45 protein-coding genes and 1 pseudogene (1 of these 46 only partly in view) are annotated in these 51,688 nt (G+C 73.5%); 24 read left to right on the top strand and 22 right to left on the bottom strand.

The features are described 5' to 3' along the window. On the bottom strand, positions 1–446 hold a 446-nt coding region (locus ACFVHB_RS01845; RefSeq protein WP_380314247.1), incomplete at its 3' end, for an acyl-CoA dehydrogenase family protein. Between the two features lie 280 nt (positions 447–726). Here ACFVHB_RS01845 and ACFVHB_RS01840 point away from each other — a divergent pair. The 3 genes from ACFVHB_RS01840 (at position 727) to ACFVHB_RS01830 (ending at position 3,777) form a co-directional block, all read left to right on the top strand. Next, on the top strand, positions 727–2,064 hold the full coding sequence (locus ACFVHB_RS01840; protein WP_380314246.1) for a UDP-glucose dehydrogenase family protein: 1,338 nt from the start codon (positions 727–729) through the stop codon (positions 2,062–2,064). A 73-nt stretch (positions 2,065–2,137) separates the two neighbouring features. After that, positions 2,138–2,551, top strand: a complete 414-nt coding sequence (locus tag ACFVHB_RS01835) for a CoA-binding protein (RefSeq protein ID WP_380314245.1) — start codon at positions 2,138–2,140, stop codon at positions 2,549–2,551. A 143-nt stretch (positions 2,552–2,694) separates the two neighbouring features. After that, the gene (locus ACFVHB_RS01830) at positions 2,695–3,777 is read left to right on the top strand and encodes a ferritin-like protein (protein WP_380314244.1); all 1,083 of its coding nucleotides are present in this window, start codon (positions 2,695–2,697) and stop codon (positions 3,775–3,777) included. Positions 3,778–3,836: 59 nt separating this feature from the next. On the opposite strand, the gene ACFVHB_RS01825 is transcribed toward ACFVHB_RS01830, so the two are convergent. Genes ACFVHB_RS01825 through ACFVHB_RS01815 form a run of 3 tightly spaced genes read right to left on the bottom strand, consistent with a single transcriptional unit; the run spans position 3,837 to position 6,768 of the window. Further along, positions 3,837–5,060: a dipeptidase gene (locus ACFVHB_RS01825; RefSeq protein WP_380314243.1), complete on the bottom strand. Its 1,224-nt coding sequence runs from the start codon at positions 5,058–5,060 to the stop codon at positions 3,837–3,839. 23 nt (positions 5,061–5,083) lie between these two features. Further along, positions 5,084–5,653 (bottom strand): 5-(carboxyamino)imidazole ribonucleotide mutase, encoded by a 570-nt coding sequence (gene purE, locus ACFVHB_RS01820; RefSeq protein WP_380314242.1) that lies wholly within the window; start codon positions 5,651–5,653, stop codon positions 5,084–5,086. Next, positions 5,650–6,768: a 5-(carboxyamino)imidazole ribonucleotide synthase gene (locus ACFVHB_RS01815; protein ID WP_380314264.1), complete on the bottom strand. Its 1,119-nt coding sequence runs from the start codon at positions 6,766–6,768 to the stop codon at positions 5,650–5,652. The genes purE and ACFVHB_RS01815 overlap by 4 nt, the downstream gene beginning before the upstream one ends. A 280-nt stretch (positions 6,769–7,048) precedes the next feature. Here ACFVHB_RS01815 and ACFVHB_RS01810 point away from each other — a divergent pair, with 280 nt between their 5' ends. Both ACFVHB_RS01810 and ACFVHB_RS01805 read left to right on the top strand, forming a co-directional pair. After that, positions 7,049–7,588 carry a GtrA family protein gene (locus ACFVHB_RS01810; protein WP_380314241.1) on the top strand — a complete coding sequence of 180 codons (540 nt, stop codon included), beginning with the start codon at positions 7,049–7,051 and terminating at the stop codon, positions 7,586–7,588. A gap of 114 nt (positions 7,589–7,702) precedes the next feature. Then, the gene (locus tag ACFVHB_RS01805; RefSeq protein ID WP_380314240.1) at positions 7,703–8,395 is read left to right on the top strand and encodes an ester cyclase; all 693 of its coding nucleotides are present in this window, start codon (positions 7,703–7,705) and stop codon (positions 8,393–8,395) included. Between the two features lie 76 nt (positions 8,396–8,471). Here the strand turns inward: ACFVHB_RS01805 and ACFVHB_RS01800 are convergent, their stop codons facing one another. Both ACFVHB_RS01800 and ACFVHB_RS01795 read right to left on the bottom strand, forming a co-directional pair. Beyond that, on the bottom strand, positions 8,472–9,719 hold the full coding sequence (locus ACFVHB_RS01800) for an ATP-binding protein (protein ID WP_380314239.1): 1,248 nt from the start codon (positions 9,717–9,719) through the stop codon (positions 8,472–8,474). Positions 9,720–9,758: 39 nt separating this feature from the next. Beyond that, positions 9,759–10,433: a response regulator transcription factor gene (locus ACFVHB_RS01795; protein ID WP_030290974.1), complete on the bottom strand. Its 675-nt coding sequence runs from the start codon at positions 10,431–10,433 to the stop codon at positions 9,759–9,761. Between the two features lie 328 nt (positions 10,434–10,761). On the opposite strand from ACFVHB_RS01795, the gene ACFVHB_RS01790 reads away from it, so the two are divergent. Continuing rightward, entirely contained in the window at positions 10,762–12,270 is a 1,509-nt protein-coding gene (locus ACFVHB_RS01790; RefSeq protein ID WP_380314238.1) for a peptide MFS transporter, read from the top strand. A 221-nt stretch (positions 12,271–12,491) separates the two neighbouring features. Further along, entirely contained in the window at positions 12,492–14,579 is a 2,088-nt protein-coding gene (locus ACFVHB_RS01785; protein WP_380314237.1) for a prolyl oligopeptidase family serine peptidase, read from the top strand. Positions 14,580–14,646: 67 nt separating this feature from the next. On the opposite strand, the gene hutI is transcribed toward ACFVHB_RS01785, so the two are convergent. The 6 genes from hutI to ACFVHB_RS01755 form a co-directional block, all read right to left on the bottom strand. Continuing rightward, complete coding sequence (hutI, locus tag ACFVHB_RS01780) at positions 14,647–15,816, bottom strand: imidazolonepropionase (RefSeq protein WP_380314236.1); 1,170 nt, start codon at positions 15,814–15,816, stop codon at positions 14,647–14,649. 176 nt (positions 15,817–15,992) lie between these two features. After that, entirely contained in the window at positions 15,993–17,342 is a 1,350-nt protein-coding gene (locus ACFVHB_RS01775; RefSeq protein ID WP_380314235.1) for a formimidoylglutamate deiminase, read from the bottom strand. Further along, positions 17,333–18,535, bottom strand: coding sequence for an allantoate amidohydrolase (locus ACFVHB_RS01770; RefSeq protein WP_380314263.1), 1,203 nt, complete (start codon positions 18,533–18,535; stop codon positions 17,333–17,335). The genes ACFVHB_RS01775 and ACFVHB_RS01770 overlap by 10 nt, the downstream gene beginning before the upstream one ends. Before the next feature lie 14 nt (positions 18,536–18,549). Beyond that, positions 18,550–20,217: a urocanate hydratase gene (hutU, locus tag ACFVHB_RS01765; protein WP_380314234.1), complete on the bottom strand. Its 1,668-nt coding sequence runs from the start codon at positions 20,215–20,217 to the stop codon at positions 18,550–18,552. Between the two features lie 170 nt (positions 20,218–20,387). Next, the gene (locus tag ACFVHB_RS01760) at positions 20,388–20,717 is read right to left on the bottom strand and encodes a hypothetical protein (protein ID WP_380314233.1); all 330 of its coding nucleotides are present in this window, start codon (positions 20,715–20,717) and stop codon (positions 20,388–20,390) included. Between the two features lie 113 nt (positions 20,718–20,830). Further along, positions 20,831–21,700, bottom strand: coding sequence for a MurR/RpiR family transcriptional regulator (locus ACFVHB_RS01755; RefSeq protein ID WP_380314232.1), 870 nt, complete (start codon positions 21,698–21,700; stop codon positions 20,831–20,833). 222 nt (positions 21,701–21,922) lie between these two features. Here ACFVHB_RS01755 and ACFVHB_RS01750 point away from each other — a divergent pair, with 222 nt between their 5' ends. Next, complete coding sequence (locus tag ACFVHB_RS01750) at positions 21,923–22,339, top strand: hypothetical protein (protein WP_380314231.1); 417 nt, start codon at positions 21,923–21,925, stop codon at positions 22,337–22,339. A gap of 28 nt (positions 22,340–22,367) precedes the next feature. On the opposite strand, the gene hutH is transcribed toward ACFVHB_RS01750, so the two are convergent. Continuing rightward, the gene (gene hutH / locus ACFVHB_RS01745) at positions 22,368–23,945 is read right to left on the bottom strand and encodes a histidine ammonia-lyase (RefSeq protein WP_380314262.1); all 1,578 of its coding nucleotides are present in this window, start codon (positions 23,943–23,945) and stop codon (positions 22,368–22,370) included. 154 nt (positions 23,946–24,099) lie between these two features. Between hutH and fdhD the strand changes: the two genes are divergently transcribed. Both fdhD and ACFVHB_RS01735 read left to right on the top strand, forming a co-directional pair. Then, positions 24,100–24,924: a formate dehydrogenase accessory sulfurtransferase FdhD gene (fdhD, locus tag ACFVHB_RS01740; RefSeq protein WP_380314230.1), complete on the top strand. Its 825-nt coding sequence runs from the start codon at positions 24,100–24,102 to the stop codon at positions 24,922–24,924. 65 nt (positions 24,925–24,989) lie between these two features. Further along, complete coding sequence (locus ACFVHB_RS01735; RefSeq protein WP_380314229.1) at positions 24,990–25,610, top strand: TetR/AcrR family transcriptional regulator; 621 nt, start codon at positions 24,990–24,992, stop codon at positions 25,608–25,610. Here the strand turns inward: ACFVHB_RS01735 and ACFVHB_RS01730 are convergent. From ACFVHB_RS01730 to ACFVHB_RS01715, 4 genes and pseudogenes are all read right to left on the bottom strand, one after another. Next, positions 25,607–25,963 carry a hypothetical protein gene (locus ACFVHB_RS01730; protein WP_380314228.1) on the bottom strand — a complete coding sequence of 119 codons (357 nt, stop codon included), beginning with the start codon at positions 25,961–25,963 and terminating at the stop codon, positions 25,607–25,609. The two genes, ACFVHB_RS01735 and ACFVHB_RS01730, sit on opposite strands and share 4 nt — an antisense overlap. A 737-nt stretch (positions 25,964–26,700) precedes the next feature. After that, positions 26,701–27,837, bottom strand: a pseudogene (locus tag ACFVHB_RS01725) (diguanylate cyclase domain-containing protein); the annotation flags it as partial. A gap of 467 nt (positions 27,838–28,304) precedes the next feature. Beyond that, on the bottom strand, positions 28,305–29,429 hold the full coding sequence (locus tag ACFVHB_RS01720) for an adenylate/guanylate cyclase domain-containing protein (protein WP_380314227.1): 1,125 nt from the start codon (positions 29,427–29,429) through the stop codon (positions 28,305–28,307). 180 nt (positions 29,430–29,609) lie between these two features. Next, entirely contained in the window at positions 29,610–30,500 is an 891-nt protein-coding gene (locus ACFVHB_RS01715; protein ID WP_380314226.1) for a biotin--[acetyl-CoA-carboxylase] ligase, read from the bottom strand. A gap of 222 nt (positions 30,501–30,722) precedes the next feature. Between ACFVHB_RS01715 and ACFVHB_RS01710 the strand changes: the two genes are divergently transcribed. The 4 genes from ACFVHB_RS01710 (at position 30,723) to ACFVHB_RS01695 (ending at position 33,510) form a co-directional block, all read left to right on the top strand. Next, entirely contained in the window at positions 30,723–32,315 is a 1,593-nt protein-coding gene (locus tag ACFVHB_RS01710; protein WP_380314225.1) for an acyl-CoA carboxylase subunit beta, read from the top strand. 41 nt (positions 32,316–32,356) lie between these two features. Beyond that, positions 32,357–32,578 carry an acyl-CoA carboxylase subunit epsilon gene (locus tag ACFVHB_RS01705; RefSeq protein WP_380314224.1) on the top strand — a complete coding sequence of 74 codons (222 nt, stop codon included), beginning with the start codon at positions 32,357–32,359 and terminating at the stop codon, positions 32,576–32,578. Between the two features lie 158 nt (positions 32,579–32,736). Continuing rightward, complete coding sequence (gene mmpB, locus ACFVHB_RS01700; RefSeq protein ID WP_380314223.1) at positions 32,737–32,877, top strand: morphogenic membrane protein MmpB; 141 nt, start codon at positions 32,737–32,739, stop codon at positions 32,875–32,877. Positions 32,878–32,910: 33 nt separating this feature from the next. Beyond that, positions 32,911–33,510, top strand: a complete 600-nt coding sequence (locus ACFVHB_RS01695) for a nucleoside triphosphate pyrophosphatase (RefSeq protein WP_380314222.1) — start codon at positions 32,911–32,913, stop codon at positions 33,508–33,510. A 12-nt stretch (positions 33,511–33,522) separates the two neighbouring features. Here the strand turns inward: ACFVHB_RS01695 and ACFVHB_RS01690 are convergent, their stop codons facing one another. Further along, positions 33,523–34,293 (bottom strand): alpha/beta hydrolase family protein, encoded by a 771-nt coding sequence (locus tag ACFVHB_RS01690; protein ID WP_380314221.1) that lies wholly within the window; start codon positions 34,291–34,293, stop codon positions 33,523–33,525. Positions 34,294–34,393: 100 nt separating this feature from the next. Here ACFVHB_RS01690 and ACFVHB_RS01685 point away from each other — a divergent pair, with 100 nt between their 5' ends. After that, complete coding sequence (locus ACFVHB_RS01685; protein WP_380314220.1) at positions 34,394–35,149, top strand: hypothetical protein; 756 nt, start codon at positions 34,394–34,396, stop codon at positions 35,147–35,149. 220 nt (positions 35,150–35,369) lie between these two features. Next, positions 35,370–37,145 (top strand): acetyl/propionyl/methylcrotonyl-CoA carboxylase subunit alpha, encoded by a 1,776-nt coding sequence (locus ACFVHB_RS01680; protein ID WP_380314219.1) that lies wholly within the window; start codon positions 35,370–35,372, stop codon positions 37,143–37,145. Between the two features lie 113 nt (positions 37,146–37,258). Here the strand turns inward: ACFVHB_RS01680 and ACFVHB_RS01675 are convergent, their stop codons facing one another. After that, positions 37,259–38,221, bottom strand: a complete 963-nt coding sequence (locus ACFVHB_RS01675) for a DeoR/GlpR family DNA-binding transcription regulator (protein WP_380314261.1) — start codon at positions 38,219–38,221, stop codon at positions 37,259–37,261. Positions 38,222–38,457: 236 nt separating this feature from the next. Beyond that, positions 38,458–39,912, bottom strand: a complete 1,455-nt coding sequence (locus ACFVHB_RS01670; RefSeq protein WP_380314218.1) for an NAD(P)H-quinone dehydrogenase — start codon at positions 39,910–39,912, stop codon at positions 38,458–38,460. Between the two features lie 108 nt (positions 39,913–40,020). Between ACFVHB_RS01670 and ACFVHB_RS01665 the strand changes: the two genes are divergently transcribed. Beyond that, complete coding sequence (locus ACFVHB_RS01665) at positions 40,021–40,458, top strand: gamma-glutamylcyclotransferase (protein WP_380314217.1); 438 nt, start codon at positions 40,021–40,023, stop codon at positions 40,456–40,458. 6 nt (positions 40,459–40,464) lie between these two features. On the opposite strand, the gene ACFVHB_RS01660 is transcribed toward ACFVHB_RS01665, so the two are convergent. Continuing rightward, complete coding sequence (locus ACFVHB_RS01660) at positions 40,465–41,460, bottom strand: hypothetical protein (RefSeq protein WP_380314216.1); 996 nt, start codon at positions 41,458–41,460, stop codon at positions 40,465–40,467. A gap of 262 nt (positions 41,461–41,722) precedes the next feature. Here ACFVHB_RS01660 and ACFVHB_RS01655 point away from each other — a divergent pair, with 262 nt between their 5' ends. From ACFVHB_RS01655 to ACFVHB_RS01630, 6 genes are all read left to right on the top strand, one after another. Continuing rightward, a complete protein-coding gene (locus ACFVHB_RS01655; RefSeq protein WP_380314215.1) occupies positions 41,723–43,894 on the top strand; it encodes a HAMP domain-containing protein in 2,172 nt (723 codons plus the stop codon). 12 nt (positions 43,895–43,906) lie between these two features. Continuing rightward, the gene (gene pgsB / locus ACFVHB_RS01650) at positions 43,907–45,424 is read left to right on the top strand and encodes a poly-gamma-glutamate synthase PgsB (RefSeq protein ID WP_380314214.1); all 1,518 of its coding nucleotides are present in this window, start codon (positions 43,907–43,909) and stop codon (positions 45,422–45,424) included. After that, the gene (locus tag ACFVHB_RS01645; protein ID WP_380314213.1) at positions 45,421–45,903 is read left to right on the top strand and encodes a poly-gamma-glutamate biosynthesis protein PgsC/CapC; all 483 of its coding nucleotides are present in this window, start codon (positions 45,421–45,423) and stop codon (positions 45,901–45,903) included. The genes pgsB and ACFVHB_RS01645 overlap by 4 nt, the downstream gene beginning before the upstream one ends. Positions 45,904–45,950: 47 nt before the next feature. After that, on the top strand, positions 45,951–47,048 hold the full coding sequence (locus ACFVHB_RS01640) for an NlpC/P60 family protein (protein WP_380314212.1): 1,098 nt from the start codon (positions 45,951–45,953) through the stop codon (positions 47,046–47,048). Between the two features lie 125 nt (positions 47,049–47,173). Next, positions 47,174–47,995, top strand: coding sequence for a purine-nucleoside phosphorylase (locus tag ACFVHB_RS01635; protein WP_380314211.1), 822 nt, complete (start codon positions 47,174–47,176; stop codon positions 47,993–47,995). Between the two features lie 184 nt (positions 47,996–48,179). Further along, positions 48,180–49,904, top strand: a complete 1,725-nt coding sequence (locus ACFVHB_RS01630) for a phospho-sugar mutase (protein ID WP_380314210.1) — start codon at positions 48,180–48,182, stop codon at positions 49,902–49,904. A 111-nt stretch (positions 49,905–50,015) separates the two neighbouring features. On the opposite strand, the gene ACFVHB_RS01625 is transcribed toward ACFVHB_RS01630, so the two are convergent. Then, on the bottom strand, positions 50,016–50,690 hold the full coding sequence (locus tag ACFVHB_RS01625; protein WP_380314209.1) for a PH domain-containing protein: 675 nt from the start codon (positions 50,688–50,690) through the stop codon (positions 50,016–50,018). A gap of 140 nt (positions 50,691–50,830) precedes the next feature. Here ACFVHB_RS01625 and deoC point away from each other — a divergent pair, with 140 nt between their 5' ends. Continuing rightward, positions 50,831–51,688, top strand: the 5' portion of a protein-coding gene (deoC, locus tag ACFVHB_RS01620; RefSeq protein ID WP_380314208.1) for a deoxyribose-phosphate aldolase. The gene runs 129 nt beyond the window's last position; the window shows 858 of its 987 coding nt (coding positions 1–858); its start codon is at positions 50,831–50,833; its stop codon lies beyond the right edge, outside the window.

Here is a 51,688-nt window from a genome sequence, read left to right as displayed (position 1 = left end):
CGGGTCTTCATCCCCGCCGCGTCCGAACCCGCCTCCGGCTCCGACAGGCAGTACGAGAACATCCCCTCCCCACGCGCCAGCGCACCCAGGTACTTCGCCTTCAGCTCCTCCGAACCCGACAACTGCACCGGCAGCGAACCCAGCTTGTTCACCGCCGGGATCAGCGACGACGAGGCGCACACCCGCGCCACCTCCTCGATCACGATCACCGTCGCCAGCGCGTCCGCCCCCGCACCCCCGTACTCCTCCGGCACGTGCACCGCGTGCAGGTCATTGCCCTGCAACGCGTCCAACGCCTCCTGCGGGAACCGCCCCTGCTCGTCCACCTCCGCCGCGAACGGAGCGATCTTCGCCTCGGCCAGCGAACGCACCGCCTCACGGAGCATCTCGTGCTCCTCGGAGATCCGGAAGAGATCGAAGTCCGCCGCCCCTGCGCTGCCCGCCATGGTTCCCGCCTCGTTCGCGTGATGAAGGAGTGAAGTTAGCTACCGTTCAGTAGATCCTAGGGCTCCGACCTGCGGCTGCCTAGGTTCCGCCGACGTCCGGCCGCAAGGTGTCGCCCGGGCCGCGGGACCGTCGGCCGGGCCCGGGGCCGGACCGCGGGCCCGGGTGGATCGGTGCTGCTGGGACCGCCTGGGCGGCACCCCGGCGGGCGGATAGCATCAGGGGTCGTTACGTCCCGCCCGTCCACTTCCGCCCAGGTCGAGATTCCGCAAAGGGGAACCCGTGACCCTCCGCATCTCCGTGATCGGCACCGGCTATCTCGGCGCCACCCACGCCGCCGCCATGGCGGAGTTCGGCTTCGAGGTGCTCGGTCTGGACATCGACCCCGAGAAGATCGCGATGCTGACCGCGGGCCGGGTCCCGATGTACGAGCCGGGCCTGTCCGACCTGCTGCTCAAGCACGTGGCCGGTCACGAGGGCTCGACCGGCCGGCTCCGGTTCACCACCTCCACCCAGGAGGCCGCGGAGTTCGGCGACGTGCACTTCGTCTGCGTCAACACGCCGCAGCTCAAGGGCGAGTTCGCCGCCGACATGTCGGCCGTGGACGCCGCGATCGACGCGCTCGCCCCGCACCTGACCCGCCCGGTGCTGGTGGTCGGCAAGTCCACCGTCCCGGTCGGCTCGGCGAACCGGCTGGCCGAGCGGCTGGCCGCGCTGGCGCCGGTCGGCGAGGGCGCCGAGCTGGCCTGGAACCCGGAGTTCCTCCGCGAGGGCTTCGCCGTCCAGGACACCCTGCGCCCGGACCGGATCGTGGTCGGCGCCCGCAGCGAGCGGGCCGAGCAGCTGCTGCGCCAGGTGTACGCGGACCCGATCGCGGCCGGGGTGCCGTTCGTGGTCACCGACTACGCCACCGCCGAGCTGGTCAAGGCCGCCGCCAACTCCTTCCTGGCCACCAAGATCTCGTTCATCAACGCGATGGCGGAGGTCTGCGAGGCGGCTGGCGCCGACGTCACCCTGCTCTCCACCGCGCTCGGCTACGACGAACGGATCGGCCGCAAGTTCCTCAACGCCGGCCTCGGCTTCGGCGGCGGCTGCCTGCCCAAGGACATCCGCGCGTTCATGGCCCGGGCCGGCGAGCTGGGCGCCGACCAGGCGCTGACCTTCCTGCGCGAGGTCGACTCGATCAACATGCGGCGCCGCTCCCGGATGGTCGAGCTGGCCCGCGAACAGTGCGGCGGCGGCTTCCTCGGCCGCCGGGTGGCCGTCCTCGGCGCCGCCTTCAAGCCGAACTCGGACGACATCCGGGACTCCCCCGCGCTCAACGTGGCCGCCCAGATCCAGCTCCAGGGCGCGCAGGTCACGGTGTACGACCCGAAGGCCATGGACAACGCCCGCAAGATGTTCCCGGGCCTGGCCTACGCCGACTCGCCGCTGGAGGCCGCGACCGGCGCCCACGTGGTGCTGCACCTCACCGAGTGGCAGGAGTTCCGCGACCTCGACCCGGCCGAGCTGGGCACGGTGGTCGCCGAGCGCCGGCTGCTGGACGGCCGCAACGCCCTGGACGCCGACGCCTGGCGCGCGGCCGGCTGGACGTACCGGGCGCTCGGCCGCCCCCACTGACCCGGCCCCCACTGACCCGGGCCCGGTCCGCGCGGCGGGAATCCCCCACCGGGGTACGTCGTTGGGACCGGACATGACGAGCTACGGCGACGACGCGACGGTCCGCGACATCCTCACCGCCAAGGGCGACACCTGGGCGGTGGTCGGCCTGTCCACCAACACCGCCCGGGCGGCGTACGGCGTCGCCCGGGTCCTCCAGCGCCACGGCAAGCGCATCGTGCCGGTCCACCCCAAGGCCGAGACGGTGCTCGGCGAGCCGGGGTACGCCTCGCTCGCCGAGATCCCGTTCGAGGTCGACGTGGTGGACGTGTTCGTGAACAGCGCGCTGGCCGGCGAGGTCGCCGACCAGGCGGTGGCCGCCGGGGCGAAGGCGGTCTGGTTCCAGCTCGGCGTGGTGGACGAGGACGCCTACGCCCGGACGACGGCCGCCGGGGTGGCGATGGTCATGGACAGGTGCCCCGCCATCGAGATCCCGCTGCTCGGCTGAGCCCGGACCCGGCGCACGCGGGCCGGCCCGCGCCCACCGTTCGGGTCGAACGCCGCGACACGCCACCCCGGTTCGTACACCCCGCCATCCGCACCCCCAACAGTTGGCCCGAACCGATCGTGCCGACCGAAAGGGGGGTCGCCGTGACCCTGGCCGGGCTCAACTACGAGAGCACCGCGATCATCGAGCTGATGGACGTGGCCGAGACGGACCGCTCCGAGGAGTGGCTGCGCGACTCGCTCCAGCAGGCCGTCATGCTGGAGCTCGCCACGCTGCCGCCGTACCTCTGCGGCCTCTGGTCGATCCGCGAGGACGACCCGGACGAGGCCGGCGTCTCCCTCATGATCAAAGAGATCGTCTTCAACGAGATGACCCACCTGGGGCTCGCCTGCAACATGCTCACCACCGTCGGCGGCACCCCGGTCCTCGCCTCGACCGCCGTGGTGCCGCCGTACCCGTGCCCGCTGCCCGGCGGCGTACGGCCCCAGGGCCTCACGGTCTACCTCGGCGGCCTGACCCGGGAATCGGTGCGCATGTACTCCGAGATCGAGAAGCCGGTCGACCCGCTGGCCGAGTCCACCGAGGCGTTCCCCTCGATCGGCGCCTTCTACGACGCGATCCACCGGGCCTTCCGGCAGCCGGGGCTCACGATCCGCGGCACCCGGCAGCGGGACACCGACCTGGGCCACGGGTCGGGCAACCGCGTCTTCCCGCTGACCGCGCTGGCGGAGGTCGAGCAGGCGATCCAGGTCATCAAGGAACAGGGCGAGGGCACCTCGCGCAGTCCCGACGACCCGACCGCGGGCGACGGGGAGCTCGCCCACTACTACACCTTCCGGCAGATCTACCGCGGCCGGCGGCTGGTGCGGGTCCAGCAGGACCCGCCCAGGTTCGACTTCACCGGTGACCCGATCCCCCTGCCGGCGGCCCGCCCGATGGCCGTGGTCCCGCGCGGCGGCTGGGCCGCGGACCCGTCGACCGCGCCCGTCGACCCGGCCGTGAAGGATCTCCTCGGCACCTTCAACACCACCTTCAGCGACCTGCTGCGCTCACTGGAGCTGGCGTGGACGGTGGAGGACCCCGAGAAGGCCGACGGCCACCTGAACGACGCGATCGGCTTCATGTTCGGCCTCGGCGGGCCCGCCGTCGAGCTGATGGAGAAGCCGCTGCCCAACGATCCGGCGAAGTACTACGGCCCGGAGTTCCGCTACGTCCCACTCGCGTAGGACACCGCCCGCCCCTGCCCTCCACCGAGGGGCGGGGGCGGGCGGCGCACTCCGGCGGCTCAGCCGTCGAGCTGCGCGATGGTGGCGATGGACGGGCGGCGTCCGGCGCGGAGCCGGGCGGACACGGCCTCGGCGTCGCGCAGCACGCGCACCGCGTTGTGCCAGGTCAGCTTGCCGAGGTCGGACTCCGACCAGCCGCGGCGGAGCAGTTCGGCGATCAGGTTGGGGTAGCCGGCCACGTCGTCCAGTCCGGCCGGGAGGAAGGCGGTGCCGTCGAAGTCGCCGCCGATGCCGATGTGGTCGATGCCGGCCACCTCGCGCATGTGGTCGAGGTGGTCGGCCACGGTGGCCGGGGTGGCGACCGGGCGCGGGTTGGCCTCCTCGAAGGCCCGCTGGCAGGCCATCCCGGCCGGGGTGGTGTCCAGGTGGTCGAGGCCGTGGGCGCGCATGTTCCCGTCGGCGGCGGCGGTCCACTCGATGGCGGCGGGCAGGATGAACTTGGGCACGAAGGTGGCCATCGCCACGCCGCCGTTGACGGGCAGTTGGGCCAGCACGTCGTCCGGGACGTTGCGCGGGTGGTCGCAGACGGCGCGCGCCGAGGAGTGCGAGAAGAGCACCGGCGCCTCGCTGACCCGCAGCGCGTCGCGCATGGTGTCGGCGGAGACGTGCGAGAGGTCGACCAGCATGCCGAGCCGGTTCATCTCCCGGACGACCTCCTCGCCGAAGGCGGTCAGGCCGCCGGCCACCGGCTTGTCGGTCGCGGAGTCGGCCCACGGGGTGTTGTCGTTGTGGGTGAGCGTCAGGTAGCGGACGCCGAGCTCGTACAGGGCGCGCAGGGTGGCGAGCGAGCAGTCGATGGAGTGGCCGCCCTCGGCGCCCATCAGGGAGGCGATCCGGCCCTCGGCCCGGGCGGACTCCATCTCCGCGGCGGTGAGGGCGAGCCGGAGCCGGTCGGGGAAGCGCTCGGCCAGGGCGCGGACGAAGTCGATCTGCTCCAGGGTGACGCTGACCGCGTGGTCGCCGGCCAGCCGCGAGGGCACGTAGACGGACCAGAACTGCGCGCCGACCCCGCCCGCGGCGAGGCGGGCGAGGTCGGTGTGCAGGCGGTCGCGCTGGTCGGCGGCCAGGTCGAGCGCGTCGAGGTCGTAGCCGGCCTGCTCGCGCATCGCCCACGGGAGGTCGTTGTGCCCGTCCACCACGGGGGTCTTCCGGAGGACGGCCCTGGCGCGCTCCAGCAGTTCGGTGGCGGAGGAGGCGGAGGGATCCAGCAGCTCAGAAGTCATACGAGCTGTTGTATCCGATGTGACTACTTTCCAAAGCCGAAGGAGGAGGAACCCGCCACCTTGGCCCGAAGCTTCTTGCCCTTCTCGGTGGCCTGGCTGTTCAGCTCGGCCTGGAAGTCGGTCATCCGCTCGGTCAGCTCCGGGTCGAACGCGGCCAGCATCCGCACCGCCAGCAGGCCCGCGTTGCGCGCGCCCGCCACCGAGACGGTGGCCACCGGCACACCGGCCGGCATCTGGACGATCGACAGCAGGCTGTCCATGCCGTCCAGGTAGCGCAGCGGCACCGGCACGCCGATGACCGGCAGCGGGGTGACCGAGGCGAGCATGCCCGGGAGGTGGGCCGCGCCGCCGGCGCCCGCGATGATCGCCTTCAGGCCGCGCCGGTGGGCGTTCTCGCCGTACGCGACCATCTCGCGCGGCATCCGGTGCGCGGAGACGACGTCCACCTCGTAGGGGATCTCGAACTCGTCGAGGGCCTGGGCGGCGGCCTCCATCACGGGCCAGTCGGAGTCCGAGCCCATCACGATGCCGACGACGGGGGTGCGCGCGTCAGCGCTCGAAGAGGAGTGGTGGCCGGGCGACGGTTGGGTCATTCGGTGATCGTTCCTCGCAGGTAGGCGGCCGCGTGGCGGGCGCGCTCGCGGACGTCGTCGAGGTCGTCCCCGAAGACGTTGACGTGGCCGACCTTGCGGCCGGGCTTCACGTCCTTCCCGTACATGTGGATCTTCAGGCCCGGGTCGCGGGCCATGCAGTGCAGGAAGGCGTGGTACATGTCCGGGTAGTCGCCGCCGAGGACGTTGACCATGACGGTCCACTTGGCGCGCGGCCGGGGGTCGCCGAGCGGCAGGTCGAGCACGGCCCGCAGGTGGTTCTCGAACTGCGAGGTGACGGCGCCGTCCTGGCTCCAGTGCCCGGAGTTGTGCGGGCGCATGGCCAGCTCGTTGACCAGGATCCGGCCGTCCCGGGTCTGGAACAGCTCCACCGCGAGGTGACCGGTGATGTCCAGCTCGCCGGCGATCCGCAGGGCCAGCTGCTGGGCCTCGTCGGAGAGCGCGGGGTCGAGGTCCGGCGCCGGAGCGGTGACCTCGGCGCAGACGCCGTTCTCCTGGACGCTCTCCACCACCGGGTAGGCGACGGCCTGGCCACTGGGCGAGCGGACCACGTTGGCGGCCAGCTCGCGGACGAAGTCGACCTTCTCCTCGGCCAGCACGGGGACGCCGGCCAGGAACGGCGCCTGCGCCTCCCGCTCGTCGTCGACGACCCAGACGCCCTTGCCGTCGTAGCCGCCGCGGACGGTCTTCAGCACGACCGGGTAGCCGGAGCCCTCGTTCGCGAAGGCGGTGACGTCGGCCGGGTCGGCGACGATCCGGTGCCGGGGGCAGGGCACGCCGATGGAGTCGAGCTTCGCCCGCATCACGCCCTTGTCCTGGGCGTTGACCAGCGCCTCCGGGCCGGGCCGGACGGCGATGCCGTCGGCCTGCAGGGCCCGTAGGTGCTCGGTCGGCACGTGCTCGTGGTCGAAGGTGATCACGTCACAGCCGGCCGCGAAGCGGCGCAGCGTGTCGAGGTCGCGGTAGTCACCGAGGACGACCTCGGAGACCACCTGCGCGGCGGAGTCCTGGGGCGTGTCGGCGAGGAGTTTGAACCGGACCCCGAGCGGGATGCCCGCCTGGTGTGCCATGCGGGCCAACTGCCCGCCGCCGATCATGCCCAGCACTGGAAAATTCGCATTGCCCGGGGAAGTCACGCGCCCCAGGATATCCGGGCCGGTGGGGGGTGGTGGCGCCACCGGGGGGACCGTGGGGGCGGACGCGCGTAGATGTCAAGCTGCCACTCTCCGGGCTGAGCCACCTGGTGGAAACGGGTAGCCTGTTCTGCTAGGCCCTGGTACGCGCGATCAGATCATGTGCGTGCACGCAGGGCTCCAGGGGTCAGCCGCGCAACCGCTCCGGGCCCTCTCGTCGGCAGGTACATGGAGGCAGCCCGGTATGGCGACGACCACGGCGTCGAACCCCTCGCTGGCGCAGAGACTGCGCGGGATCTCGGGCGAAGTGGTGAAGTTCGCCGTCGTCGGCCTGGTCGGTGTCTTCGTGAACTTCGGCGTCTCCAACGCCGTACTGCACCTGACCGGCTGGGCGCCCGTGCGCTGCTCGGTGATCGGGACGATGGTGGCCATCGCCGCCAACTACCTCGGTTACCGCTACTGGGTCTACCGCGAGAGCGACGCGGCCTCCCGCCGGCGTGAGATCACGCTCTTCCTGATCTTCAGCGGGGTCGGGATGCTGATCGAGAACGGCACGGTCTGGTTCGCCACGTACACGCTCGGCCTGCACGGGCCGCTGGCGTACAACGCCTCCAAGGCCTTCGGCACCGGCCTCGGCACCCTGTTCCGCTTCTTCTCGTACCGGACGTGGGTGTTCAAGGCGATCCCCGAGGTGAAGGCCGCCGAAGGCGCGGCCCCCGGCGTGGTCGCGCAGGCCGAGCGGGTGCTGGCCACCGAGGAGATCCGGTACGCCAAGGCCGAGTAGGGCCGAAGCCCTCCCCACTTGCCCGGGCCGCCCCGGCGAGAGGACAGTGGTTACCGAGGGCGAGCGCGGCTTGCGGACGATCGAGGCCGTAGGGGGGTTCCCAGGAGGCTCGCCATGGCGTTCGTCCAGATCATCGACTGCAAGACCGACCGGGTGGACGACCTCAACCGGCTCATGGACACGTGGGCCGAGCAGACCAGGGGAAAGCGGACGGCCGGCCACGCGGTGGTCGCCACGGACCGCGCCGACACCAAGCACGTCGTGGAGATCGTGGAGTTCCCCTCCTACGAGGAGGCCATGAAGAACTCCAACCTGCCCGAGACCGACCGGATCTTCCGGGAGATGGTGGCGCTCTGCGACGAGCCGCCGTCCTTCACCGATCTGGACGTGGTCCGGGACGCGCAGTTCAACAAGACCACCGCCATGCGGGTCCTCGACGAGCTCGCCAAGGGCAACCTCGGCGTGATCGACGAGTGCATGGCCGCCGACTACCGGGACCACGACTACGGCAGCGAGGGCGACGCGGTCGGCAGGGCGGCGTTCAAGGAGCGCTGCAGCGGCTACGTCAACGCCTTCGACTTCAGCTTCGCGGTCGAGAGCCAGCTCGCCGACGGCGACGAGGTCGCCCTCCGGTGGACCTGGAACGCCACGCAGAAGGCCGACTTCATGGGCGTACCGTCCACCGGCAAGTCGGTGGTCGGACGCGGGACGACGACCTTCCGGTTCAAGGACGGCATGATCCAGGAAGGCTGGTGGCAGTGGGACGTGATGGGTCTGATGAGGCAGCTGGGCATGATGCCGAGCTGATCACGACTCACCTGTCGTCCCGGCGGCTCCGCCCCGGACCGCGCTAGTCGTCCCGGCGGCTCCGCCCCAGACTGCGCTAGTCGTTCCTGTGGCTCCGCCCCAGGAAGAGCGCGAACACCGGCGGCTGCAGCGAGAGCAGTTCCAGCCGGCCGCCGTCCGCCTCCGCGAGGTCGCGGGCGACGGCCAGGCCGATGCCGGTCGAGTTGCGGCCGCTGACCGCGCGTTCGAAGACCCGGTTGCCCAGCTCCGGCGGCACCCCGGCACCCTGGTCCTGCACCTCGACCACCACCGACGTCCCGGACGGCCGCACCCTCAGCGTGATCGTCCCGGCGCCGTGCATCAGCGAGTTCTCGATCAGGGTGGCCAGTACCTGCGCCACCGTGCCCGGGGTGCCGACCGCGGTGACCTCGCGCAGGCCCTCGACCTGGAGCACCCGGCCGGTGCCGCGCAGCGAGGGCCCCCACTCCTCCACCTGCTGCTTGATGACCTCGTCCAGGTCGAAGGCGACGGCGGTGGGGCTGCGTGGGTCGCGCTGGGTGGTGAGCAGCCGCTGGACGACGTCGGTGAGCCGCTCGACCTGCTGGAGGGCGATGGTCGCCTCCTCCTTGACGGTCTCCGGCTCCTCGGCGAGCGCGGTGATCTCCTCCAGCCGCATGGACAGCGCGGTGAGCGGCGTGCGCAGCTGGTGCGAGGCGTCGGCGGCGAGCCGGCGCTCGGCGGTGAGCATCCGGGCGATCCGTTCGGCGCTGACGTCCAGCACCTCGGCCACCCGGTCGAGCTCGGGCACCCCGTACCGGCGGTCGCGCGGGCGGGGGTCGCCGGAGCCGAGGCGTTCGGCGGTCTCGGCGAGGTCGGTGAGCGGGCGGGCGAGCCGTTTGGCCTGCCAGACGGCCAGGGCGACGGCGGCCTGCACGGCGAGCAGCGCGACCACGCCGAGCAGCAGCAGCATGTTGGCGACCTCGTGGTCGACCGCCTCCCGGGACTGCTCGACGGTGACGGTCTCGCCGCTGGCACCCTGTTCGACGGCCTTGAGCAGGTGGTCGCCGGCCGGCCGCTCGCCGCTGGAGACGGGCTCCTTGCCGGGGATGTCCACCTCGACGTACTGGCCGTCGGTGACCTGGTTGGCGAACTTGTCGCCGGTGACCGGCTCGCCCGCGGCGAGCCGGTTCTCCACCAGGGCCAGCACCCGGACGGCGGCGGCGTCCACCCGGTCCTGGGCCGCGTTGACGATGGTGCGCTTCTCCACCAGGGCGAGCGGGACGCAGAACACCGCCACCACCACCAGGACCACGCCCAGCAGCGAATTGATCATCCGGCGTTTCACGCTGCCGCTCCCCGTGGTGTTGCCGCCTTCTCCTGCGCGCTAATTCTTCTCGAAGCGGAAGCCCACCCCGCGCACGGTGGCGATGTACCGGGGGTTGGCCGCGTCGTCGCCGAGCTTCTTGCGCAGCCAGGAGATGTGCATGTCCAGCGTCTTGGTCGAGGTCCACCAGGTGGTGTCCCAGACCTGGCGCATGATCTCCTCGCGGGTGACGACCCGGCCGGCGTCCCGGACCAGTACCCGCAGCAGCTCGAACTCCTTGGCGGAGAGGGTGAGCTCCTCCTCGCCGAGCCAGGCCCGGTGCGACTCGATGTCGATCTTCACGCCGTGCGCGCCGGTGGTGAGCTGGTCGACGTTGCCGCGGCGCAGCAGGGCACGGACGCGGGCGAGCAGCTCGGCGAGGCGGAAGGGCTTGGTGACGTAGTCGTCGGCCCCGGCGTCCAGGCCGACCACGGTGTCGACCTCGTCGGCCCGGGCGGTGAGCACCAGGACGGGGCAGCTCTTGCCGTCGGCGCGCAGGCGGCGGCAGACCTCCAGGCCGTCCATCTCCGGCAGGCCGAGGTCGAGGACGACGAGGTCGACCTCCTCGGTGAGTCCGGCGGCCAGTGCGGTCGGACCGTCCTCGCGGACGAGCACCTCGTAGCCCTCGCGTCGCAGGGCCCGGGCGAGCGGTTCGGAGATCGCCGGATCGTCCTCGGCGAGCAGCACACAGGTCATGTGGTGATGGTAGTCCGCCGGGGTATACCCGCTGTCGCTGTGAGGTAGTTCACAGAGCGTGATCGTTATACGGAGCGCGATCACCGGTCAACGGACGCTGCCGGACCGGCCGTTCGGCGAAGATTCTGCGCTTCGATCTTGAAACCGAAGGAATTCCGGCGCCTCCACCATGGATCGTCCGAGCTAACCTGTCGCAAGCTTTACCATCGCCATACCTAATTGGCGGGTTTTGTCAGCTGATACCTCCAAATATCGCCACGTACAGTGGTTCCGTCCACGTCCGCCTCCACCCCCCTTGGCGGACGCTTCAGGCAAGGAACCACTACTCATGGCGTCTACGACCCTGGACGCCGGCCTCAAGCCGGCCTCTCCCAGCGGCAAGACCTTCCTCGGGCACCCCCGGGGCCTCGCCACTCTCTTCATGAGCGAGATGTGGGAGCGCTTCAGCTACTACGGCATGCGTGCCCTGCTGGTGCTCTACATGACGGCCTCCGTCGCGGAGGGCGGCCTCGGCATGAAGGCGGCCGTCGCCGCCGCCGTCTACAGCGTGTACACGGCCATGGTCTACCTGCTCGCCCTGCCGGGCGGCTGGATCGCGGACCGCTTCCTCGGCGCCCGCAAGACCGTCGCGGTCGGTGGCACGATCATCATGATCGGCCACTTCCTGCTGGCGATCCCGGCCAGCGCGTCGTTCTTCGTCGGCCTCGCGTTCATCGCGGTCGGCTCCGGTCTGCTCAAGGCCAACATCTCCACGATGGTCGGCCACCTGTACGACGGCCCGAACGACCCGCGTCGCGACGGCGGCTTCACGATCTTCTACATGGGCATCAACCTCGGTGCCTTCGCCGCCCCGCTGGTCATCGGCACCGTCGGCCAGAGCGTCAACTGGCACCTGGGCTTCGCCCTCGCCGGCGTCGGCATGGCGCTCGGCCTCGGCCAGTTCCTGCTCGGCACCCGCCACCTGAGCGCCAAGAGCGACGTGGTGACCTCGCCGATCTCGGCGGCCGAGAAGAGCGCGATCTTCAAGAAGGCGGGCCTCTGGCTGGCCGTGGCCACGGTCTTCTACGCGGTCGTCGCGCTGACCGGCCACTTCACCATCGACTGGGCGATCTGGCCGCTGTCGATCGCGGGCATCGCCATCCCGGTCTTCGTCTTCGCCAAGGTGAAGCGCGACAAGGACCTCGACGCGACCGAGCAGTCCCGGATGAGCGGTTACATCTGGTTCTTCGTCGCCGCCGCCGTGTTCTGGATGATCTACGACCAGTCCGGCTCGACGCTGAGCATCTTCGCGGACGAGAACACCGCGTCGACGCTGTTCGGCATGGACTTCCCGTCGACCTGGTTCCAGTCGCTGAACCCGCTGTACATCATGGCGCTGGCCCCGGTCTTCGCCTGGATGTGGGTGGCCCTGTCCCGCAAGGCCAAGAACCCCAGCACCACCATGAAGTTCGCCTTCGGTCTGCTGATGATCGGCGCCTCCTTCCTGGTCATGATGCTGGCGATGGGCGCCGCCGCGGGCGGCACCAAGGTCACCCCGCTCTGGCTGGCCATGGTCTACCTGGTCCAGACCGTCGGTGAGCTGACCCTCTCCCCGGTCGGCCTCTCCGTCACCACCAAGCTGGCGCCGACCAAGTACGCCAGCCAGATGATGGGTGTCTGGTTCCTCGCCGTCACCGCGGGCGACTGCGTCGCGGCCATCTTCCAGCTGGTCCTCGGCGACGACGTGGTCGGCTCCACCTGGTACTTCGCGGTCCAGGGCGCCATGGCGATCATCGCCGGCGTGGCCCTCGCGCTGTACCGCAAGAAGGTCGTGCGACTGATGGGCGACGTGCACTGACGCACTGACCCGCCGCCGGCCTGGCACAGGCTCCGGGGCCGCCGTGGATTCCTGAGATCCACGGCGGCCCCGGCCGCGTTCCCGGCCCCGGCCGTTCCCGCGGGCGGCCGTTCCCACGGGCGGGCGGTGCACGCCGCGCGGCGTGGGGTCCGCGGGCGGCACTTCCGCCCGCGGCCGCATTTTCCCGGCGGGGCCGCGGCCGGCCGTGCGAGGGTGACGGGATGCCGACCGACACCCTCCCCCGCCAGCTCGCCCGCACCCGGCGCTTCACCCTCGGCGCCCCCGCCCACCCCGCCGTCTCCGCCGACGGCGGCACCGTGCTGTACCTGCGTAGCCGGGCCGGTGACGACCCGCTGTCCTGCCTGTGGGCGCTCGACACCGCCACCGGCGCGGAGCGGCTGCTCGTCGATCCGGCGGAGCTCGGCGGCCCCGGCGGCGAACTCCCCGAGGCCGAGCGCGTCCGCCGCGAACGGGCCCGGGTCCTCACCGCCGGCATCACCGCGTTCAGCACCGACGCCACCGGCCGGCTCGCCGCCTTCGCGCTCGACGGCGCGCTCTGGCTCGCCGACACCGTCGACGGCACCGTCCGGCCGGTCCCCACCGCCACCGCGGTGTACGACCCGCGCCTCGACCCGGCCGGCCACCGGATCGCCTACGTCGGCGACGGCGCCCTGCGGGTGGCCGACCTCGACGGCACCGACGACCGCGCGCTCGCCGCACCCGAGCACGCCGAGGTGGCGTACGGGGTCGCCGACCACGTCGCCGCCGAGTCGATGCACCGCACCCGCGGCCACTGGTGGTCCCCGGACGGCACCGGGCTGCTCGTCGCCCGGGTCGACGACCGCCCGCTCGGCCGGCTGCACCTCGCCGACCCGGCCGACCCTCAGCGGCGGCCGCGGGTGATCCGCTACCCGCTGGCCGGCACCGCCAACGCCGACGTCTCGCTCCGGCTGCTCGGCCTCGACGGCCGCGCCACCGAGGTCCGCTGGGACCGCGCCGGGTACGAGTACCTGGCCGCCGCCGGCTGGGACGCCCACGGCCCGTACGCCGCCGTGCAGACCCGCGACCAGCGGACCGTCCTGGTCCTGGCGATCGACCCGGCCGACGGCACCACCCGCACGCTCGCCGAGCAGCGCGACGCGCACTGGGTCGAACTGGTCCCCGGCCTGCCGGTGCGCACCGCGGGCGGAGCGCTGGCCGGCTCCGCCGACGACGGCGACACCCGGCACCTCACGATCGACGGCCGGCCCGTCACCCCGACCGGACTGCAACTGCGCGAGGTGCTCGGCACGGACGGCGATCAGGTGCTGTTCACCGCCACCGAGAATCCCGTCGAGACCCACCTCTGGTCGTACGACCCGGTCGCCGGACCGCGGCGGCTGAGCGACGGACCCGGCCTGCACACCGGCGTCCGGCGCGGCGGCACGCTCGTCCTCACCACCCGGGAGCCGGGCGCCCCCGCCGGCCGGACCACCGTCCGGCGGGACGGCCGCCCGGCGCTCCCGGTCACCTCGTACGCGCAGGCGCCCGTCCTCTCCGCACGGCCCGAGCTGCTCCGGCTCGGCCCGCGCGACCTGCGGGCCGCGCTCTTCCTGCCTACCGGCCACCGCCCGGAGGACGGCCCGCTGCCCGTCCTCGTCGACCCGTACGGCGGTCCCGCGCTGCAGAAGGTCACCACCGGCGGCGCCTGGTGGGACCTGGTCTCGCAGTGGTTCGCCGACCAGGGCTTCGCCGTCCTGGCCGTCGACGGCCGCGGCACCCCGGGGCGCGGCCCGCGCTGGGACAAGTCGGTGTTCGGGGACAAGGCCGGGCCCGCCCTGGCGGACCAGGTCGAGGGCCTGCACGAGGCCGCCCGGCTGCGGCCGGGACTGCTGGACCTCGACCGGGTCGCCATCCGCGGCTGGTCCTACGGCGGCTACCTCGCCGCGCTCGCCGTCCTGCGGCGGCCGGACGTCTTCCACGCCGCCGTCGCCGGCGCCGCCCCCACCGACCAGCGGCTCTACGACACCCACTGGCAGGAGCGGTTCCTCGGCCACCCCGACGAGCACCCCGAGCGCTACGACGCCTGCTCGCTGATCGGCGACGCGCCCGGGCTGCGCCGCCCGCTGCTGCTGATCCACGGCCTCGCCGACGACAACGTCTTCCCCGTCCACGCCCTGCGGCTCTCCGGCGCGCTGCTCGCCGCCGGGCGCCCGCACGAGGTCCTGCCGCTCAGCGGCACCACCCACACGCCCTCGGACGAGGCGGTGGCGGAGAACCTGCACCACCACCAGCTCGACTTCCTCCGGCGGTCACTGGGCCTGCGGTAGGCGGCGGGCGCCGGTGCGGAATCCGGTGCCCCCGCACCCGGGCCGGGTGCGGGGGCGCCGGGGCCGGTCAGACCTCGCGGACGCCGGCGCGCCAGACCGCGGCGGTCAGCGGCACGCCCGGCCGGTAGGCGAGGTGGACGTGCGAGGGGGCGTCCAGCAGCTGCAGGTCCGCCCGGGCGCCGACCGCGACCACCCCGACGTCGCTCCGCCGCAGCGCGTGCGCGCCGCCCGCGGTGGCCGCCCAGACCGCCTCGTCCGGCGTCATCCCCATCTCCCGCACCGCGACCGCGATGCAGAAGGCCATCGAGCTGGTGAAGCTGGACCCGGGGTTGCAGTCGGTGGACAGCGCCACCACCGCACCCGCGTCGAGCAGCCGCCGCGCGTCCGGGTACGCGGCGCGGGTGGAGAACTCCGCGCCCGGCAGCAGCGTCGCCACCGTCGCCGAGCCGGCCAGCGCGGCCACGTCCTCGTCCGTCAGGTGGGTGCAGTGGTCGGCGGAGGCCGCGCCGAGCTCGACGGCGAGCTGCACGCCCGGCCCGTACGAGAGCTGGTTGGCGTGCACCCGGGGGGTGAGGCCGCGCTCGATCCCGGCGGTCAGGATCGCCCGCGCCTGGTCCCCGTCGAAGGCGCCGTTCTCGCAGAACACGTCGACCCAGCGGGCGTACGGCGCGCAGGCGTCCAGCATGTCGCCGGTGACCAGGTCGACGTAGCCGGCCGGGTCGTCCGCGTACTCGGGGGCGACCACGTGGGCGCCCAGGTACGTGGTCTCGGGGGTGTACGAGGCGGCGATCCGCAGCGCCCGGGCCTCGTCCACCACGGTCAGGCCGTAGCCGGACTTGCACTCGATCGAGGTGGTGCCCTGGCGCAGCGCCTCGCGGACGAAGCGGGCCAGGTTGGCGTCCAGCTCGGCGTCGCTCGCGGCTCGGGTGGCGGCCACCGTGGTCCGGATGCCGCCGGCGGTGTACGACTGGCCGGACATCCGGGCGTTGAACTCGGCGGTGCGGTCGCCCGCGAACACCAGGTGGGCGTGCGAGTCGACGTAGCCGGGCAGCAGCGCCCGGCCGGCCGCGTCGAACCGCTCGTCCGCGGCGGGCGCCTCGGACGCCGGGCCGACCCAGGCGATCGTGCCGCCGTCCACCACCACGGCCGCGTCGGTGAGCAGGCCGAGCGGCCCGGCCCCCTGCGCGGGGTCGTTGGTGACCAGGCTGCCGATCCCGGTGATCAGGGTGCTCGGCATGCCCTCGCTCCGCTCGGTGCTCGCGCTCGCGCTCGGGCTCGGGCTCGGGCTCGGGCTCGGGGTGCTGGGGGTGCTCACGTCAGGCCTTTCGGAGTGGAACCCCGGGGAGGGGCGGGGTCGGCCCTCGCCCCTCCCCGGGGAGACAACGGGATCTCTCGGCTCGGCTCAGCGGCTCGTCAGCAGCTCAGCGCGGCGATCGAGGAGCGCAGCGCGCCCGGGACGTCCGGCACCAGCTGGTGCACCCCGTCCTTGACCACGTGCCGGCCGCCGACCACCAGGTGCCGCACGTCGGCGGCGGAGGCGGCGAAGACCGCGATCTCGGCGCCGAGCCGGAACGGCGGGCCGGCGGTGCGGACCGAGTCCAGGGCGATCACGGTGAAGTCGGCCAGCGACCCGGCCTCGATCCGCCCGGCCTCCGGCCAGCCGAGCGAGGCGTGCCCGTCCTCGGTGCCGGCCCGGAGCAGCGCGTTGGCCGTCCAGTGGCCGCGGGTGCGGGTGCGCAGCCGCTCGTCCAGCTCCAGCGCGCGGGCCTCCTCGAACGGGTCGATGACGGCGTGGCTGTCGCTGCCGAGGGTGACCGGGCAGCCGGCCGAGGCCAGCTGCCGGGCCGGCCCGATGCCGTCCGCGAGGTCCCGCTCGGTGGTGGGGCACATGCAGATGGTGGTCGAGCTGTCGGTGAGGAGCTTGATGTCCTCCTCGGTGAGGTGGGTCGCGTGCACGGCCGAGGTGCGCGGGCCGAGGGCGCCGTGGTCGGCGAGCAGCCGGGTCGGAGTGACGCCGTGCGCGGTGAGGCAGGCGTCGTTCTCGGCGGTCTGCTCGGAGAGGTGGACGTGCAGCGGCGCCTTGCGCATCGCCGACCAGTGCGCGACGGTGCCGAGCTGTTCGGCGGGGACGGCCCGGACGGAGTGGATCGCGGCGCCGATCCGGGCGTGCTCGCGCGGCTTGAGCCCGTCCAGCCGCTCGGCCCAGGTGTCGGCGTCGCCGTCGCTGAACCGGCGCTGCGGCTTGGTCGGCTCGGCGCCGAAGCCGGAGGACAGGTAGCAGGTGTCCAGCAGCGTGATCCGGATGCCGGCCCGGGAGGCGGCCTCGATCAGCGCCTCGCCCATCGCGTTCGGGTCATCGTAGCGGGCGCCGCCGGGCGCGTGGTGCAGGTAGTGGAACTCCCCGACCGCGGTGATGCCGGCGAGCGCCATCTCGGCGTAGACGGCGGTGGCGAGCGCCAGGTAGCTGTCCGGGTCGAGCGCGCCGGCGAACCGGTACATGGTGTCGCGCCAGGTCCAGAAGGTGCCGGAGCCGACCTGGACGTTGCCGCGCAGCGCCCGGTGGAAGGCGTGCGAGTGGGCGTTGGCCTGGCCGGGCAGCAGCAGGCCCTCCAGCCGGACGGCGCCGGGCGGGCAGGGCCCGCTGTCCGGCGTCACCTTGGTGATCCGGCCGCCGGGCCCGGTGGCGATCAGCACGTCCTGCTCGACCACCGGCCCGTTGACGTGCGGCAGCCAGGCGTACTGCGCCCAGTAGGTTACTGACACGCCAGGTCCTCCAGTACGTCGGCGAGGGCGGACACGCCGGCCAGGCAGTCGGCCGTCTCGGCGTGTTCGGCCGGGGAGTGCGAGACGCCGCTCGGGTTACGTACGAACAGCATGGCGGTCGGGATCGCCGATGCCAGGATTCCGGCGTCGTGTCCCGCGCCGGTCGGCAGGACCGGCACGCCGCCCGGGCCCCCGGTCTTGCTGAGCCGCCGTACGAGGCGGTCGCGCAGCGGGCCGTCGAAGTCCACCACCGGGGTGTAGGACTCGCGGGTCAGCTCGACCCGGACGCCGTCGCGCTCGCCGCGCTCGTACGCGGCGCGCTCGATCTCGCCGACCAGGTCGGTGAGCGTCGCCTCGTCGGCGGCCCGGGAGTCCAGCCAGCCGCGCACCAGGGAGGCGATCGCGTTGGTGCCGTTGGGTTCGACCGCGACCTTGCCGAAGGTGGCCAGGGCGCCCGCCAGCTTCGCCTTCTTCCGCGCGGCGAGCACGGTGGTGGCGTAGGTGAGCATCGGGTCGCGGCGGTCCTCGATCCGGGTGGTGCCGGCGTGGTTGGCCTCGCCGTGGAAGTCGAACCGCCAGCGGCCGTGCGGCCAGATCGCGCTGGCCACGCCGACGGGCTGGTCCTCGGCGAGGTACCGGCCCTGCTCGACGTGCAGTTCGACGAAGGCGCCGATCCGGGCCAGCCGGTCGCCGTCCGCGCCGATCGCGGTCGGGTCGTAGCCGGCCCGCTCCATCGCGTCGGGCAGCCGGACGCCGTCGGCGTCGCGCAGCTCGTACGCGGCCTCCTTGCCGAGGACGCCGGCGGTGAGCCGGGAGCCGATGCAGGCGACGCCGAACCGGGCGCCCTCCTCGTCGCCGAAGTTGACGATCGCCAGCGGCTTGGTGAACCGGGCGCCGCGGCCACGCAGTTCGTCCAGGGCGGCGAAGGAGGAGACCACGCCGAGCGGGCCGTCGTAGGCGCCGCCGTCCGGGACGGAGTCCAGGTGCGAGCCGGTGACGACCGCGCCCTCGCCCCGCGGGTCGCCCAGCCACGCCCACTGGTTGCCGTTGCGGTCCAGCTCGTAGGTGAGGCCGCGGTTGCGGGCCTGCTCCTCGAACCAGGACCGGCACTCGGCGTCGGCGGAGTTCCAGGCGAAGCGGCGGTAACCGCCGGAGGAGGCGGAGCGGCCCACGGGGAGCAGCTCCGCCCACATCTCTTCGAAGGAGGTCACAGCTCACCCATCGGGACGCGCACACCGCGCTCCGCGGCGACCTCGTCGGCCCGGTCGTAGCCGGCGTCGACGTGCCGGATGACGCCCATGCCCGGGTCGTTGGTGAGCACCCGGCGGATCTTCTCGCCGGCCAGCGGGGTGCCGTCGGCCACCGTGACCTGGCCGGCGTGGATCGAGCGGCCGATGCCGACGCCGCCACCGTGGTGGATGGAGACCCAGGACGCGCCGGAGGCGACGTTGACCATGGCGTTGAGCAGCGGCCAGTCGGCGATCGCGTCGGAGCCGTCCAGCATCGCCTCGGTCTCCCGGTACGGGGAGGCGACCGAGCCGCAGTCCAGGTGGTCACGGCCGATGACGATCGGCGCGGACAGCTCGCCGGAGGCGACCATGTCGTTGAACCGCTCGCCGGCCTTGTCGCGCTCGCCGTAGCCGAGCCAGCAGATGCGCGCGGGCAGGCCCTGGAAGTGCACCTTCTCCTGGGCCATCTTGATCCAGCGGTGCAGCGACTCGTTCTCCGGGAAGAGGTCGAGCACGGCCTTGTCGGTCTTGTGGATGTCCTGCGGGTCGCCGGACAGGGCCGCCCAGCGGAACGGGCCCTTGCCCTCGCAGAACAGCGGGCGGATGTACGCGGGGACGAAGCCGGGGAAGGCGAAGGCACGGTCGTAGCCGGCCAGCTGGGCCTCGCCGCGGATCGAGTTGCCGTAGTCGAACACCTCGGCGCCGCGGTCCTGGAAGCCGACCATCGCCTCGACGTGCTTGGCCATGGACTCGCGCGAGCGCTGGGTGAACTCGGCCGGCTTCTCGGCCGCGTAGGTGGCCATGTCGTCGAAGGCGACGCCGAGCGGCAGGTAGCTCAGCGGGTCGTGGGCGCTGGTCTGGTCGGTGACGATGTCGATCGGCGCGTCCATCGCGAGCAGCTGCGGGAACAGCTCGGCGGCGTTGCCCAGCAGGCCGATGGAGAGCGGCTGCTTCTTGTCGCGGGCGGCGGTGGCCAGCTCCAGGGCGTGCGCGAGGTTCTTGGCCTCGACGTCCAGGTAGCGGTGCTCGATCCGGCGGGCGATCCGGGACGGGTCGCAGTCGACGCAGATCGCCACGCCGCCGTTCATGGTGACGGCCAGCGGCTGGGCGCCGCCCATCCCGCCGAGGCCGGCGGTGAGGGTGATCGTCCCCTCCAGGCTGCCGTTGAACCGCTTGTTGGCGACGGCGGCGAAGGTCTCGTAGGTGCCCTGCAGGATGCCCTGGGTGCCGATGTAGATCCACGATCCGGCGGTCATCTGGCCGTACATGGTGAGCCCGAGGCTCTCCAGCCGGCGGAACTCCTCCCAGTTGGCCCAGTCGCCGACCAGGTTGGAGTTGGCGATCAGGACGCGCGGCGCCCACTCGTGGGTCTGCATGACGCCGACCGGGCGGCCGGACTGGACCAGCATGGTCTCGTCCTGCTTCAGCCCCTGCAGCGTCTTGACCATGGCGTCGAAGGAGCGCCAGTCGCGGGCCGCCTTGCCGGTGCCGCCGTAGACGACCAGCTTCGACGGGTGCTCGGCCACCTCGGGGTCGAGGTTGTTCATCAGCATCCGCAGGGCGGCTTCCTGCTGCCACCCCTGCGCCGTCAGCCCCGTCCCGCGCGCCGCACGCACCTCACGCGGTCCGGTCGTCTGCTGCACCATGTCCTGGCCTCCCTGCGGATGATTTCATTCAGGCTTGGTTCGACTGAATATATCCAAACATTCAGTCCTCGACCAGACCTCGATCCATCCGATCAGCCGCGGGGCACGACGGCACCCCGGCGCGCCGCAACAGCGCGGCGACCGGGGCGCGGGTGTCCCCCGGACAGGCCTCAGGCGGCCGCGTCGCCGTCCCAGTCGATGCCGATCTCGGCGAGCCAGGCGCGGTCCGCGTCGTCCGGGGTGGCGGGGGCCGGGGGGCGGGGCGGTCGGGGGATCTCCTGAACGGGGCCGAGGCCGTACTTCTCGGCGGCGGCGGCCGCGCGGGCGTCGGGTTCGATGACGCCGACGTGGACGGCGCTCTCGTCACCCGGGTCGAGGACGGTGAGTTCGGGGTCGGGCAGACGGCGCAGGGTGACGCGGCGTCCGCAGGTCGGGCAGGTCCACTCGTCGGCACCGGAGGCGAGCCGGGCGACGAACTTCATCTCGTGGATCACGCGCATGGCGGCACCCCCTACCCCTAGGGATGCCCGGGTTCGTGACGACTACTCCAGGACGCCGGCCGCGGCCGCCCGGGCCCGCGACCGTTCCGGGCCGGAGCGGCCGCGGCCCACTCCTATTCCAGGAACAGCCCGCGGGCCGCGGCGGACTGCTCGATCGCCTCCAACCGGGCCTCCGCGCCCGGGAGTTCGTCGCACATGGTCTGCAGCAGCACCCGGCCGAGCATCATCGGTGCGCAGGCGGTGTCGAAGACCAGGCCGGTGCCGACGGCGGCCGGCAGCATCAGGTCGGAGAGCTTGGCCACCGGCGCGAAGGCGCTGTCGGCGACGGTGAGGACGGTCAACCCGCAGTCCTTGGCGACCGCCAGAGCGTCCATCAGCTCGCGCGGGTAGCGCGGCAGCGCGAAGCAGAGCAGGGCGCTGGCGCCGGCGGCGCTCGCCTGTTCGAGCCGGTCGGCGAGCATGCTGCCGCCCTCGTCGAGCAGCCGGATGTCGGGGTGCACCTTGGCGGCGAAGTACGCGAAGCCGCGCGCCTGCGCGGAGGCGGCCCGCAGGCCGAGGACGGGCAGCGGGCGGGAGGCGGCGAGCAGGCGGGCCGCGCGGGTGATCGGCTCCGGGTCGGCGAGGAGTTCGGCGAGGTGGCGCAGGTGCTCGATCTCGGCGAGGACGGCCTGCTGGTGCTCGTTGCGGACGACGTCGGCCGGGGTCTCCGGGGTGGCGGGTTCGCCCACGCCCAGCTCGCGCAGCTGCTTGCGCAGCGCCGGGTAGCCGTCGTAGCCGAGCGCCACCGCGAAGCGGGTGACGGAGGGCTGGCTGACCCCGGCCAGTTCGGCCACCTCGACGCTGGAGAGGAACGGCGCCTCGCCGGCGTGCCGGACCAGCGAGTGGGCGATCCGGCGCTGGGTGGGGGTGAGCCGGTGGCCCTCGAAGAGCTGGAGCAGCCGGGCGGAGGGGCCGACGGTGCCGTTTTCGTCGGTGGCGGTCATCAGCGGTACCTCCGGGTGCGAGCTGTTCGGACGACGACTGTGCAGCAGCGGGCGGCGGCTGGCAAAGACGTCTCGCACGCCGGGACGCCCGGTGAGACGCCCCGGCAGGTGGGACGCCCCGCCGGACACGTCTCGGGGTGACCCTGATTTCCCCCTGAGGCCGCCCCGATTACCGTGCGAAGCGATGGACCGGCAGGGTAGCGCGGGCCCAGGCTGGACACCATGGACACTCGCCAGGACGAACTGCGGCGCGACCTCGACGCCGCCCTGCAGGCCCGCAAGGAACTGGGCAAGGAGTACGAGTCGGAGCTCGTCGACTCCTTCATGAGGCGCCTCGACGCCCGGCTGGACGCCCGGGTCGAGCGCCGGGTGGCCGACCGGCTGGACGAGTACGCGCCCGCGCACCGCCACCACCGTCCGCGCGGGTCCGGCCGCCCCGGCTCCCGGCTGGCGGTGATCTCGCTGGCCCTCGGCATCCCGCTCACCGCGATCGCGACCGACGGCGGGAACGGCGGCTTCGCCGGCTTCATGGGCCTGGTGGTCTGCTGGACCGGCATCGTCGGCGTCAACTTCGCGGCCGCGTTCGCCGACCGGCGCGAGGAGCACCGGTCGAAGTCGGCGCGGGGCGAGTGGGACTGAGCCCACCCGCCCCGCGCCGGGCGGGGCGTCAGGCCAGCGGGCCGGTGACCTGCTCGACCGCCTTCACCAGCGCGCCGGAGGCGACCAGCGCCGCGGCGGCCTCCAGGTCCGGCGAGAGGAAGCGGTCGCGGCCGGCGCCGCCGACCCCGGCCTCCCGGGCGGCGGCCATCGCCGCGGCGGTGGCCGGGGCCACCCTGCCGCCCGAGTCCGCCTGCTGACGGATCTCCAGCGCGCGGGCGGCGGCGGTCAGCTCGACGGCGAGGATCCGGCCGAGGTTGTCGACCGCCTGGCGCAGCTTGCGGGCGGCGGACCAGCCCATCGAGACGTGGTCCTCCTGCATCGCGGAGGACGGGATCGAGTCGACCGAGGCCGGCACCGAGAGCCGCTTGTTCTCGCTGACCAGCGCGGCCTGGGTGTACTGGGCGATCATCAGGCCGGAGTCCACGCCCGGGTCGTCGGCCAGGAAGGCCGGCAGGCCGTGCGAGCGGGCCTTGTCGAGCAGCCGGTCGGTGCGGCGCTCGGAGATCGAGCCGAGGTCGGCGGCGGCGATGGCGAGGAAGTCCAGCACGTAGGCGACCGGGGCGCCGTGGAAGTTGCCGTTGGACTCGACCCGGCCGTCCGGCAGGACCACCGGGTTGTCCACCGAGGCGGCCAGCTCGCGGGAGGCGACCAGCTGGGCGTGGGCCAGGGTGTCGCGACCGGCGCCGGCCACCTGCGGGGCGCAGCGGATCGAGTAGGCGTCCTGGACGCGCGGCGCGTCGTCCTGGTGGTGGCCGGTGAGGCCGGAGCCCTTGAGGACGGCCAGCATGTTGGCGGCGGAGAGCGCCTGGCCGGGGTGCGGGCGGATCGGGGCGTGCAGCTCGGGGGCGAGCACCTTGTCGGTGCCGAGCAGTGCCTCCAGGGTCATCGCGGCGGTGATGTCGGCGGTGGTGAACAGCCGCTGCAGGTCGGCGATGGCCATCACCAGCATGCCGAGCATGCCGTCGGTGCCGTTGATGAGGGCCAGGCCCTCCTTCTCCAGCAGCTCGACCGGCTCGATGCCGGCCGCGGCGAGCAGCTCGCCGGCGGGCTTCTCGACGCCGTCGGGGCCGGTCGCCACGCCCTCGCCCATGAGCACCAGCGCGCAGTGCGAGAGCGGCGCGAGGTCGCCGGAGCAGCCGAGCGAGCCGAACTCGCGGACCACCGGGGTGATGTCGGCGTTGAGGATGGCGGCCATGGTCTGGGCGACCAGCGGGCGGACGCCGGTCCGGCCGGAGGCCAGCGTCTTCATCCGCAGGAACATCAGCGCGCGGACCACCTCGCGCTCCACCGCCGGGCCCATCCCGGCGGCGTGCGAGCGCACCAGCGAGCGCTGGAGCTGGGCGCGGAGCTCGGGGCTGATGTGCCGGACGGCGAGCGCGCCGAAGCCGGTCGAGACGCCGTAGACGGGGCGCGGCTCGGCCGCGAGGGCGTCGATCCGGGCGCGCGCGGCAGCCATCTCGGCGAGCGCGTCGGGGCCGATCTCGACCCGGGCGTTCCCGCGCGCGACGGCCAGCACGTCCTCGGCGCTGACGTCGGCCTTGCCGACCTGGACGAGCGGCGCGTGGGGGGCCGCAGCACTGTGCATATCCATATACACCATCACACCAGGTGAATGGAGATATGACAACAGCTGGAGGCCGTCCGGGGCGCAGACGTCTTCGAACGGTCCCGGATTTCCCGCCACGGCCACGGTTGGCGCACGCTGTGGGGGTGACGGACGGTACGGAGGTGGCGGGGCGATGACGCGGGCGACGGCGCGGCGGCGAGTGGTACGGCTGCGGGGGGACGCGCGCAGCGCGCGGCCGGACGCACTGGCGGCCGAGGAGCCGCTGGAGATCCGGCTCGGCGGCGAGCCGCTCACGGTGACCATGCGGACCCCGGGGCAGGACTTCGACCTGGTGGCGGGCTTCCTGGTCGGCGAGGGCCTGGTGCACGACGCGGACACGCTCGCCGCGCTGCGCTACTGCGCCGGGACGGACGACACCGGCGCCAACACGTACAACGTGGTGGACGCGACCCTGCGCACCCCCGGCACCGTCCCGCTCTCCGCCCACCGCAACCTGCTCACCACCAGTGCCTGCGGCCTCTGCGGCCGGGACACCGTGGACGCGGTCCGCACGCACGTCCGCCACTCGATCGGCACCGACCCGCTGACCGTCCCGCCCGCGCTGCTGTACGGGCTGCCGGACCGGTTGCGGGCGGCGCAGCGGACCTTCGAGTCCACCGGCGGCCTGCACGCGGCCGGCCTGTTCGACGGGACGACCGGCGAGCTGCTCTGCGCCCGCGAGGACGTCGGCCGGCACAACGCGGTGGACAAGGTGATCGGCTGGGCGCTGCGCGAGGGCCGGCTGCCGCTGACCGGGCACGTGCTGCTGGTCAGCGGCCGCGCCTCGTTCGAGCTCACCCAGAAGGCGGCGCTGGCGGGGATCCCGCTGCTGGCGGCGGTCTCCGCGCCCTCCTCGCTCGCGGTGGACCTCGCCGAGGAGCTGGGCCTGACCCTGGTCGGCTTCCTGCGCGGCGAGGGCGCCAACGTCTACACCCGCCCGGACCGGATCGCCGCCTGAGCCGGAGCGTGCCCGGCCTCGCCAAGACGATACGTTCCGTCTCGCAAGCCGGGTACGATGCCCCCATGGCCCGTCAAACCGCCCCCGACCCCAGCCGCCGCAGCGAGCAGAGCCGCACGGCGATCCTCGACGCCGCCGCCGCGCTCGTCGCCGAGACCGGCTTCGCCAAGCTGACCATCGAGAAGATCGCCGCCAGGGCCGGCGTCGGCAAGCAGACCATCTACCGCTGGTGGCCCTCGAAGGGCGCGGTGGTGTTCGACGCCTTCCTCGCCGCCAGCGAGGACGCCCACGGCAGCCTGGGCCTCCCGGAGACCGACGACCTCGCCGCGGACCTCCGGGCCGTCCTGCGGCCGACCGCCGACGAACTGTCCGACCCGGGCTTCGACCGCACCGGCCGCGCCCTCGTCGCCGAGGTGCTCAACGACCCGGCCCTGCTCCGGGAGTACCGCGAACGGCTGCTCGACCCCCTGCTCGGCGTCACCCGCACCCGCCTGGAACACGCCCGCGAGGCCGGCCGGATCGCCCCCGACGCCGACCTCGACCTCGCCGTCGAACTGCTCTACGGCCCGATGTACTACCGCTGGCTGCACGGCCTCGGCCCGCTCGACCACGCGTACGCGGACCGCCTGGTCCAGGCGGTCCTGCGCGCGCTCGGAGCCCCGGAGGCCGCCGGCCGGGCCGGCTAGCGGCGGCTGCGGCGGACCAGCACCACGACCAGGGCGATGAGCAGGACGATCAGGATCAGGGCCACCACGGCGCCGATGATCTTGCCGATGAGCTTGTCGAAGAAGCCCTTCTTCTTTTTCTTGGACTTGGACTTCGACCCGGCCAGCTCCACGGTCCGGTGCGAGTCGGCCGCGGCCTGCGTCCCGGCGGCCCGGGCGGCGGCCGGGACCGCGGTCGTCGTCGTCAGGGCGGAGGCCGAGGCTCCCCGCGCCACCGTGCTCACCACGGCGGCCTGGGCGGGTGCGGCGACCGCCGCGGCGCCCCCGAAGGCCAGTACGGCGGCCACCCCGGCACTCGTCAGACGTCTGCGCACAGCTCAATCCCCCGATCCCGGTCGGGGCACCGTGCCCGATCGACCGCCGACACCATCCCACGCCGGCCGGACGGCGCCCACCCCCGGGGAGGCGATCGCGACCACTCCGGTACACCCCGGTCACCGAACCGGCACATCCCGGGGCGGGGTCAGCTCAACGGGGGCGAGGTGGGCCCGGCCAGGGCGACCGCGACCAGGGCGCGCATGGCGGCGGCGGCCTGGCCCAGCGGCAGGGTGGCGTCGTCGGCGAACAGTTCGACCAGCCAGCCCCCCGCGGCGTTCTGGCCGCCGGCGGCGACCATGCCCCGGTAGCCGGAGACCACCAGCATCGCCTCCTCGGCCGGGTCGTTGCCCGCCGCGCCCGCGCGCAGCGCGAAGGCGCCGCCGTGGACGGCCTGCCGGGTCATCGGGTAGTGCCGCAGGTCGAAGACGGCGTCCGGGGCCTCGATCTGGGCCCGCTGGGTCTCCGCCCGGCTGCTGCTGGGCCCGCTGGTCATCCGGTAGACGGCGTGCCGGGCCGTCCGCATCAGCTGCGAACCGGGCGGCACGTACGAGACCCACCAGCCGACCGCGTCCAGCAGCCGCGCCGAGGTCTCCGCGACGACGGCGAGCTTGCCCATGGTGTCGGCCGGATGGACGGAGCGGGCCGAACCGTGCCGGTCGAGGGCGGCGAGCACCGCGGTGAGCAGCTGGCCCGGGTCGGCGCTGTGCGCGGCGCCGCGGAACCGCCGCCGGTCGCCGGCCCCGGCCCGGCCGTTGGCCCGGCCACGGGCGTCGGCCCGGTGGTGCGGGTCGGCGGCGTCGGCGAGCAGCACGGTCGGGTCGGGCGAGAACCCGGGGCCGTGGCTGCGCCCGGCGACCACCGGATGGGCCGAGCGGGCGGCCTTGGCGCGGTACTGGGCGGCGTCGGCGAGCCGGAACAGCCGGTCGGCGGTGGTCACCGGGCCGATCGAATCCCCGGTGGAGGCGACCCCGCAGGCGACGCCCTCGCCCTCGGCGAGCGCGAGGGCCCGCGCGCAGAGCTCCTCGGCGACGGCGACCACCTCGTCCGCCTTCTGGCCCTCGACCAGCAGGCAGAACTCGTCGCCGCCGAGCCGGGCGGCGAGCGAGCCGGGCAGCTTGGCGGCGGCCAGCGAGAGCTGGTGGGCGAAGCGCTCCAGCAGCCGGTCGCCCATCTCGTGGCCGAGCTGGTCGTTGACCCGCTTCAGGCCGTTGACGTCGCAGACCACGAGCGAGACGACGGTGTTGTCCTTGTTGTGCGCCGCCAGCGCGCCCTCCAGCCGGGCGTCCACCGCGCGACGGTTGGCCAGTCCGGTGAGCGGGTCGGAGAAGGCGAGCTTGCGCAGGTCGGCGAGGCGCTCGGTCTGGGCGAGGCCGGCCGAGATCTGGGCGGCGAGCAGGGTCGCGTAGTCGGCGTCGGCCTCGGTGAACTCGGGCCGCCCCACGGTCCGGGCCAGGTACAGCTCGCCCCAGGCCTGCCCGTGCAGCACGATCGGGGCGACCACGCAGCAGGCCCGGCCGCGCCGGCGCAGCGCCGCGGCGCGCTCCTGGCAGTACGCGCCGGCGGTCGGGTGCGAGTGCCCGGTATGCGGCTCGGAGTCCTCCGCCGACTGGAGCCAGGCGCGGGGGAGGCGGCCGGTGGTCCAGCGCTCCTCCAGGTACGTCACGATCTCGGGGAAGTCGGCCACCGGGTAGGACTCGTCCTCCGGCAGCTCCTCCTCCCCCGGCGCGAGCTCCCCGTGGTTGACCAGCACCCGCAGCCGGCCGGACTCGCGGTCCCAGACCGAGACCGCGGCCATGGTGGCGCCGAGCGCCTCGGTGGCGCGGGCGGCGGCGGCCCGGACGGCCTCCAGCGGGGTCAGGGCGCCCGCCATGTCCTGGGCGAGCTCGACGACGGACTTCAGGCGCACATCGGGGGCGGCCGACTGCCGCGGCCGGTCGCAGTCGCAGCCGCGGTCCGTCATGGTCGCCTCACTGCTCACCGGCTCGCCTCGCTCCCTGTGCTCGGTCCTGCCCGGCCCCCGTCGCGGACCCCTGCCGGGGGCCGCAGCCATCGGGACGCAGCAGCCGTCCGGTGCACCCGTCCGGCCGCTTGCACCAAGACTATGGCGGTTTCATTCGGTTATGCCCCGTTTGCCGGGAACGATCAGCGCAACCGTACGGCTTTCAACCGTTCGGCGACCCGCGCCGCCGCCCCGCCGGAACGGGCACCGGACGGCACCGAACGGCACCGCACCGACCAGCACCGACCAGCACCGACCAGCACCGACCAGCACCGCAGAGCGTCGGCCGGCACCGCGAGGCACCGCGAGGCACCGCGCCGCGCCGGAACACGGCGGAGCTACTCCCCGCGCACCCGCCGGGAGAGCAGCCACGGCTCGACCAGCCCGAGCCCGCGCACCGGGCGGCGCCACATCGGCTGCAGGTTGAACCGGTGCCCGGCGTCCGGCCCCGGCACCGGCAGGCCGGAGGCGGGCAGCCCGGCCGCGGCCGAGAGCGCCTCGGCCAGACCCGGCCCGTCCGCGTCGGCCGGGGCCACGCTGCCGTTCTGCTCCAGCGCGGCGGCGAAGTCGCCGTCGAGGAGGACGGCGTCCTTGGGCGCGATCGAGGTGAGCCGGCTGGCCAGGTTGACGGTGGTGCCGAAGACGTCGCCCATCCGCGAGGTGACGGTGCCGAAGGCCATGCCCACCCGCAGCGCGGGGATGGTGTCGTCCTCGGCCAGCGCCTCGATCAGGCCGAGCGCGATCTCGGCGGCGGTGACCGGGTCCTCGGAGACGAAGAGGATCTCGTCGCCGAGGGTCTTGATCACCCGGCCGCCCTGGCCGGCGATCAGGTCGGAGCAGGTGTTCTCGAACGTCTCGACCAGCTCGCCGAGCTCCTCCTCCTCCAGCCGGCGGGAGAGCCGGGTGAAGCCGACCAGGTCCGCGAAGCCCACGGCGAGCCGGCCACTGGTGATCTCGGTGTCCTCGGCGGCCTGCACCACCCGGCCGGTGACGGCGGCCAGCTGCCGGCGCCAGACGTAGACCAGGAACTGCTCCAGCTCCGGCAGCAGCAGCTCCACCAGCGGGTACGCCACCTCGGCGCGGGTCAGGCCGGGCTCGACGGACTGGGTGAGGTTCTCCAGGAAGGTGTCCATCTGCCAGCCGGCCAGCCGGGCCGTGGTCTGCCCGGTGGAACGCGCCACCTGGATCGCCATCGACTCGCTGAGCAGGCCCGACTCCACCAGACCCGCCAGCCGGCGCAGCGCGATCACGTCGCCGTCGGTGAGCGCCCGGGACTGCCCGATGTCCGGGAAGCCCATCGCCCGCCAGAACCGCGTGGCCAGCTCCATCGGGACGTCGGCGGCGCGCGCGGCCTGGTACGGGGTGTAGCGGCGTGGTGCGTCCAGGATCAGGCGTTCCAGATCGAGCGCGACCGTCTGGTCGTGGGTGCCCGCCGTTCCGCCGCTGCTGCCGTCCTCTGCCACCGGTCCGTCCCCGTGCGGTTGCCGCACTTGCCTCGTGTCCTGCCTGTCCGGACGCGCCCGCCACCCGGCGGGCAGTGGCGCGCCTCACACTGCTGCCGGGTTGAATATTCGCACGGAATCCCGCGATCCGGGGCATCCGCCCGGGTCAAGGGGAGGTGAAGCCTCCCCCCGGGCGCAGCGCTACCGGGGCTCGGGGCGCACGTGCACGACGTCGCCCGCGCCGACCGCCCGCCGGGCGCCGTCGGGGGTGCGGACCACCAGCCGGCCGTCGCCGTCGATCGCCACCGCCTCGCCGAGCAGCTCGCGGTCGCCGGGCAGGTGGACCCTGACCTCGCGGCCGAGCGTGGTGCAGCGGTCCGTGTAGGCGGGCAGCAGGCCGCTGGCGTGCGGGTCGCCGGCGGCGGCCGTCCACTCGGCGTACAGCCCGGCGAACTCGCGCAGCAGGGAGCGCAGCAGGGTGGCCCGGTCGGTGACGGCGGCCCCGGCCAGCGCCAGCGAGGCGGCGGTCGGGACGGGCAGTTCGGCGGCGCGCAGCGAGACGTTGACGCCCAGGCCCGCCACCACGGCGCCGCCGCTCAGCTCGGTGAGGATGCCGCCGAGCTTGCGCTCGGTGCCGTCGATCTCGACCTGGAGGTCGTTGGGCCACTTCAGGCCGACCTCGACCTCGGCGACCCGGGTCAGCGTGCTGGCCGCGGCGACGCCGACCAGGATCGGCAGCCAGCCGTACCGTTCGACCGGCACCTCGTCCGGACGGAGCAGCACCGAGAGGAAGAGGCCCGAACGGGCCGGCGCCGTCCACTGCCGCTCCAGCCGCCCGCGCCCGGCGTTCTGCGCCTCGGCGACCAGCACGGCCCCCTGCGGCGCGCCGTCCTTGGCGCGCGCGGCCAGGTCGCTGTTGGTGGAACCGGTCTCGGTGACGACGTCCAGCGAGGTCCAGAACCCGCCCGGCACCAGGAGGTCGTGGCGCAGCGCCTCGACGTCCAGCGGGGGCCGGTCCAGATCGGTCCAGGGCGACGGCCCGGAGTGGCCGAAGCCGCGCAGTCCACTACGGCGGGGGGTCTCTGAGGTCATGCGGCTCACAGTAGAGGTCGCAGTCCGCCCAATCGTCCCGCACAACGGCCGTTCGCCACAGTGTGTCGCTGACCATAACGGCCGGACGTTACGTCTGGCCCTCCGTGCTGGCTACGCTACCCAACGGTAGTTCGTTGCGCCGCCCTGCCCTCGTGCGCGGGCCCCCACCTGGCCCGTGCAGCTCAACAGGTCGCGGCCCATGGATCAGGGAGAGCCCACCGGATGACCGAGGCGCCGTACGACCCCCACACCACCGCCGGCAAGCTCGCCGACCTGCGGCGCAGGATCGACGAGGCGGTGCACTCCGGCTCCGCCAAGGCCGTGGAGAAGCAGCACGCCAAGGGCAAGCTGACCGCCCGCGAGCGCGTGGCCGAGCTGCTGGACGAGGACTCCTTCGTCGAGTTCGACGAGTTCGCCCGGCACCGCTCCACCAACTTCGGCCAGGAGAAGAACCGCCCGTACGGCGACGGCGTCGTCACCGGCTACGGCACCATCGACGGCCGCCAGGTGGCCGTCTTCGCCCAGGACTTCACCGTCTTCGGCGGCTCCCTCGGCGAGGTCTTCGGCGAGAAGATCGTCAAGGTGATGGACTTCGCGCTGAAGACCGGCTGCCCGGTCATCGGCATCAACGACTCCGGCGGCGCCCGGATCCAGGAGGGCGTGGTCTCCCTCGGCCTCTACGGCGAGATCTTCCGCCGCAACGTGCACGCCTCCGGCGTGATCCCGCAGATCTCGCTGATCATGGGCCCCTGCGCGGGCGGCGCGGTGTACTCCCCCGCGATCACCGACTTCGTGGTGATGGCCGACCAGACCTCGCACATGTTCATCACCGGCCCGGACGTGATCAAGACCGTCACCGGCGAGGACGTCGGCATGGAGGAGCTGGGCGGCGCCCGCACCCACAACACCAAGTCCGGCAACGCGCACTACCTGGCCACCGACGAGAAGGAGGCGATCGAGTACGTCAAGAGCCTGCTCTCGTACCTGCCCTCCAACAACCTCTCGGACCCGCCGTCCTTCCCGGAGGAGGCGGACCTCACGGTCACCGACGAGGACCTCGAACTCGACACCCTCGTGCCGGACTCGGCGAACCAGCCGTACGACATGCACAAGGTGATCGAGCACGTCCTGGACGACGGCGAGTTCCTGGAGACCCAGCCGCTGTACGCGGGCAACATCATCACCGGCTTCGGCCGGGTCGAGGGCCACCCGGTCGGCATCGTCGGCAGCCAGCCGATGGACCTGGCCGGCTGCCTGGACATCGCCGCCAGCGAGAAGGCCGCCCGGTTCATCCGGACCTGCGACTCCTTCAACATCCCGGTGCTGACCTTCGTGGACGTGCCCGGCTTCCTGCCCGGCACCGAGCAGGAGTGGGACGGCATCATCCGCCGCGGCGCCAAGCTGATCTACGCCTACGCCGAGGCGACCGTCCCGCTGATCACCGTGATCACCCGCAAGGCCTTCGGCGGCGCGTACGACGTCATGGGCTCCAAGCACCTCGGCGCCGACCTCAACCTGGCCTGGCCGACCGCGCAGATCGCGGTGATGGGCGCGCAGGGCGCGGCCAACATCGTCTACCGCCGTGAGCTGGCCGAGGCCGCCGCGGCCGGCGAGGACGTCGACGCCCGCCGGGCCGAGCTGGTCGCCGAGTACGAGGACACCCTGCTCAACCCGTACCTGGCCGCCGAGCGCGGCTACGTGGACGCCGTCATCGCGCCGAGCGAGACCCGCCGGCACATCGTCCGCGGCCTGCGGGCGCTGCGCGGCAAGCGCGAGGTCCTGCCGCCGAAGAAGCACGGCAACATCCCCCTGTAAGCGCCCTTACCGAGAAGCGGCCGTCGCGAGAGGATTGAGCCATGGCCCCGATCCACGTGCTGCACGGGCAGCCGACCCCCGAGGAGCTGGCCACCGTCCTGGCGGTGGTCCAGTCCCGGGCCGCCGCCGCACAGGCCGCCGCCGAGGCGGCCCGGCGTGCCGGTGCCGGCCCGGACTCCGCCTGGAACGACCGCGCCCGCCGGCTGCGCGGCACCCCGCGCCCCGGCGTCAACGTCTGGCGCACCTCGGGCTGGGCGGGCTGAGCGGACCCCGTCCCGCGGAGCGGGAAGTCGGCCCGTCCGACTTCCCGCTCCGCGTGCTGCCCGGGCCCCGGCCCGGATCGTCCGGAATCCGAGCATCGTCCGAAACCTGAGTACGGATACTCAGGCGGGCGGCACCGGAGGCGGCGCACTCTGGACGCGTGCTCTGGTCTGACCCTCGCGACGAACCCTCCCCCGAGACCCAGCAGATGCAGGAACGGATGCATCGGGCCGGCCGCGTGCTGGCCGCCATCGTGCTGGTGGGATCCGTCCTGCTCATGGTGGCCCGGTTCTTCACCTGACCGGCGGACACCCCACCCCCTACCCTGGTGGGCATGACCGACCGCCGCGCCCTCGTCCTCGCCTCCGCCTCCCCCGCCCGCCTCGGGCTGCTGCGCCAGGCGGGCCTCGACCCGCGCGTGGTGGTCAGCGGCGTCGACGAGGACGCCGTCACCGCCGCCACCCCCGGTGAGCTCGCCCTCGTCCTGGCCGAGGCCAAGGCCAAGGCGGTCGCCGCCGAGCTGACCGGCGGCGAGCTGGTGATCGGCTGCGACTCGGTGCTGGAGCTGGACGGCCTCGCGCTCGGCAAGCCCGCCGACGCCGCCGAGGCGCTGGCCCGCTGGCAGTCGATGCGCGGCCGCTCCGGCGTCCTGCGCACCGGCCACTGCGTGATCGACACCGTGACCGGCGAGCAGTCCTCGGCCACCGCCTCCACCACCGTCCGCTTCGGCACCCCGGACGACGCCGAGATCGCCGCCTACATCGCCTCCGGCGAGCCGCTGCACGTGGCCGGCGCGTTCACCCTGGACGGCCGCTCGGCGCCGTTCGTCGAGGGCATCGACGGCGACCCGGGCAACGTCATCGGCCTCTCGCTGCCGCTGCTGCGCTCGCTCCTCGCCGACCTCGGCGTCCGCATCACGGATCTCTGGGCCTGACCCGCACCCGCGTCACCCCGCCGCCGGGGCGTGCTGGGCGAGGAACGCCAGCACGTCCGGCAGCGCGCCGTCGGCCAGCAGCGCGGCACCGTGGTTGCCGCCCGGGTAGACCTTGAGCGCCTTCGCCGGGGCCACCGCGGCCGCGTACAGCTCCTCGGCGTCCCGGGCGAACGGGGAGTCGTTCTCCTCGGCCCCGAAGAACTCCGGCACCTGGGAGGTCCGCACCGCCTTGTCGGCGTCGTCGCCCTGGTACTTCGCCGGGCCGCTGAGCGAGACCACGGCGGCGACCGGCAGCGGGGACGGCGCGGCGGCGGCCACCAGCGAGCCGGTGCCGCCCTTGGAGGCGCCGACCAGGACGACCTTCGTCACGCCCTTGGCCCCCAGCCACTTCACCGCGGACGGCAGGTCCGTCGCCGGGCTGCCGGGCACCTCGGCGGCCAGCACGGCGTACCCGGCCTTGGTGAACGCGGGGAAGTACGGGAGGAACTCGCAGAGCGAGCCGCCCTTCTGGTGCGAGAAGACCACCGCGACCTTGGCGGGGCCGGAGTCGGCCGGCCGGTAGTAGCCCGGCCGGGTGCCCGAGACGGCCGGCACGTCGAGGCTGCCGTCCCGCGCCTGCTCGGCGCTGAGGCACCCGAAGGTCCGCGCCGGGCTGCTGCCGGTGGCGGTCGCCGTGGGCGTCGCCTTCGCCTCGGCGCCACCGCCCGCACTGCCGCAGCCGGCCACGGCGAGCACCCCGCAAACGGCGGCCGCGACCGCCAACTTCCCCCTGAAGAGCGTCATTCGATGCACGCTAGAAGTGGGCGCCGGGGCCGTCAATGGTCCGGAACGGTCAACCGCCGTTAGGCTGACGGCCTTTCGATTCGGGGGAGGTGACGGGCGGATGACCGACAGTCTGCTCAACGTGCTGCTGGGCCTGGTGGCCAGCGCGATCAGCGCCGGGCTGGGCTGGCTCGCGCAGAACCTGCGGCGGAGACGGCGGCTGGAGCGGGTCCGCGCGTTCTTCGGCCTGCCGGCCGGCAGCGAGTGCCTGCTGGTGGTGAACCGGCACGCCGGCTCGGCCAGCGGCAAGAGCGTGTCGCGCAACGACGTGTTCGCGCTGATGGAGCTGGCCGCGCTGGTCAAGGAGTGCGGCGCCCAGGCCGACCTGGTGGCCCACGACGAAGCCCGTCAGGGGCTCGGCCACAAGGCCGAGTTCTGCCTCGGCGGCCCGGCCAGCAACGAGCGGACGGCGGCCCACCTGGCCTCCTGGCTGCCCGGGGTGACCGTCAGCCAGGACGTCTCCGGCACCATCCCGGAGCTGTCGCTGACGGTGGGCGGCGAGGAGTACCGGTACGAGCACGAGTCCGAGCCCTCCGGCGGCCGGGCCTACGTCCTGCTCGCCCGGCTCCACCCGGCGCCCGGCGGCCGGCCGGCCTTCCTGGTCTCCGGGCAGACCGCCGTCTCCAACCACGCCGCCGTGCGCTACCTGGTCGCCAACCACCGCCGACTCGCCCGGCGGTACGGCACGGACGGCACCTTCGCCCTGGTCCTCAAGGTCGTCAACCCGCGGGCGTACGGTCCGGACGTGGTCGAGCTGACCGCCGACGTGACCGCCCGGGCGCTGGAGAGGCCGGCCTCCGCGGCCCCCGCCGCCTGAGTGTGTCCAAGGCCACCGCCTCGCCGCGCGGGCCCGTCACCGTCCGCGAGGAGCACTCCCCGGCGGGGCCACCGGCCACCACCTGCGCGGACCCCGGGCGAGCCGCGGAACGGCCCGCCGGGCGCATCACCCTCCGTGTGGGATAGTTCACAACCTGGGGCTACTCGCCGGTACCACCCAGAAATCCATAAACTCGACCAGGTTCAAGAAGGGAGCCACAGTGCGCAAGGTGCTCATCGCCAACCGCGGGGAAATCGCCGTCCGCGTCGCCCGTGCCTGCTCGGACGCCGGTATCGCCAGCGTCGCCGTCTACGCCGAGCCGGACCGGGATGCGCTGCACGTCCGCGCGGCCGACGAGGCTTACGCGCTGGGCGGCGACACCCCCGGTACCAGTTACCTCGACATCGCGAAGGTGCTGAAGGCCGCCGCCGACTCCGGTGCGGACGCCGTCCACCCCGGCTACGGCTTCCTGTCGGAGAACGCCGACTTCGCCCAGGCCGTCATCGACGCGGGTCTGACCTGGATCGGCCCGCCGCCGCAGGCCATCCGCGACCTCGGTGACAAGGTCACCGCCCGGCACGTGGCGCAGCGCGCCGGTGCCCCGCTGGTGGCCGGCACGCCGGACCCGGTCTCGGGCGCCGACGAGGTCGTCGCCTTCGCTCAGGAGCACGGCCTGCCGGTCGCCATCAAGGCGGCCTTCGGCGGCGGCGGCCGCGGCCTCAAGGTCGCCCGCACGCTCGACGAGATCCCGGAGCTGTACGACTCCGCCGTGCGCGAGGCGGTCGCCGCCTTCGGTCGCGGCGAGTGCTTCGTCGAGCGCTACCTGGACAACCCGCGGCACGTCGAGACCCAGTGCCTCGCCGACAAGCACGGCAACGTCGTGGTCGTCTCCACCCGTGACTGCTCGCTGCAGCGCCGGCACCAGAAGCTGGTCGAGGAGGCCCCCGCGCCGTTCCTGACCGCCGAGCAGAACGCCGAGCTGTACCGGGCGTCCAAGGCCATCCTGAAGGAGGCCGGCTACGTCGGCGCCGGGACCTGCGAGTTCCTGGTGGCGCTGGACGGCACGATCTCGTTCCTGGAGGTCAACACCCGTCTGCAGGTGGAGCACCCGGTCACCGAGGAGGTCACCGGTCTCGACCTGGTCCGCGAGATGTTCCGGATCGCCGACGGCGAGGAGCTGGGCTACGGCGACCCGGAGGTCCGCGGTCACTCGTTCGAGTTCCGCATCAACGGCGAGGACCCGGGCCGCAACTTCCTGCCCGCGCCCGGCACCGTCACGCTGTTCGCGCCGCCGTCCGGCCCGGGCGTCCGGCTGGACTCGGGCGTGGAGACCGGCTCGGTCATCGGCCCGGCCTGGGACTCCCTGCTGGCCAAGCTGATCGTCACCGGCCGCGACCGCAAGCAGGCCCTGGAGCGGGCCAAGCGCGCGCTGAACGAGTTCAAGGTGGAGGGCATGGCCACCGCCATCCCGTTCCACCAGGCGGTCGTCACCGACCCGGCGTTCGCGCCCGAGGTGCACGGCAGCGACGAGCCGTTCAAGGTCTTCACCCGGTGGATCGAGACCGAGTTCGACAACACCATCCCGGCGTTCGCGGGTGCGGCCGGCGAGGGCGAGGAGGCCGAGGGCCGCGAGACCGTCGTGGTCGAGGTCGGTGGCAAGCGGATCGAGGTCTCGCTGCCGTCCTCGCTGGGCGTCTCGGCCGCTCCGGCGGCGGGCGCGGCCGGTGCCGCGAAGGCCAAGCGCCGGGTCGGCACCAAGAAGGCCGGCTCCGCGGTCAGCGGTGACACGCTGGCCTCGCCGATGCAGGGCACCATCGTCAAGGTCGCCGTCGAGGAGGGCCAGGTCGTCGCGGAGGGCGAGCTGATCGTCGTCCTGGAGGCGATGAAGATGGAGCAGCCGCTGAACGCGCACAAGGCGGGCACCGTGGTCGGCCTCAAGGCCGAGGTCGGCGCCAGCGTCTCCAGCGGCGCGGCCCTGTGCGAGATCAAGGACTGACGCGGCGCGGCGTCGAGCGCTGACGCGGGCCGCCGGACCGGTCCGTACGCCCCTCGGGGTGTGCGGACCGGTTCCGCTTTTCCGGGGCCCGCTCCGCGGAACGGGCCCCGGGCCTACCGGGCGCGGGGGACGGTGCCCAGCTCGGCGAGCCGGACCGGCAGCGGCCCCGCGGGGCCCCCGGGGCCGCCGTGCGCGCCGGGACGGCGCTGGCCCGGCAGCGGGGCGCCACCGGGCGGCGGGGCGGCCCGGCGCGCCAGCGGGCCGGGCTGGGTCTGGTGCACGGGGCCGCTGCCGGTGCCGTGCACCGGGGCGTCCCCAGCCGGGGCGGCGCCGAGCGGCGCGAGGTCGATCTGCACCCCGCAGTCGGCCAGCGCGTCCAGCTCGCGGGCGGTGGTGTCGTCGGAGGTCGCGTGCTCGTCGGTGACCAGCCGGGTGATGGTCTCGGTCGGCACGGTCTGGAACATGGTGTCCGCGCCGAGCTTGGTGTGGTCGGCGAGGACGATGACCTCGGCGGCCGACTGCACCAGAGCCCGGTCCACGCTCGCGGAGAGCATGTTCGTGGTCGACAGGCCGCGTTCGGCCGTCAGCCCACTGCCGGAGATGAACGCCTTGGAGACCCGCAGCCCGTGCAGCGACTGCTCGGCCCCACTGCCCACCAGGGCGTAGTTGGAGCCGCGCAGGGTGCCGCCGGTCATCACCACCTCGACCCGGTTGGCGTGCGCCAGCGCCTGGGCGACCAGCAGCGAGTTGGTGACCACCGTCAGCCCGGGCACCCGGGCCAGTCTGCGGGCCAGCTCCTGGGTGGTGGTACCGGCGCCGACGACCACGGCGTCGCCCTCCTCCACCAGGCCCGCGGCGAGATCGGCGATGGCGCTCTTCTCGGCCGCGGAGAGGTGGGTCTTCTGCGGGTAGCCGGGTTCGCGGCTGAAGCCGCCGGGGAGCACCGCGCCGCCGTGCCGGCGGTCGAGGAGCCCTTCTGCCTCCAGTGCCCGTACGTCCCGGCGCACGGTCACTTCGGAGGTCTGGACGACGCGGGCCAGTTCGCGGAGCGACACGGCTCCGTTGGCGCGCACCATTTCGAGGATCAACTGGCGACGTTCTGCTGCAAACACAGAACCGACGGTAACCTGCGTGACCGTCTGCTTTCAGGCGTTTGCAGCTGGTAGCGGGAATTGCTCACGGTCGAGCGGCGCGTGACCGTACAATACGCGCCGTCAGCAATCCGGAACTGCGCCCGCCGTCCGGGTGACGCCCCGGGACGCGCGAAGGGCGGCCGCCCACCGGCGGCCGCCCCCAACTTCGCGTCAGGTGCTCAGTTTTCGCCCTCGGCCCGCTTGCGGATGTGGAGCTGGCGGGCGGCCTCGGCCGTCGAGCCGGAGACCGACGGGTAGACGGTGAAGGCGCTGGCCACCTGTTCGACCGTCAGATTGGCGTCCACCGCGAGCGCGATCGGGTGGATCAGCTCGCTGGCGCGCGGGGCGACCACCACGCCGCCGACCACGATGCCGGTGCCGGGGCGGCAGAACAGCTTCACGAAGCCGTCCCGGATGCCCTGCATCTTGGCCCGCGGGTTGCCGCGCAGCGGCAGCTTGACCTCGACCGCGTCCATCTTGCCGCACTTCACGTCGGCGGCGGTGTAGCCGACGGTGGCGATCTCCGGGTCGGTGAAGACGTTGGAGGCCACGGTCTTCAGGTTCAGCGGCTGCACCGCGTCGCCGAGCGCGTGGTACATCGCGATCCGGCCCTGCATGGCCGCGACCGAGGCGAGCATGAAGACGCCGGTGCAGTCGCCGGCCGCGTACACGCCGGGGGCGCTGGTGCGGGAGACCCGGTCGACCTTGATCTGGCCCCAGTCGTTGAGCTTGACCCCGGCCTCCTCCAGGCCCATCTCCGCGGTGTTCGGGATCGAGCCGACCGCCATCAGGCAGTGCGTGCCCTTGATCACCGTGCCGTCGGACAGCGTCACCTCGACGTGGTCCCCCACACGCTTGGCACCCTCGGCGCGGGAGCGGCTCATCACGTTCATGCCGCGGCGGCGGAAGACCTCCTCCAGCACCTCGGCGGCGTCCGGGTCCTCACCCGGCAGCACGCGGTCGCGGGAGGACACCAGGGTGACCTTGGAGCCGAGCGCCTGGTACGCGCCGGCGAACTCGGCGCCGGTGACGCCGGAACCGACCACGATCAGCTCGCGCGGCAGCTCCTCCAGGTCGTACACCTGGGTCCAGGTCAGGATCCGCTCGCCGTCCGGCTGGGCGTCCGGCAGCTCGCGCGGGTGCGCGCCGGTGGCGATCAGCACCGCGTCGGCGCGCAGCGACTGGACGGTGCCGTCGGGCGCGTCCACCAGCACCTCGCGGGAGCCGTCCACGGCCTGCCCGCCGGGCCCGAGCCGGCCCCGGCCGCGCAGCACGGTGACGCCCGCGCGGGTCACCGACTGGGTGATGTCGTGCGACTGGGCGATGGCGAGCCGCTTCACGCGCCGGTTGACCTTGCCGAGGTCCACGCCGACCACGCGCGCCTGCTGCTCCAGCGGCGGGGTGTCGTCGGCGACGATGATGCCCAGTTCCTCGTACGAGCTGTCGAAGGTGGTCATCACCTCCGCGGTCGCGATCAGGGTCTTCGACGGCACGCAGTCCGTGAGCACCGCCGATCCGCCCAGACCGTCGCGGTCGACGACGGTCACCTCCGCGCCGAGCTGAGCGGCGACCAGCGCCGCCTCGTAGCCGCCGGGTCCGCCACCGATGATCACGATCCGAGTCACGCCCCCCATTGTCCCGCACGCCGGGAGCACTGCCACGCCGGGGTCGGGGCTCCTGTGCGATCGACCAGTCGCCCGGGGGGCCGTCCGTCGACCGGGGGACGGTCTAGGCTTCGCCCCATGCCCTACTACGCCGCGTATGCCACCAACCTCGATGCCCGGCAGATGACCCGCCGCGCACCGCACTCCCCCCTGCGCGGGACGGGGTGGCTGGACGGCTGGCGGCTCACCTTCGGCGGCGAACAGCTCGGCTGGGAGGGCTCGCTGGCCACCGTGGTCGAGGACGAGAAGGAGCAGGTCTTCGTCTCGCTCTACGACGTCGCGCCGATGGACGAGGACGGCCTCGACCGCTGGGAGGGCGTCCAGCTCGGCATCTACCGCAAGATCAAGCTGCGCGCGCACACCCTGGACGGCGACATCCCGGTCTGGACGTACGTGCTCAACGACTACGAGGGCGGCCTGCCCGCCGCCCGCTACCTGGGGCTGATCGCCGACGCCGCGGAGAGCGCCGGCGCGCCGCACGACTACGTCCTGGACCTGCGCCGCCGCCCCTGCTGAGGCGCGCTACGGCGTGGCCGGGCCCCGCCAGGAGGCGGCCGTCGCGGCCAGCACCGCCGCCACGGCGGAGCGCCGGGCGGGTTCGGTGCGCAGCGCGTTGCCCAGCTCGACGTGCAGCCACGGCACGCCGAGGCCGGCCGCGAACCGGCCCTCGACGTTGGTGGTGCCCTCCAGCTGCCCGCACTTCTCCCGCCAGGCGCGGCAGACCGCGAATCCGGCCTGTCCGAGCCCGGTCGCGGTGAGCTCGGCGGCCGGCCCGGCCTGGCCCACTCCGCTGGAGACCACCGCGTCCTGCCCGGGCAGGCTGCCCTCGTCGAAGCCGTGCACCTGGATGCCGGGCAGCCCGCGCGCGGTGAGCGCCTCGATCACGGCGGCGAACACCGTGTCGCTGCGGTGCGCCGGGTCGGAGGAGCCGTCCGGACCGGCCCTGCGGTGCGCGCCGGCCAGCACCAGCACGCCGCCCGGGGCGGCCCGGAAGAGGTCGACCCCGAGCAGTTCGGTGCGGCTGTCCGAGACCGGGTGCGGCACCTGCACCGACCAGTGGTCCCTGACCGAGAGGTCCAGGTAGACCCGGCCCCAGCCGCGGCCGTCCGCGGAGCCCGAGGCGTCGGCGATCTCGGCCACCCGGCGGCCGCTGCCCGCCTCGGTGAACTCGGTCAGCCGGTAGCCGACCGGCGCGAGCACCGGCCCGGCCTGCTCGGGCCGCCCGTCGAGCACCGCGACGACGCCGTCCGCGACGGCCCGGCGCTGCGCCGCGTCCGGCACGGTGTACGGGGTGCCGGGGGCGAAGCCGGCGGTGTACGCGTCCACCCGGGCGGCCAGGTCCACCGGCTGCGGCCCGGTCGGGCCCGCCGGACCGGACGCCGCGGTGTGCGCGCGCCCGGCCGGCCCGCGCGCGGCGACCGTCAGCCCGACGGCCAGCGCCACCAGCACCAGCAGCGCCACCACCGACAGCACCGCCGTGCGCCGCGGACCCGCGTTCTTCCCGGGCAGAGTCTCCATGGGGTGAGAACCTACCGCGCCTCCTTCCTGTCCATGATCTAAACAAGGAGTCTCCGAAACTTCTCCCTATCGAGACCGGAACGTGACAGCAATCCCAAAAGGCTTTCGTACGCTTTTCAGGTTTTAGCCAGGGTTTGACCACTGGTCACGGCGGGGCTCCAGGGGAGGGTGGCGCGCTGCCGCCCCCGAACCGATGACGAGGCCTCCCGTGAGCACGGCACCCAACCCGCCGCGACAGCACCGCTATCGCCGCAGGGCCGACATGCCACTGCTCGGAGGCATCCGCCCGCCGATCGCCCTGCTGCTGATCCTGCTGCTGGCCGTCGCCGCGATCACCGCCCTCGCCGTCGGCGGCCTCCGGGTCGACGACACCCCGCAGGCCGTCCGCGAGTCCCACCAGTACGCCGCCGAGGACACCGCCGCCTCGCTCCGGGCCGGGCTGCGCGAGAGCGCCACCGACCTGCGCCGGGCCGCCGCCCGCTACGACAACGCGCCCGCCGAACCCGCCGCCGTCCTGGCCGCGCTCGGCCAGGCGTACCAGAAGTGGCGCGGCACGGCGATCGTCCTGCCCGGCACCGGCCGGCTGCTCGCCGCCCGCGGCGAGACCGTCCCGCTGGCCGGCCTCGACCTCGGCAAGGTCACCGACACCGCGCCCGCGCCACTGCTGGAGCCCTCCGCGGCCGGCACCCGGCTGCTCACCTTCGCCATGGTCACCACCAAGGCGGACGGCCGCGCCCTCCTGGTCGCCTCCGACAACCTGCGGCTGCCCGGCATCGCCACCCGCAAGGAACAGACCATCCAGGTCCTCGACGCCACCGGCACCGTCCTGGACTCCACCGGCGCCGGGCTCACCGCCGAACCGGACCAGCGGCTGGTCGCCACCGCCCGCGAACGCGCCGCCCGGGAACGCCCCGCGCCCGGCGAGACCGTCTCCGGCAGCCTGGCCGGCAACCCCGACGACAAGGGCGTCCGCCGGGTGGCCGGCTACGCCGCCGTCGCCTCCCCCGACGGGAACGACCCGGCCAGCCCGCTCGGCCTGACCGTGGTCTCCACCAGCACGATCGACGGCAAGCCCGGCAGCCTGCGCCACCCCCTGCTCGGCCTGGCCGCCGCCGGCGCCCTGCTGCTGCTCGCCCTGCTGCTGGCCTGGTTCCTGCACCGCACCCTCCAGCGCCCGCTGCTGCGGCTCTTCCTGGACGCCCGCCGGCTCACCCGCGGCGAACTGGAGCGGCCGGTCCGCGGCCCGAAGCGCGGCGAGGCCGGCCGGATCACCCGCGCCCTGGAGGAGCTGCGGCTCCAGCTGCTCGACCCGGCCCGCCCGCCGGCCGCCCCCGCCCCCGCGCGGCGCCGACCGGGCATCGCCCTGCCGCTCGCCCTGTGCGCGGTCGTCGTCCTCGGCTGGTCCGGCCCGCTGCTGTTCCTCGGCGGTGCGGACCAGGAGGTCCGCGTCCCCACCCAGGTGGTGGCCGGCCAGCGGGACCGCACCGACACCGCCGCCGACCGGATCCGCCAGGCCCTCAACGAGGGCTACGCCGACCTTCGCTCGCTCGCCCCCGCCCTCGCCGACTCCTCCGTCGGCAAGGCCGAGGCCCTGCTCCGCGCCACCCTCGCCGAGCACGACCGCTACCGCTCGCTCTACGTCCTCGGCGCCGACGGCGCGGTGCTCGCCCGGGCCGGCGAGACCCCGCACCGCACCGGGCCGGACGCACTCGGCCCGAACGGCGTCCTGCTGCTCAACACCTCCGGCAAGGAGCCCCGGATCGCCGCCCGCACGGCGCTCACCACCACCCCCGGCGACCAGGCCGGGCCGGACGGGGACGACACCGCGACGCCGAAGGGCCCGGTGCTGGTCGGCGAGTTCAAGACCGACTTCCTGAGCACGCTGCTCACCCGCCCCGGCCTCGGCCGGGTCTGGCTGGTCGACGACCGGCAGCGCGTACTCGCCGCCAACGAGGGCTACAGCTCCTTCGGCGACCTCCCGGACGGCCGCGCCCGGGCCGTCCTGGCCGACGCCAAGAAGGACGCCGCCGCCGACGTGGTCCGCGGCGGCGGCGACCCGGCGGTGCTCGCCGCCGCCCCGCTCGGCGGCAACGGCACCGTCGCCAAGCTCGGCTGGTCGGTGGTCACCGTCCAGCCGGTGGCCTGGCTCCACCTCGACCAGAACCGGGCCGACCGGCGCGCCGTACTGGCCGGCATGCTCGGCCTGGCCGCCGCCGCGCTCTGCCTCGGCTGGCTCTTCATCGCCGTCGGCCTGCCGCTGCGCCGCCTCGCCGCGAGCGCCGAGGCACTGGCCGCCGGGGACCGCCGCACCGTCCTCTACCCCGTCCACCACGACGAGGTCGGCGCCGTCGCCCGCAGCCTGGAGCTGATCCGGCAGGACCTCGGTGCCGTCCGGGACCGCGCCGCCCGCCGCGCACCGGCCACTCACGGATAAGGACCCGCCCACGTGCTCTTCCTCTACGTCGTGCTCCTGGTGTGCTGCGCCGTCCTGCTGGTGGCGGGCATCGTCGAGCAGCGCCGGCACTTCGCCGCGCTGGAGCAGATCCCCGCCCGGGTGCTGGTCAACGGCATCCGCGGCAAGAGCTCGATCACCCGGCTCTGCGCGGGCGCGCTGCGCGGCGGCGGCCTGGTCACCGTCGCCAAGACCACCGGCACCGCCGCCCGGTTCATCCACCCGGACGCGACCGAGGAGCCGGTCTACCGCAAGTTCGGCATCGCCAACGTGGTGGAGCAGATCGGCATCGTCCGCCGCGCCGCGACCTACCGCCCGGACGCCCTGGTGATCGAGTGCATGGCGGTGATGCCGGCGCTCCAGGAGGTCAACCAGACCAAGCTGATCCGCTCCACCATCGGCGTGCTCTGCAACGTCCGCGAGGACCACCTCGCCGAGATGGGCCCGACCCTGGACGACGTCGCCCGCTCGCTCTCCCGCTCGATGCCGGTCGGCGGCGTCTGCGTCACCGCCGAGCAGGAGCGCGCGCACATCCTGCGCGAGGAGGCGGCGAAGCGGAACTGCGAGCTGATCGTGGTCGACCCCGAGTCGGTCACCGACGAGGAGCTGCGCGGCTTCGGCTGGTTCACCTTCAAGGAGAACGTGGCCATCGCGCTCGCCGTCGCCGCGCTCCTCGGCGTGGAGCGGCAGACCGCGCTGCGGGGCATGTGGCAGGCCCCGCCGGACCCGGGCGTGCTCTCCGTCGAGCGCTACCGCACCGAGGACGGCAAGCGGCTGCGGTTCGCCAACGTCTTCGCGGCCAACGACCCCGAGTCCACGCTGATGAACGTCCGCCAGCTGGAGGGCCTCGGCGCGATCCACCGCCCGCTCAACGTGGTGATCAACTGCCGCCCGGACCGGGTGGAGCGCAACGGTCAGATGGGGCAGATCGTGCCGGACCTCGACCCGGACACCGTCTTCCTGATCGGCCACCCCACCAAGAGCGCCCGGGACGGCATCCCGGCCGGCTGGTCCGGCCGGGTGGTCGACCTCGGCGGCGACAAGCGCGAGCCGGCGGCACTCACCGCCGAGCTGCTGGACCACCTCGGCCCGGACTCCTCGCTGGTCGCGATCGGCAACATCCACGGCCAGGGCGAACTGTTCCTGGACGAGCTGGCCCGGCTGGCGCCGGACGAGGAGCCGGACGGCCCCGAAATCCCGTACCACGAGCCCGAACCGCTCTACCCCGACGCGTACGACGAGGGGCCGTACGACGCGGAGCCGTACGACAAGAGGCCGTACGACGAGAGGCCGCACACCGCCCCGCACCACGCCGCCGCGCACCACGCCGAGCCGCACTACGCCACCCCGCACCCCGCCGAACCGCGCCCGGCGGGGCCGTACGACGCCGGGCCCGTCCGCGCCCACGGACCCGTGCCGGTCTACGTCCCCGAGCCGCTGTACCCCTCCGAACCAGGGGCCGACTCCTGGTTCGCCACCCGCCGCACCCCCCACCACGGAGACCAGCAGTGATCCCCACCGAGCTCACCCCCGAGATCGCCGCCATCGGCATCGCGCTCGGCCTGGTCTTCTCGCTCGTCTGCTACCTGACCACCAACCTCTCCCCCGGCGGCATGATCACCCCCGGCTGGCTGGCCCTCACCCTGGTCGAGGACCTCCAGCGGGTGGCCATCGTGATCGGCGTGACGGTGCTGACCTACCTCGCCACCCGGCTGGTCCAGAAGCTGGTGATCCTCTACGGCAAGCGGCTGTTCGCCGCCGTGGTGCTGACCGGCGTCCTGCTCCAGGCCACCGTGATGCTGGTGCTCCAGCGCGAGCTGCCCACCCTGTACGCCAACCAGACGCTGGGCTTCATCGTCCCCGGCCTGATCGCCTACCAGCTGGTCCGCCAGCCGCGGGCCGCCACCCTGATGGCCACCAGCACGGTGACGCTCGCCAACTACGTCGTCCTCACCGCCGGCGTGCTGCTCGGCGCCCTCCCCGGCACCTAGGACGTACCGCCCCTAGGCCCGACCCGTACGCCCCAGGAGGAAGCGCCATGCCCGTCACCCGGAAGTCCCTGCTCAGCGGCGGCCTCGCCGTCACCCTGCTGGCCGCCAGCGGGTACCTCACCGTCCAGCTGCGGGACCGCGACCGGCAGCCCGCCGAGGCCGGCGGCACCGCCCCGCTGATCGCCGCCACCGCCGTACCGACCCTGGACGCGGCCCCGGCCACCGCCAAGGCCGCCGCCGGCTACCGGTACGAGCGCCTGACCGGCCCGGACCGCACGGTGGTCCGGGACGCCCGCGGCGGGGTGGTCGCCACCCTGACCGACGGCGCCCGCACCGCCGTCCTGGCCGGCCCGAGCCGGACCTTCGCCGAGCCGGGCACCACCACCGCCACCCTGGTCAGCGACAGCTGGGTGCGGCTCATGCCGCAGGCCTGGAAGGCCGGCGCGGAGAACGAGGGCTGGTTCCGCACCTGGTTCCAGCAGTCGCTCGGCTCCACCGCGGACGACGTGCTGGCCATCGCCACCCAGTACCTGGCCGGCGCGCCGGAGGGCAAGGACGCCAAGGGCGTGCGGATCAAGGGCGACGCCTCCTTCGGCCCGCTCAACCCGAACGGCTCGGTCGGCAACGACCTGCGGCTGGAGCAGACCGACTTCGTCGACTACCTCGGGACCGCGTACACCTTCGCCGACAAGGTCACCAAGCAGCCCGACAAGACCCGCTACGGCTCCTTCGACTGCTCCGGCTTCGTCCGGATGGTCTACGGCTACCGCGCGGGCTACCCGCTGCTCAGCAAGGACGTGGCCGGCAACGGCCTGCAGCGCACCGCCAACGGCCTGGCCCGGCTCTCCCCCGGCGTACCGGTGCTGCCGCTGACCACCGCGCCCGGCTCGGACACCACCCTGCGGCCCGCCTCGATCGACCCACTGCAACCCGGTGACCTGCTGTTCTTCGAGATCGACGCGCGCACCGGCGCCCGGCTCGACCACACCGGCATCTACCTCGGCCTGGACACCGACGGCCACCCCCGCTACATCTCCAGCCGCGAGGAGGCCGACGGCCCGACCTTCGGCGACAAGGGCGGCACCGCCCGGCTGGACGACAACGGCATGTACGCCAGGGGCCTGCGGAGCGCCAAGCGGCTGTAGGTTGCTCCTGTCCGGACCGGCCGAGGGCGCCCCCGAGCTGTGGTTTCACGCCATCCGGGTAACGATCCGGCACGTCGTACCAGGATTTTCTACGCGCGTAGCCATTTCCCGTCTATCCTCGACGTGTGAACGCATCTCCTCAGTCGGTCGTCTCCGCCGACCCCTACGCCGCCGCCCAGGCCGCCGCCGAGCGCCTGCGCGAGCTGACCGGTGCCGAGCGCCACGACGTCGCCCTGGTGATGGGCTCCGGCTGGGTGCCGGCCGCCGACGCCCTGGGCGAGACCGTGGCGGAGTTCCCGGTCACCGAACTCCCGGGCTTCCCCGCCCCCGCCGTCGCCGGCCACGCCGGCAAGATCCGCTCGGTGAAGATCGGCGAGAAGCGTGCCCTGATCTTCCTGGGCCGCAACCACTACTACGAGGGCCACGGCGTGGCCACCGTCGTCCACGGCGTGCGCACCGCCGCCGCGGCGGGCTGCGGCATCATCGTGCTGACCAACGGCTGCGGCGGTCTGCGCGAGGGCTGGGTCCCCGGCCAGCCGGTCCTGATCAGCGACCACATCAACCTGACCGCGGACTCCCCGATCGTCGGCGCCAACTTCGTCGACCTGACGGACCTCTACTCCAAGCGTCTGCGCGACCTCTGCCGCGAGGTGGACTCCACCCTGGACGAGGCCGTCTACGTGCAGTTCCGCGGCCCGCACTACGAGACCCCGGCCGAGGTCAACATGGCCCGGGTCATCGGTGGCGAGCTGGTCGGCATGTCGACCACCCTGGAGGCCATCGCCGCCCGCGAGGCCGGCTCCGAGGTGCTCGGCATCTCCCTGGTCACCAACCTGGCCGCGGGCATCACCGGCGAGCCGCTCAACCACGCCGAGGTGCTGGAGGCCGGCAAGGCCTCCGCCGAGCGCATGGGCGCGCTGCTGGCGAAGGTCCTCGAGCGGATCTGAACCGGCTGGGTCCGGCAATCACCGCCTAGCGCGCGAGCGCCGGTGATTGCCAGACCCACCCTCTGCCGCACAATCATGAGCGACGGGGTCCGCGGGCGGCTGTGATCCGCTGATCACACCCGCCCGCGGGCCCCGTCCGCATGCGCACACCCACCACTTTGCGGACATTCCAACGGAGCTGGCCATGACGCAGGCACCCACCACCGACCTCCTCACCCGGGCCCGGGCCTGGCTGGCCGAGGACCCCGACCCGCAGACCCGCGAGGAGCTCGCCGCGCTCCTCGCCGCGGCCGAGGGCCCGGAGGCCGAGGAGGACAGCAAGCTCGCCTGGTCCCAGCTGGCCGAGCGCTTCGCCGACCGGCTCCAGTTCGGCACCGCCGGCCTGCGCGGCGAACTGGGCGCGGGCCCGATGCGGATGAACCGCGCCGTGGTGATCCGGGCCGCCGCCGGCCTGGTCGCGTACCTGAAGAAGGAGAGCCTCGGCGACCTCGTCGTCATCGGCTACGACGCCCGGCACAAGTCGTACGACTTCGCCCGTGACACCGCCGCCGTGGTGGTCGGCGCCGGTCTGCGCGCCGCGCTGCTGCCGCGCGCCCTGCCCACCCCGGTGCTCGCCTTCGCGATCCGCCACCTGGGCGCGGCCGCCGGCGTCACCGTCACCGCCAGCCACAACCCGCCGCAGGACAACGGTTACAAGGTCTACCTGGGCGACGGCTCGCAGATCGTCCCGCCCGCCGACGCCGGCATCGCCGCCGAGATCGACGCGATCGGCGCGCTCGCCGACGTCCCGCTCGCCGAGGACGGCTGGGAGGTGGTCGGCGAGGACGTGATCGAGGCCTACCTGACCCGCGCCGCCTCGATCGTGGACCCGCACAGCCCGCGCGACCTCGATGTGGTCTACACCCCGATGCACGGCGTCGGCCGCGACACCCTGGTCGCCGCCTTCCGCCGGGCCGGCTTCCCCGCGCCCACCGTGGTCGCCGAGCAGGCCGAGCCCGACCCGGACTTCCCGACCGTGGCCTTCCCCAACCCGGAGGAGCCGGGGGCGATGGACCTCGCCTTCCGCACCGCCGCCTCGGTCGGCCCGGACATCGTCATCGCCAACGACCCGGACGCCGACCGCTGCGCGGTGGCCGTCCCCGTCAACGGCAACGCCGCCGGCGGCGCCTCCACCGGCAACGGCTGGCGGATGCTCCGGGGCGACGACGTCGGCGCGCTGCTCGGCGCCGCGCTGGTCGCCAAGAAGGCCGCCGGCACCTTCGCCACCACCATCGTCTCCTCCACCCTGCTCGGCCGGATCGCCGAGGCGGCCGAGCTCGGGTACGCGGAGACGCTGACCGGCTTCAAGTGGATCGCCCGCGCCGACGGCCTGCGCTACGGCTACGAGGAGGCGCTCGGCTACTGCGTCGACCCGGAGGGCGTGCGCGACAAGGACGGCATCACCGCCGCCCTGCTCGTCGCCGAGCTGGCCGCGACCCTCAAGCAGTCCGGTCGCACCCTCACCGACCTGCTGGACGACCTGGCGCTGGAGCACGGCCTGCACGCCACCGACCAGCTCTCCGTCCGCGTCCAGGACCTCTCGCTGATCGCCGACGCGATGCGCACCCTGCGCGAGCAGCCGCCCACCGAGCTGGCCGGCCTCAAGGTCACCCGGGCCGACGACCTCACCGCCGGTTCCGCGGACCTGCCGCCCACCGACGGCCTGCGCTACTACCTGGCCGGCGCGGCCGTCCGTTCGGCCCGCATCGTGGTCCGCCCCTCCGGCACCGAGCCCAAGCTCAAGTGCTACCTGGAGGTCGTCCTCCCGGTCACCTCGGCCGCCGACCTCACCGCCGCCCGCACCCGCGCCGCCGAACTCCTCGCCACCATCAAGCAGGACCTCGCCACCGCCGCCGGCATCGACGCCTGACGCACCGCGACCTCAGGCCGAAGGGCCCGCCGGACGATTCCGGCGGGCCCTTCGGCATGCGTTCCCGGGCGCGGATCCCCCCGGCCGGCTCCCGGGTACGAAAGCGAGGGCCTAAGCCGCGATCACGGCGATCAGGGCGATCAGGCCGACCAGGGTCGGGGCGATGATCCACCAGCACCACCGCACGACCACCGGGCCGGCCGCGTCGGGGCGGGAGGCGTTGCGCTCGGCGAGCTCCTGGAGGACGCCGACGACCTGGTCGGACCAGGCGCGGGTGGGGTCGGGCGCGCCCTCGACGACCGAGGGGGCGGGCCGCCCGAAGGCGGTGCCCAGGCGGGAGGCGTGCTGGTCGCCGCCGCGCAGCGCGACGCGGTTGGCGCGCTTGCGCTGGCGCAGCGACACCGGGACCGCCCACACCTGGTACTTCTTGCCCCCCGCCAGCAGCTCCACCGAGTACCCGGCGCGCAGCGCGTCCACCGAGGCCCAGGGCGCCGTGATCGTCCGCAGCGGGTTGCGCACGACCAGCCGCCGGTCGTTGGCGAGCACCGCCGGCCGCAGGGTGTAGGCGATCACCGGGAAGGCGAAGACCGGCACCGCGGCCAGCGACACCCACGGCGTCTTGCCCGTCCCGTTCAGCGCGGCGTCCCCGATCAGCCACCCGGCCACGGCCAACAACAGCACCCCGGAGATCACGCCGGGAATGGAGCGGTACACGCGGTCCGCGTACGCGGGCTCCCCATCGGAGCCGGCCGAGCCCCGGTGGGGCTTGCCGTCGGATTCGGTCATGCCGACGATTCTGCCGCATGCCCCCCGCGATCTACAGGGGTGACGGGTGGGGCAGCCGGGGTTCCGAGATCTCGGTCCGGCATCGAAAAGGTCCCGCCCTAGCCGAATGTTACGCGCGTAGATATGCTGGTCTGGTGACTATGTCCACTCTTGCAGCCAATGCCCTCGGCGTTGCGGGCAGCGGTCTTCAGGACGTTGCGGCGTCCGAGGCCTCGCTCCGCCGCTTCCTGCACGGCCTGCCCGGCGTCGACCAGGTCGGCCTGGAGGCGCGTGCCGCCACTCTCGGTACCCGCTCGATCAAGACGACGGCGAAGGCGTACGCCATCGACCTGGCCATCTCGATGATCGACCTGACCACGCTGGAGGGCGCGGACACGGTCGGCAAGGTGCGCGCCCTGTGCACCAAGGGCAGGAACCCCGACCCGACCGACCCGATCACTCCCCGCGTCGCGGCCATCTGTGTCTACCCGGACATGGTCGCCACCGCGAAGGCCGCGCTGCAGGGGACCGACATCCAGGTCGCCTCCGTCGCCACCGCCTTCCCCGCCGGGCGCGCCGCGCTCCCGGTGAAGCTGGCCGACACCGCCGACGCGGTCGCGGCCGGCGCCGACGAGATCGACATGGTGATCGACCGGGGCGCCTTCCTCTCCGGCCGGTACCTGGACGTCTTCAACGAGATCGTCGCCGTCAAGGAGGCGTGCAAGCGCCCGGACGGCACCTCCGCCCACCTCAAGGTGATCTTCGAGACCGGCGAGCTGCAGACCTACGACAACGTGCGTCGGGTCTCCTGGCTGGCGATGCTGGCCGGTGCCGACTTCATCAAGACCTCGACCGGGAAGGTCGCCGTCAACGCGACCCCGCCGGTCACCCTGCTGATGCTGGAGGCGGTCCGCGACTTCAAGGCGCAGACCGGCATCCAGGTCGGCGTGAAGCCCGCCGGCGGCATCAAGACCACCAAGGACGCCATGAAGTACCTGGTGATGGTCAACGAGACGCTC

The organism is Kitasatospora sp. NPDC127111, from assembly GCF_042677465.1.
Taxonomy (GTDB): domain Bacteria; phylum Actinomycetota; class Actinomycetes; order Streptomycetales; family Streptomycetaceae; genus Kitasatospora.
The sequence above is the reverse complement of the archived record's forward strand: the minus strand, read 5'-3'. Positions and strand labels throughout refer to the sequence as shown.

Excerpts from the sequence above, each read along its gene's own strand:
- ACFVHB_RS01625 (WP_380314209.1), bottom strand. The coding sequence starts at position 50,690 with ATGACCGAATCCGACGGCAAGCCCCACCGGGGCTCGGCCGGCTCCGAT.
- ACFVHB_RS01655 (WP_380314215.1), top strand. The coding sequence starts at position 41,723 with ATGCCACTGCTCGGAGGCATCCGCCCGCCGATCGCCCTGCTGCTGATC.
- ACFVHB_RS01790 (WP_380314238.1), top strand. The coding sequence starts at position 10,762 with ATGGCGTCTACGACCCTGGACGCCGGCCTCAAGCCGGCCTCTCCCAGC.
- ACFVHB_RS01795 (WP_030290974.1), bottom strand. The coding sequence starts at position 10,433 with ATGACCTGTGTGCTGCTCGCCGAGGACGATCCGGCGATCTCCGAACCG.
- ACFVHB_RS01690 (WP_380314221.1), bottom strand. The coding sequence starts at position 34,293 with ATGACGCTCTTCAGGGGGAAGTTGGCGGTCGCGGCCGCCGTTTGCGGG.
- ACFVHB_RS01665 (WP_380314217.1), top strand. The coding sequence starts at position 40,021 with ATGCCCTACTACGCCGCGTATGCCACCAACCTCGATGCCCGGCAGATG.
- hutU (WP_380314234.1), bottom strand. The coding sequence starts at position 20,217 with ATGGTGCAGCAGACGACCGGACCGCGTGAGGTGCGTGCGGCGCGCGGG.
- ACFVHB_RS01685 (WP_380314220.1), top strand. The coding sequence starts at position 34,394 with ATGACCGACAGTCTGCTCAACGTGCTGCTGGGCCTGGTGGCCAGCGCG.
- ACFVHB_RS01770 (WP_380314263.1), bottom strand. The coding sequence starts at position 18,535 with ATGTGGGCGGAGCTGCTCCCCGTGGGCCGCTCCGCCTCCTCCGGCGGT.
- ACFVHB_RS01825 (WP_380314243.1), bottom strand. The coding sequence starts at position 5,060 with ATGACTTCTGAGCTGCTGGATCCCTCCGCCTCCTCCGCCACCGAACTG.
- ACFVHB_RS01735 (WP_380314229.1), top strand. The coding sequence starts at position 24,990 with ATGGCCCGTCAAACCGCCCCCGACCCCAGCCGCCGCAGCGAGCAGAGC.
- hutH (WP_380314262.1), bottom strand. The coding sequence starts at position 23,945 with ATGCACAGTGCTGCGGCCCCCCACGCGCCGCTCGTCCAGGTCGGCAAG.
- ACFVHB_RS01760 (WP_380314233.1), bottom strand. The coding sequence starts at position 20,717 with ATGCGCGTGATCCACGAGATGAAGTTCGTCGCCCGGCTCGCCTCCGGT.
- purE (WP_380314242.1), bottom strand. The coding sequence starts at position 5,653 with ATGACCCAACCGTCGCCCGGCCACCACTCCTCTTCGAGCGCTGACGCG.
- ACFVHB_RS01810 (WP_380314241.1), top strand. The coding sequence starts at position 7,049 with ATGGCGACGACCACGGCGTCGAACCCCTCGCTGGCGCAGAGACTGCGC.
- ACFVHB_RS01750 (WP_380314231.1), top strand. The coding sequence starts at position 21,923 with ATGGACACTCGCCAGGACGAACTGCGGCGCGACCTCGACGCCGCCCTG.
- ACFVHB_RS01675 (WP_380314261.1), bottom strand. The coding sequence starts at position 38,221 with ATGGTGCGCGCCAACGGAGCCGTGTCGCTCCGCGAACTGGCCCGCGTC.
- fdhD (WP_380314230.1), top strand. The coding sequence starts at position 24,100 with ATGACGCGGGCGACGGCGCGGCGGCGAGTGGTACGGCTGCGGGGGGAC.
- hutI (WP_380314236.1), bottom strand. The coding sequence starts at position 15,816 with ATGCCGAGCACCCTGATCACCGGGATCGGCAGCCTGGTCACCAACGAC.
- ACFVHB_RS01755 (WP_380314232.1), bottom strand. The coding sequence starts at position 21,700 with ATGACCGCCACCGACGAAAACGGCACCGTCGGCCCCTCCGCCCGGCTG.
- ACFVHB_RS01715 (WP_380314226.1), bottom strand. The coding sequence starts at position 30,500 with ATGACCTCAGAGACCCCCCGCCGTAGTGGACTGCGCGGCTTCGGCCAC.
- ACFVHB_RS01670 (WP_380314218.1), bottom strand. The coding sequence starts at position 39,912 with ATGGGGGGCGTGACTCGGATCGTGATCATCGGTGGCGGACCCGGCGGC.
- ACFVHB_RS01640 (WP_380314212.1), top strand. The coding sequence starts at position 45,951 with ATGCCCGTCACCCGGAAGTCCCTGCTCAGCGGCGGCCTCGCCGTCACC.
- ACFVHB_RS01705 (WP_380314224.1), top strand. The coding sequence starts at position 32,357 with ATGGCCCCGATCCACGTGCTGCACGGGCAGCCGACCCCCGAGGAGCTG.
- ACFVHB_RS01630 (WP_380314210.1), top strand. The coding sequence starts at position 48,180 with ATGACGCAGGCACCCACCACCGACCTCCTCACCCGGGCCCGGGCCTGG.
- ACFVHB_RS01695 (WP_380314222.1), top strand. The coding sequence starts at position 32,911 with ATGACCGACCGCCGCGCCCTCGTCCTCGCCTCCGCCTCCCCCGCCCGC.
- ACFVHB_RS01710 (WP_380314225.1), top strand. The coding sequence starts at position 30,723 with ATGACCGAGGCGCCGTACGACCCCCACACCACCGCCGGCAAGCTCGCC.
- ACFVHB_RS01805 (WP_380314240.1), top strand. The coding sequence starts at position 7,703 with ATGGCGTTCGTCCAGATCATCGACTGCAAGACCGACCGGGTGGACGAC.
- ACFVHB_RS01785 (WP_380314237.1), top strand. The coding sequence starts at position 12,492 with ATGCCGACCGACACCCTCCCCCGCCAGCTCGCCCGCACCCGGCGCTTC.
- ACFVHB_RS01835 (WP_380314245.1), top strand. The coding sequence starts at position 2,138 with ATGACGAGCTACGGCGACGACGCGACGGTCCGCGACATCCTCACCGCC.
- ACFVHB_RS01815 (WP_380314264.1), bottom strand. The coding sequence starts at position 6,768 with ATGATCGGCGGCGGGCAGTTGGCCCGCATGGCACACCAGGCGGGCATC.
- ACFVHB_RS01660 (WP_380314216.1), bottom strand. The coding sequence starts at position 41,460 with ATGGAGACTCTGCCCGGGAAGAACGCGGGTCCGCGGCGCACGGCGGTG.